General features: G+C 71.4%; 52 protein-coding genes (1 of these 52 only partly in view). 29 read left to right on the top strand and 23 right to left on the bottom strand.

What is annotated here, in order from left to right; genetic code table 11:
• The 6 genes from E1287_RS03790 to E1287_RS03810 all read left to right on the top strand — a co-directional run.
• Positions 1–175: the 3' portion of a TIGR03557 family F420-dependent LLM class oxidoreductase gene (locus E1287_RS03790; RefSeq protein ID WP_131963389.1), read on the top strand. It extends 794 nt beyond the left edge of the window; only the last 175 of its 969 coding nucleotides appear in the window; its start codon lies beyond the left edge, outside the window; it ends in the stop codon at positions 173–175.
• A 67-nt stretch (positions 176–242) separates the two neighbouring features.
• On the top strand, positions 243–377 hold the full coding sequence (locus E1287_RS46225) for a hypothetical protein (protein ID WP_279503112.1): 135 nt from the start codon (positions 243–245) through the stop codon (positions 375–377).
• Positions 378–483: 106 nt separating this feature from the next.
• On the top strand, positions 484–1,707 hold the full coding sequence (locus E1287_RS03795) for an alpha/beta hydrolase family protein (RefSeq protein WP_131963390.1): 1,224 nt from the start codon (positions 484–486) through the stop codon (positions 1,705–1,707).
• A 58-nt stretch (positions 1,708–1,765) separates the two neighbouring features.
• Positions 1,766–2,752 (top strand): DUF5954 family protein, encoded by a 987-nt coding sequence (locus E1287_RS03800; protein WP_131963391.1) that lies wholly within the window; start codon positions 1,766–1,768, stop codon positions 2,750–2,752.
• 30 nt (positions 2,753–2,782) lie between these two features.
• Complete coding sequence (locus E1287_RS03805) at positions 2,783–3,337, top strand: hypothetical protein (RefSeq protein ID WP_243718581.1); 555 nt, start codon at positions 2,783–2,785, stop codon at positions 3,335–3,337.
• Positions 3,338–3,401: 64 nt separating this feature from the next.
• Positions 3,402–4,211 carry a VOC family protein gene (locus E1287_RS03810; protein WP_131963392.1) on the top strand — a complete coding sequence of 270 codons (810 nt, stop codon included), beginning with the start codon at positions 3,402–3,404 and terminating at the stop codon, positions 4,209–4,211.
• Here E1287_RS03810 and E1287_RS03815 read toward each other — a convergent pair whose 3' ends face one another.
• Positions 4,212–4,703 (bottom strand): hypothetical protein, encoded by a 492-nt coding sequence (locus tag E1287_RS03815; protein ID WP_131963393.1) that lies wholly within the window; start codon positions 4,701–4,703, stop codon positions 4,212–4,214.
• A 79-nt stretch (positions 4,704–4,782) separates the two neighbouring features.
• On the bottom strand, positions 4,783–5,661 hold the full coding sequence (locus E1287_RS03820) for a DUF4231 domain-containing protein (RefSeq protein WP_165968866.1): 879 nt from the start codon (positions 5,659–5,661) through the stop codon (positions 4,783–4,785).
• A 356-nt stretch (positions 5,662–6,017) separates the two neighbouring features.
• On the opposite strand from E1287_RS03820, the gene E1287_RS03825 reads away from it, so the two are divergent.
• From E1287_RS03825 to fxsT, 4 genes are all read left to right on the top strand, one after another.
• Positions 6,018–6,197 carry a hypothetical protein gene (locus tag E1287_RS03825; RefSeq protein ID WP_131963395.1) on the top strand — a complete coding sequence of 60 codons (180 nt, stop codon included), beginning with the start codon at positions 6,018–6,020 and terminating at the stop codon, positions 6,195–6,197.
• Positions 6,198–6,215: 18 nt separating this feature from the next.
• Positions 6,216–8,513 (top strand): FxsB family cyclophane-forming radical SAM/SPASM peptide maturase, encoded by a 2,298-nt coding sequence (locus E1287_RS03830; RefSeq protein WP_131963396.1) that lies wholly within the window; start codon positions 6,216–6,218, stop codon positions 8,511–8,513.
• A gap of 74 nt (positions 8,514–8,587) precedes the next feature.
• Positions 8,588–9,784, top strand: a complete 1,197-nt coding sequence (locus E1287_RS03835; RefSeq protein ID WP_131963397.1) for a TIR-like protein FxsC — start codon at positions 8,588–8,590, stop codon at positions 9,782–9,784.
• A 17-nt stretch (positions 9,785–9,801) separates the two neighbouring features.
• Positions 9,802–13,788, top strand: coding sequence for an FxSxx-COOH system tetratricopeptide repeat protein (gene fxsT / locus E1287_RS03840; RefSeq protein ID WP_131963398.1), 3,987 nt, complete (start codon positions 9,802–9,804; stop codon positions 13,786–13,788).
• Between the two features lie 42 nt (positions 13,789–13,830).
• Here fxsT and E1287_RS03845 read toward each other — a convergent pair whose 3' ends face one another.
• A complete protein-coding gene (locus E1287_RS03845) occupies positions 13,831–14,721 on the bottom strand; it encodes an alpha/beta fold hydrolase (protein ID WP_131963399.1) in 891 nt (296 codons plus the stop codon).
• A 161-nt stretch (positions 14,722–14,882) separates the two neighbouring features.
• Here E1287_RS03845 and E1287_RS03850 point away from each other — a divergent pair, with 161 nt between their 5' ends.
• The 7 genes from E1287_RS03850 to E1287_RS03880 all read left to right on the top strand — a co-directional run bounded on the left by E1287_RS03850 (position 14,883) and on the right by E1287_RS03880 (position 22,233).
• Complete coding sequence (locus E1287_RS03850) at positions 14,883–15,623, top strand: PIG-L deacetylase family protein (RefSeq protein ID WP_131963400.1); 741 nt, start codon at positions 14,883–14,885, stop codon at positions 15,621–15,623.
• Positions 15,620–16,309: a 4-carboxy-4-hydroxy-2-oxoadipate aldolase/oxaloacetate decarboxylase gene (locus E1287_RS03855; RefSeq protein ID WP_131963401.1), complete on the top strand. Its 690-nt coding sequence runs from the start codon at positions 15,620–15,622 to the stop codon at positions 16,307–16,309. The genes E1287_RS03850 and E1287_RS03855 overlap by 4 nt, the downstream gene beginning before the upstream one ends.
• Positions 16,306–17,361, top strand: a complete 1,056-nt coding sequence (locus E1287_RS03860; protein WP_131963402.1) for a 4-oxalomesaconate tautomerase — start codon at positions 16,306–16,308, stop codon at positions 17,359–17,361. The genes E1287_RS03855 and E1287_RS03860 overlap by 4 nt, the downstream gene beginning before the upstream one ends.
• The gene (locus tag E1287_RS03865) at positions 17,358–18,308 is read left to right on the top strand and encodes a catechol 2,3-dioxygenase (protein WP_131963403.1); all 951 of its coding nucleotides are present in this window, start codon (positions 17,358–17,360) and stop codon (positions 18,306–18,308) included. Before E1287_RS03860 ends, E1287_RS03865 begins: the two co-directional genes overlap by 4 nt.
• Before the next feature lie 135 nt (positions 18,309–18,443).
• The gene (gene fusA, locus E1287_RS03870) at positions 18,444–20,468 is read left to right on the top strand and encodes an elongation factor G (RefSeq protein ID WP_131963404.1); all 2,025 of its coding nucleotides are present in this window, start codon (positions 18,444–18,446) and stop codon (positions 20,466–20,468) included.
• A 182-nt stretch (positions 20,469–20,650) separates the two neighbouring features.
• Entirely contained in the window at positions 20,651–21,991 is a 1,341-nt protein-coding gene (locus E1287_RS03875) for a biotin carboxylase N-terminal domain-containing protein (protein WP_131963405.1), read from the top strand.
• Between the two features lie 11 nt (positions 21,992–22,002).
• A complete protein-coding gene (locus E1287_RS03880; RefSeq protein ID WP_131963406.1) occupies positions 22,003–22,233 on the top strand; it encodes a hypothetical protein in 231 nt (76 codons plus the stop codon).
• Here the strand turns inward: E1287_RS03880 and E1287_RS03885 are convergent.
• Entirely contained in the window at positions 22,230–22,724 is a 495-nt protein-coding gene (locus E1287_RS03885) for a GNAT family N-acetyltransferase (protein WP_207933990.1), read from the bottom strand. The genes E1287_RS03880 and E1287_RS03885 overlap by 4 nt on opposite strands.
• A 57-nt stretch (positions 22,725–22,781) precedes the next feature.
• Positions 22,782–23,576 carry a hypothetical protein gene (locus E1287_RS03890; RefSeq protein ID WP_131963407.1) on the bottom strand — a complete coding sequence of 265 codons (795 nt, stop codon included), beginning with the start codon at positions 23,574–23,576 and terminating at the stop codon, positions 22,782–22,784.
• A 115-nt stretch (positions 23,577–23,691) separates the two neighbouring features.
• Here E1287_RS03890 and bioD point away from each other — a divergent pair, with 115 nt between their 5' ends.
• Positions 23,692–24,417 (top strand): dethiobiotin synthase, encoded by a 726-nt coding sequence (gene bioD, locus E1287_RS03895; protein ID WP_165968868.1) that lies wholly within the window; start codon positions 23,692–23,694, stop codon positions 24,415–24,417.
• A gap of 3 nt (positions 24,418–24,420) precedes the next feature.
• The gene (gene bioB / locus E1287_RS03900; protein ID WP_131963409.1) at positions 24,421–25,416 is read left to right on the top strand and encodes a biotin synthase BioB; all 996 of its coding nucleotides are present in this window, start codon (positions 24,421–24,423) and stop codon (positions 25,414–25,416) included.
• 36 nt (positions 25,417–25,452) lie between these two features.
• Here bioB and E1287_RS03905 read toward each other — a convergent pair whose 3' ends face one another.
• From E1287_RS03905 to E1287_RS03920, 4 genes are all read right to left on the bottom strand, one after another.
• Complete coding sequence (locus tag E1287_RS03905) at positions 25,453–25,710, bottom strand: hypothetical protein (protein ID WP_131963410.1); 258 nt, start codon at positions 25,708–25,710, stop codon at positions 25,453–25,455.
• A gap of 26 nt (positions 25,711–25,736) precedes the next feature.
• Positions 25,737–26,372 (bottom strand): Uma2 family endonuclease, encoded by a 636-nt coding sequence (locus E1287_RS03910; RefSeq protein WP_131963411.1) that lies wholly within the window; start codon positions 26,370–26,372, stop codon positions 25,737–25,739.
• Between the two features lie 156 nt (positions 26,373–26,528).
• Positions 26,529–27,332, bottom strand: a complete 804-nt coding sequence (locus E1287_RS03915; protein ID WP_230421355.1) for a GntR family transcriptional regulator — start codon at positions 27,330–27,332, stop codon at positions 26,529–26,531.
• A gap of 36 nt (positions 27,333–27,368) precedes the next feature.
• Complete coding sequence (locus E1287_RS03920) at positions 27,369–28,541, bottom strand: 8-amino-7-oxononanoate synthase (protein ID WP_131963412.1); 1,173 nt, start codon at positions 28,539–28,541, stop codon at positions 27,369–27,371.
• Positions 28,542–28,617: 76 nt separating this feature from the next.
• On the opposite strand from E1287_RS03920, the gene E1287_RS03925 reads away from it, so the two are divergent.
• Entirely contained in the window at positions 28,618–30,276 is a 1,659-nt protein-coding gene (locus tag E1287_RS03925) for a PAS domain-containing sensor histidine kinase (protein ID WP_131963413.1), read from the top strand.
• Positions 30,277–30,509: 233 nt separating this feature from the next.
• On the opposite strand, the gene E1287_RS03930 is transcribed toward E1287_RS03925, so the two are convergent.
• Both E1287_RS03930 and E1287_RS03935 read right to left on the bottom strand, forming a co-directional pair.
• On the bottom strand, positions 30,510–30,764 hold the full coding sequence (locus tag E1287_RS03930; RefSeq protein WP_131963414.1) for a WhiB family transcriptional regulator: 255 nt from the start codon (positions 30,762–30,764) through the stop codon (positions 30,510–30,512).
• Positions 30,765–31,056: 292 nt separating this feature from the next.
• Positions 31,057–31,989 (bottom strand): diacylglycerol kinase family protein, encoded by a 933-nt coding sequence (locus E1287_RS03935; protein ID WP_347813951.1) that lies wholly within the window; start codon positions 31,987–31,989, stop codon positions 31,057–31,059.
• 131 nt (positions 31,990–32,120) lie between these two features.
• On the opposite strand from E1287_RS03935, the gene E1287_RS03940 reads away from it, so the two are divergent.
• Positions 32,121–32,648 (top strand): hypothetical protein, encoded by a 528-nt coding sequence (locus E1287_RS03940; RefSeq protein ID WP_207933991.1) that lies wholly within the window; start codon positions 32,121–32,123, stop codon positions 32,646–32,648.
• A 26-nt stretch (positions 32,649–32,674) separates the two neighbouring features.
• Here the strand turns inward: E1287_RS03940 and E1287_RS03945 are convergent, their stop codons facing one another.
• The gene (locus E1287_RS03945) at positions 32,675–33,433 is read right to left on the bottom strand and encodes an RNA polymerase sigma factor SigF (RefSeq protein WP_026401215.1); all 759 of its coding nucleotides are present in this window, start codon (positions 33,431–33,433) and stop codon (positions 32,675–32,677) included.
• A gap of 50 nt (positions 33,434–33,483) precedes the next feature.
• Positions 33,484–33,912, bottom strand: a complete 429-nt coding sequence (locus E1287_RS03950) for an anti-sigma factor (protein WP_131963416.1) — start codon at positions 33,910–33,912, stop codon at positions 33,484–33,486.
• A 202-nt stretch (positions 33,913–34,114) separates the two neighbouring features.
• On the opposite strand from E1287_RS03950, the gene E1287_RS03955 reads away from it, so the two are divergent.
• Positions 34,115–34,627 (top strand): GNAT family N-acetyltransferase, encoded by a 513-nt coding sequence (locus E1287_RS03955; RefSeq protein WP_131963417.1) that lies wholly within the window; start codon positions 34,115–34,117, stop codon positions 34,625–34,627.
• On the opposite strand, the gene E1287_RS03960 is transcribed toward E1287_RS03955, so the two are convergent.
• The gene (locus E1287_RS03960) at positions 34,582–34,914 is read right to left on the bottom strand and encodes a hypothetical protein (protein WP_131963418.1); all 333 of its coding nucleotides are present in this window, start codon (positions 34,912–34,914) and stop codon (positions 34,582–34,584) included. The two genes, E1287_RS03955 and E1287_RS03960, sit on opposite strands and share 46 nt — an antisense overlap.
• A 178-nt stretch (positions 34,915–35,092) precedes the next feature.
• Positions 35,093–35,494 carry a superoxide dismutase, Ni gene (gene sodN / locus E1287_RS03965; RefSeq protein ID WP_207933992.1) on the bottom strand — a complete coding sequence of 134 codons (402 nt, stop codon included), beginning with the start codon at positions 35,492–35,494 and terminating at the stop codon, positions 35,093–35,095.
• A gap of 186 nt (positions 35,495–35,680) precedes the next feature.
• Between sodN and sodX the strand changes: the two genes are divergently transcribed.
• Positions 35,681–36,115, top strand: a complete 435-nt coding sequence (gene sodX / locus E1287_RS03970; protein ID WP_131963420.1) for a nickel-type superoxide dismutase maturation protease — start codon at positions 35,681–35,683, stop codon at positions 36,113–36,115.
• A gap of 12 nt (positions 36,116–36,127) precedes the next feature.
• Here the strand turns inward: sodX and E1287_RS03975 are convergent, their stop codons facing one another.
• On the bottom strand, positions 36,128–37,318 hold the full coding sequence (locus tag E1287_RS03975; protein ID WP_131963421.1) for an NADP-dependent malic enzyme: 1,191 nt from the start codon (positions 37,316–37,318) through the stop codon (positions 36,128–36,130).
• A gap of 402 nt (positions 37,319–37,720) precedes the next feature.
• On the opposite strand from E1287_RS03975, the gene E1287_RS03980 reads away from it, so the two are divergent.
• The 4 genes from E1287_RS03980 to E1287_RS03995 all read left to right on the top strand — a co-directional run bounded on the left by E1287_RS03980 (position 37,721) and on the right by E1287_RS03995 (position 41,383).
• Positions 37,721–38,584, top strand: coding sequence for an ABC transporter substrate-binding protein (locus tag E1287_RS03980; RefSeq protein ID WP_243718584.1), 864 nt, complete (start codon positions 37,721–37,723; stop codon positions 38,582–38,584).
• A 3-nt stretch (positions 38,585–38,587) separates the two neighbouring features.
• Positions 38,588–39,556: an amino acid ABC transporter permease gene (locus tag E1287_RS03985; RefSeq protein ID WP_131963423.1), complete on the top strand. Its 969-nt coding sequence runs from the start codon at positions 38,588–38,590 to the stop codon at positions 39,554–39,556.
• Positions 39,553–40,335 carry an amino acid ABC transporter ATP-binding protein gene (locus E1287_RS03990; RefSeq protein ID WP_131963424.1) on the top strand — a complete coding sequence of 261 codons (783 nt, stop codon included), beginning with the start codon at positions 39,553–39,555 and terminating at the stop codon, positions 40,333–40,335. The genes E1287_RS03985 and E1287_RS03990 overlap by 4 nt, the downstream gene beginning before the upstream one ends.
• 79 nt (positions 40,336–40,414) lie before the next feature.
• Positions 40,415–41,383: a zinc-binding dehydrogenase gene (locus E1287_RS03995; RefSeq protein ID WP_131963425.1), complete on the top strand. Its 969-nt coding sequence runs from the start codon at positions 40,415–40,417 to the stop codon at positions 41,381–41,383.
• Between the two features lie 18 nt (positions 41,384–41,401).
• Here the strand turns inward: E1287_RS03995 and E1287_RS04000 are convergent, their stop codons facing one another.
• The 7 genes from E1287_RS04000 to E1287_RS04030 all read right to left on the bottom strand — a co-directional run bounded on the left by E1287_RS04000 (position 41,402) and on the right by E1287_RS04030 (position 49,958).
• Positions 41,402–42,127, bottom strand: coding sequence for a PadR family transcriptional regulator (locus E1287_RS04000; protein WP_131963426.1), 726 nt, complete (start codon positions 42,125–42,127; stop codon positions 41,402–41,404).
• Between the two features lie 7 nt (positions 42,128–42,134).
• A complete protein-coding gene (locus tag E1287_RS04005; RefSeq protein WP_131963427.1) occupies positions 42,135–42,956 on the bottom strand; it encodes a DUF4097 family beta strand repeat-containing protein in 822 nt (273 codons plus the stop codon).
• A gap of 112 nt (positions 42,957–43,068) precedes the next feature.
• Positions 43,069–43,248, bottom strand: coding sequence for a DUF6104 family protein (locus tag E1287_RS04010; protein ID WP_131963428.1), 180 nt, complete (start codon positions 43,246–43,248; stop codon positions 43,069–43,071).
• A gap of 147 nt (positions 43,249–43,395) precedes the next feature.
• Positions 43,396–47,115, bottom strand: a complete 3,720-nt coding sequence (locus E1287_RS04015; protein ID WP_131963429.1) for a multifunctional oxoglutarate decarboxylase/oxoglutarate dehydrogenase thiamine pyrophosphate-binding subunit/dihydrolipoyllysine-residue succinyltransferase subunit — start codon at positions 47,113–47,115, stop codon at positions 43,396–43,398.
• A 107-nt stretch (positions 47,116–47,222) separates the two neighbouring features.
• Positions 47,223–47,894 (bottom strand): AIM24 family protein, encoded by a 672-nt coding sequence (locus E1287_RS04020; protein WP_131963430.1) that lies wholly within the window; start codon positions 47,892–47,894, stop codon positions 47,223–47,225.
• A 61-nt stretch (positions 47,895–47,955) separates the two neighbouring features.
• On the bottom strand, positions 47,956–48,864 hold the full coding sequence (locus E1287_RS04025) for a glutathione S-transferase family protein (protein ID WP_131963431.1): 909 nt from the start codon (positions 48,862–48,864) through the stop codon (positions 47,956–47,958).
• A gap of 26 nt (positions 48,865–48,890) precedes the next feature.
• A complete protein-coding gene (locus tag E1287_RS04030) occupies positions 48,891–49,958 on the bottom strand; it encodes a dihydrodipicolinate reductase (protein ID WP_131963432.1) in 1,068 nt (355 codons plus the stop codon).
• 241 nt (positions 49,959–50,199) lie between these two features.
• Between E1287_RS04030 and E1287_RS04035 the strand changes: the two genes are divergently transcribed.
• Positions 50,200–51,102 (top strand): SDR family oxidoreductase, encoded by a 903-nt coding sequence (locus E1287_RS04035; RefSeq protein WP_131963433.1) that lies wholly within the window; start codon positions 50,200–50,202, stop codon positions 51,100–51,102.
• Between the two features lie 4 nt (positions 51,103–51,106).
• On the top strand, positions 51,107–51,907 hold the full coding sequence (locus tag E1287_RS04040) for an enoyl-CoA hydratase-related protein (RefSeq protein ID WP_131963434.1): 801 nt from the start codon (positions 51,107–51,109) through the stop codon (positions 51,905–51,907).
• Positions 51,908–52,019: the final 112 nt, after the last annotated feature.

Raw genomic sequence — 52,019 nt, forward strand, 5'->3', positions numbered from 1 at the left:
CAAGTCGGTCCCCTGCGGCAACAACGTGGACGACTACGTCCAGGCCGTCCAGCAGTGGGCCGACGCAGGCTTCACCCACATCTCCTTCTGCCAATCGGGCCCAGACCACCAAAAAGACTTCCGCACCTGGGCCGAAGCAGACCTCCTCCCCACCCTCCGCCAACACTTCCCCTAGACACGCCAAGCGCCGTCAAGGCCTGCGAACCGCCCTCACCGCCGGGATTGGCCGAGGGGCTAACTGCGTGTCGCTGGCGCAGGTGGACGTCGACGACCCGGACGGCCCGCGGGCGATGCCGTGGATGACGGCCAGGCAGGCGCTGAACGCGAGCGGGGCGGGTGACGCCGCGTCACCGGCCGTGTCGCCTTTATTGCATTGATTGTCAATGCTTGCGGCTTCGATGGCGGGAACAGTAGTTTCTTCGGCGGGCGGGAGTGCCGCGCCCTGCGCTCGATCACAGGGTGTCGCGGTCGGCTGGGGAGCGCATGAAGAAACGTACGGACAGGAAGATCGCCATCGCGGGGACGGCGGCGGCGGTCGTGCTGTTGCCCGCCGTCATGGTCGGCCTCGCGCAGGCGGGCGTCGGCGTGCCGAAGGAGCGGTCGGAGGGCCGGGGGAACGCCGAGCCGGTCCCGTCCTTCGGGCCCCCGACCAAGCCCGGGTCCACCCCTTCGCCGAAGCTGCCCCGCGTCCCGCCGGGCACCAACCCGTTCAAGACGGGCGACGGGTCGCCCAGCCCCGACGACCCCGACACCAACGCGGCCGGTCGCGCCACGAGGCCGCGTCTGCCGGGCGGGGCCGGGTCCGGCGGGTACCTCAAGGCGCCCGACGGTGCCGCCATCAGCAGCGTCAAGAGGCTGAGCGCGCGGCAGTTCGACGTCACGATCGCGTCCCCGGCGCTGGGCGCCAAGGTGAAGACGCGCGTCATGGTCCCGAAGGGATGGACGGCGAGGAGCAGCAGGTCGTGGCCCGTCGTGTACGCCTACCACGGCGGCAACGACACCTACGGATCCTGGACGCACGACTCCGACATCGAGAAGACCGCGGGCTCGTACGACGTGATGGTCGTCATGCCCGAAGGCGGCTTCAAAGGCTCGTACACGAACTGGTGGAACGGCGGCAAGGGCGGCATCCCGGAATGGGAGACCTTCCACATCGACGAGGTCATTCCGTTGATGGAACGCAATTTCGGCGCCGGGTCGATGCGCGCCGCGATCGGGCTGTCGTCCGGCGGGCAGGGCGCCATCACCTATGCCGAACGACGTCCCGGGGTTTTCAGGTACGCCGCGTCCTACAGCGGGTCGCTCAACATCACCGCGCCCGGCATGCCCGCCATCCTGACGTCGATGAACCGGGAGGCGGGCACCGCGATCTGGGGCGACCCGATCACCGCGCGGGAGAACTGGCGGGCGCACGACGCGACTGTGATGGTGTCGAAGCTGAAAGGCACCGGCGTCTACGTCTCGTCCGGCAACGGGCAGCCCGGCCCCTACGACGACCCCAACACTGTGCCGTGGCATGCGGGACGCATCGGCGAGCAGCTCGCCGGGGTGATGACGACGAACTTCGTCCGGGCCGCCAGGGAAGCGGGCGTCCCCGTCACCGCGAGCCTCTACGGGCCAGGCATGCACAACTGGAAGTACTGGCAGCGCGAGCTGGACCGGAGCTGGCCCGCCATCGCCGCCGCCATCGGCGCCCGCAAGTCCTGACCTGCCGAATGGCCGAATCGCGAGCGCCGACCCCCCGCGCCCTGTGACGATGGACGGCATGACGGGTAGTGATGGTGCGGCTCTCGCCGGTGATCTGCCCCCTTTGCTGTCGGCCGCGTCGTCGCCGGCGTGGCTCGGCGAGGTGCGCGCGCAGCGGACCCACCCGCTCGTGCTCTGGTACGGGCCCACGTACGGAGTGATGGAACGGGTCCACGGCGGCTGGATGATGTCGGGGATGGAGCGGATGACGCCGCAGGACGCCCGCGACTCCCTCGCCTGGTGGTTCCGGAACATGGCCCGGACCGCCACCGCGTCCTCAGCCGCCGACCGCGACGAATACCGGGAAGGGGCCGCACGCCTCGAACGCGGTCGTCCGGACGAGCTGACCGTCGCCGGGCGCGTGTTCCGCGTCGTCCGCGCCGACCGGTTCTGCCGCTTCGGGGTGGACGGCCCCGAGCCGCCCCGCCCCACCGACCCCGACGACCTGCCCGAGCCACGCACGCGCCGCGACGCCCACCGGTTCGACCACGGGCTGCTCCCGCCCGCGCTAGCGCCCGGATCGCCGGAACTGCTCGGGGAACGGTGGGAGAACGTCCCCGAAGGGCCGATCGTCCCGCCCGAGGTGACCCGCGACGCCCGCCGCGCGCTCGCCACCCATCCGCGCGTCGCCCGGCTCGCCGCCCGGTTCGCCGCCGCCGAGAAGGAGAACGGGACGTGGCCGCCGCACGGCCCGTTCCTGCACAGCCCCGCCTGCGTCCGCGACCACCTGGCCGCCTACTTCGACACGATCGTGCCGATGATGCTGCCGTCGTCGCCGGACGTCCTCGCCGAGTACCGGGCCGCCGCCGGCCTGCTCCGCGACGGGACGCGCCGCGCCGAGGTCACCGTCCTCGGACGCCGGTTCCGCGTCATCCGCTTCGAGTACGTCGTCCGGGTCGGGCCGGACGGGCCCGAGCGCCCGCGCCCGTCCGACCACGACCCCGAAGAGCCCTTCACCTCCGACCCCGAGGAAGCGCACGGCCTGGGGATCACCGACGACGAGTGAGCGCACGGCCGCGGCGGTAGCGTGGCGGCGGTGAAGGGATTCGCGCGGCGGGAGTTCCAGCTCGTGCTGCTCCGCCGGATGGCCGACTACCAGCCCGGCCTCGTCGAGGACGCGATGCGCGCGCTGGACGCGTCCCGCACCGAGATGCGGGAGGTCAACGCCCGCTGGCAGCGCATCCTCCGGTCGCGGACGTTCCCGCGCGGGCAGCGCCGCTACGAGGCCGTCCTCGGCCCGCCCGGCGCCGTCGAGCAGCGGAGCATCGGCGACGTGACCTGCGAGATCGCCTGGTGGACGGGGCTTTCGCTGTGGCCGGGCCTGCGCTTCGAGATCATGATGGCCCCGGACGGCTCCGTCGCGCACGAATGGCTCGTCCGCGACGACGGCGTCCCCATGCCGCGCCTCGACGGCGTCGACGACCTCGTCCCGTGGTCCTGCGTCGTCGGCGACGTCGCCGCACGCTTCGGAACCGTCGCCCACCAGGACGGCGACGCCCCCAGCCGCTGGCACGCCACCCTCACCACGCCCGACGGTACGTTCGCGGCCCATTTCGTCTGGGGCCTGCTCCAAACGGTCGACAGCGTCTGAACATTGGGCACGTTTTGGCGGTTCGCGGCAAAGGAGATTGCGCGGCCGTTCCTACCGTGGAGGAATGCCCGAGGTCACCGAGCACGCCCCCGGGACCGCCGCCTGGACCCAGCTGACCAGCCCGGACGTGGGGGCGTCCAAGGAGTTCTACCGCGGCGTCTTCGGATGGGACTCCTACACGCTGACCCTGGGCGCGTGGGGCGACAACGAGATCTTCACGCTCGACGGCGCGCAGGGCCCGGAGGTCGCCGGGCTCAACTCGCTCACCGACGACACGGAGCCCGCGTCCTGGACGTGCTACTTCCGCGTCGAGAACCTCGATGCCGCGCTCGACGCCGTCGGCGGCGCGGGCGGCGCGGTGAGCGTCGAGCCCACCGACGTCGCCGACCTCGGGCGCATGGCGCTGTGCTCCGACCCGCAGGGCGCCGACTTCGCCCTCTGGCTGCCGTACAACCTGGCGGGCGCCGGCGTCATCGACGAACCGGGCGCGACGTGCTGGGTCGAGCTGGCCAGCACCGACGTCCAGGACGCGCGCCGCTTCTACGGCAGGGTGTTCGGCTGGACGGCCGTCGACCGCTCCTACTACGCGCCGTCCTACACCAACTGGAAGATCGGGGACTGGTCCGTGGCCGGGATGCTGCCCATCGAGAGCTGGTGGCCGGAGGGTTTCCCGCCGCACTGGATCCCGTACTTCTGGGTCGAGGACTGCGACGCCACCGCCGGCCGTGCCGCCGCGCTGGGTGCGACCGTCCACGTCCCGCCGACCGATATCCGGCCCGGCCGGTTCTCCGTCATGACCGACCCCGCCGGCGCCCGGCTGGCCGTCATCACCCCGGACGTCTCCGGACGGCCCGCCGCACCCGCCCGTCCTTGATCACGTGGCGGGGGCGCCGGTGCGCGTCGCCCCCGCGGGCCAGATGACCTGCACGTCCATCTTCTGCCTCCGGGCGTACTCGACGACCTCGGCGGTGCCGCCGCGTCCGCGCGCGGGCGCGCCGTCCCAGACGGCGATGAGGCGGTCGACGCGCGCCAGCATCGCCAGCCCGGCCTCCCGGTAGGGGCCGGGGCCGGGCCTTGGATGCCGCAGCGGCAGCACCACCGCGGCGCGGGCCTTCAGCTCCTCGAAGCCGCGCCGGGCCCGGGCGCCCAGCGCGGCGGCGTAGCCGGTGGCGGGGACGATGACCTCCAGGCGCCCGCCGAGCTCCAGGACGGCGCGGGCGAAGATCTGGTCGGCGCCGTCGGCGAGGCACGACACGCCCACGATGTCCCGCGTGCCGTGGTCCCGCAGCAGCTCGCGGATCGCCGCGTCCACACGGGCGGTGGTCGTCTCGTCGAGGTCGCGGTGTCCCGTGATGGCGATCCGCATCGGCTCCCCCGCCTTTCTGACGGGCGCCGGCCCGCCGCCCGTCGTAGCACGCCGCTGTCGTCCGCGCCGGTCGATTACGTCACACATGGGACGCCCACCAGAGGGTGTGTTCCCGCGAGATGGCCTCTTCGACCTCGTCCACGAAATGCGCCCAGGCGGGTTCCGAGTCCGGCCACTCGATCCGCGAGGCGATCTCGGCGAGTTCCTGCGCCGCGATGCCGTAGGCGGTGGCGAGCTGCTGGTGCTGCCGGGTCTGCACCCAGGCGAGGCCGCCCGCCGCGACGGCGCCCGCGATGCCCGGCAGGTCGAGCGAGAGCACGCCCACCGCCTCCAGGACGGCCGCGACCAGCCCGCACGCCTCCAGCGACGCCAGGAACACCGACCAGCGCGCGACGCTGCGGCCGTGCTGCATGGAGCGGCGGGAGTACCAGCGGTACTGGTCCTCGATCCGGCCGGCCCGGTAGGCGCGCCGGCGCACGTCCAGCGGGCGGCCGCGGAGCTCCCGCATCTCGTCGGTCACCTGGAGGCCGCCGCCGTCGGCGTCGACGACCAGGCCGCGCAGGTTGCCGCGGATCACCGCGAACCGGTGCAGCAGCAGCGACTCGGCGGCGCGGTCGTCCACGTCCTCCGCGCCGAACGGCTGCCCCGCCACGGCGAACCGCCACGCGAGAGTCTTGGCGGACTCGGCCGCCGCCCTCGACTCGTACCACTGCCGGTCGGGACGCTCGGTCAGCAGGTACACCTCGACGACCAGGCCCACGCAGAGCCCGGCGGCCGCCATCACCGCCGCCGCGTCGATCCGGCCCACCTCGACCGTGAGCGTGCCGAGGACGGCGGCCGTCAGCAGCGCGGCGAGCCGGAGCGCGGTCGCGGCGAGCAGCCGGTGCTGCCCTGCGGACGCGCTCGTGTCGGCTGCCCGGAAAAGGGCTGGATAGTGTGATTCGGCGAGTGCCTCCACACTTTGAGTGGAATGGGGGCTGTTGTCCGCGTCAAGGGTGTGTGCACAAATCCACACAGCTCACTCGAGGTTGTCCGGCTCCGGTCACCGGATCCCTGAACCGCGGGCGAGAAGTTCGCATCGGATCAGGAACTTTCGCCGATGTGCACCGGGCTCGAACTGATAACGGCACGGCCAAAATTCGAGACACGATGAGTGGGTTGTGGGACGCTGGCGGATGCGGCGAGTTTATGGTCTGCACAAAAGTTCGATGGTGCGGTATCCAAGGCCCGCCGTAACGTCGGCCCGCACGATAGTTGTTCTCGCGGACGGGCATAATGTCGCCACGCACTGTAGCCAAGGCCGGATGGACGATCATGAATATTGTTGAGGAAGCGGGCGCGCCGGAACTCGCCGACCTGCGGGAGATGACTCCCGAGGAGCTGGCTTTCGAGGCGGACGCCGCCCGCATCGTCGCACGGTTGACCAGAACCGATGAGAAGTCCGGCGACGGTTCGGAGGCAGTCCGGGTCGCGGCGTTCAACTCCTTCATCTGACATCTCATTACAGCAGTCATGCCTCCGTCAACACTGTTCCGCCAATTCGTGCTCAAGGTTCACGGCAGATGTGACCTGGCCTGCGACCACTGCTATGTATTCGAGCACGCCGACCAGGGTTGGCGGAGGCGTCCGGCCGAGATGACCGTGGCCACCATGGAGCGCGCGGCGGAGCGCATCGCCGACCACGCGCGCGGCCACGGTCTCGCGCGGGTGGGCCTCGTCCTGCACGGCGGCGAGCCGCTGCTGGCCGGCCCGCGCCACCTCGCCGCCCTCATCTCCGCACTGCGGGCCCCGCTCCTCGGCGTCTGCGACATCGACTTACGCGTCCACACCAATGGCGTCCTGCTCGACAAGCGGTTCTGCGACCTGTTCCGCGAGGAGAACGTCAAGGTCGGCATCTCGCTGGACGGCGACCGCGCCGCGAACGACCGGCACCGCCTGTACCGCGACGGGCGCAGCAGCTACGACAAGGTCGTCCGGGCCATCGAACTGCTCCGCGCCGACTATCCCGACCTTTACTCCGGCCTGCTGTGCACCATCGACATCGCCAACGACCCGATCGCCGTCTACGAGGCGCTCATCGCGCACGAACCGCCCGCGATCGACCTCCTCTGGCCCCACCACACCTGGGACAGCCCGCCGCCCCGGACGTCCCGGTCCGGATGGTCCCCGACCGCGTACGCCGACTGGCTCAAGATCATCGCTGACCGGTGGCTGGACGACGGCCGTCCCGTCCCGGTGCGGATCTTCGACTCGATCATCAGCGCGTCCCAGGGCGGGCCGAGCTTCACCGAGTCGCTCGGCCTGGAGCCCAGCGACCTGCTGGTCGTCGAGACCGACGGCAGTTATGAGCAGGCCGATTCCCTGAAGACGGCGTTCGACGGCGCCCCGGACACCGGCATGGACGTGTTCGGGCACTCCGTCGACGACGTCGCGAAGAACGCGGGCATCGAGGCGCGGCAGGGCGGGCTCGCGGCCCTGTGCGGCACCTGCCGGGAATGCCCGGTCGTCGCCACCTGCGGCGGGGGCCTGTTCGCCCACCGGTACCACGGCGACGGGTCCGGGTTCGCCAACCCCAGCGTCTACTGCGCCGACCTGTTCGCGCTGGTCAAGCACGTCCACGAGCGCATCGCCCGCCATCCGCACGTCCTGCCGCCCGACGTGGTGCGCGCCGTGGCGACCGGGCACGGCGACCGCGCCTCGATCGCGCGGCTCGGCGCCGCGCAGGCGATCGGCCGCCGCGCCGTGATCGCCGCGGTCGGGGGACGAGGGGCAGAGGACGGTGCGTCGCCGGGCTGGGACGCCGTGAAGCGCATCGGGGCCGCGAGCCCCGACGCCTACGACTGGGCGCTGTCGCATCCCTACGTGCGGGCCTGGGCGGTGGAACGCCTCCGCGCCCTGGACCGGCCCGGCGCCGCGGAACCGGACGGCGACGACGGGCTCCTCGCGACCGTCGCGTGCCTGGCCGCCATGCGGGCCTTGGAGAACATCACGCTGACCGTCCCGGTGCGGGACGGCGCCGTCTACTTCCCGGGCATCGGCCGCTACGCCGTGCCGGGCCGCCGGGAGACCACCGTCCGCGTCGACGCCGGAAGCCTTGAGGTGGACGGCGCCGGACCACTCGAACCCGTCCGCCTCCTGACCGCCGGGTGCTTCACCGTCGCGCTCGACGACCTCGACCCGTTCCGCGACTGCCACGACCACCCCGCCGCGCCGCGCCTCGACGCCGGTCAGTTCGCGCGGTGGCAGTCCTTCTTCCAGGAGGCGTGGACGCTGCTGGAGAAGGAGTACGCGGAGTACGCGCCCGCGATCGCGGAGGCGCTGACGACGATCGTCCCGCTCGACCCGCCCGCGTCCGGCGCCAGCGTCAGCTCCGCCGCGCGGGACGCCTACGGCTCGGTCGGGATCGCGCTGCCCGAGAGCCCCGCGATGCTGTGCCTGCTGATCCTGCACGAGTTCCAGCATGTGAAGCTCGGCGCCGTCCTCGACTTCGCCGACCTGTACGACAAGTCCGACGACCGGCTGTACCACGCGCCGTGGCGCCGCGACCCGCGCCCGCTGGAGGGGCTGCTGCAGGGCACGTACGCACACATCGCCGTCGCCGACTTCTGGCTCCGCCGGACGCGGTCGGACGACGCGGCCGCCGCGGCGGAGGCCGCCCGCCACTTCGCCGACTGGTACCCCAAGACGGTCACCGCGGCGCGCACGCTCCAGGACTCGGGCGCCCTCACCGGCCTCGGCGAGCAGTTCGTCGCGGCCATGCGCCGGACGCTGGAGTCGTGGGACCTCCCGCCCACCCCGGCGAATCGGTAAAACTCCACATTTGACGGGCTGTAATCTCCCCGGCCCTGCCGCTATACATTGATGGGACCCCGGAGGGGAGCGGCATGGCGGGGAGAATTCAGGCGGAGGAGAGACGCCCGTACTTCTTCCTGAGTTATGCCAGGTCGCGCTACCGCCCCGAAGACTCCGACCGCTGGGTGGCGAAGTTCTTCAACGACCTCTGCCATGACATAGGCCAGGCTACGGGCGCGCTTAATCCCGGCTTTATGGACAGGCAGATTCCGGTCGGCAGCGAGTGGCCCGATCAGCTCGCCGACGCGCTCGCGAACTGCCGCGTCTTCGTCGCGCTGTTCTCCCCGCCCTACTTCACCAGCGAGTACTGCGGCAAGGAATGGGCGGCGTTCCTGAACCGGTACCACGCGCAGACCGCCGGGCTCGACCGTCCGCCCGCGATCATTCCGGCCTGGTGGACGAAGATGGACATCAGCGAGATCCCCGAACCGCTCCACAGCATGCAGAACGTTCCACCGGAATTCCCGTCCGCGTACGCGCTGGAGGGCCTCTACGGGATCATGAAACTGGGCCGTTTCCGCGAGCAGTACAAGGAGACGGTGCTGCGGCTCGCCACGGTCGTGAAGGAGCGGGCGGCCGAATGCGCGCTGCCGTCCGGCGCCGTCCCGTCCCTGGCCTCGGTGCAGAGCCCGTTCGCGGACGCGGCGCCGGGGTCCAAGCGCCCCGCCGTGCGGCTCACCCTGGCCGCGCAGGCGATCGACGACCTGCCGCCCGAGCGGGACACCTACTACTACGGCCGGACGCCTCGCGAGTGGACGCCGTTCCGCGGCGAGGGGCACACGCTGCCGATCGGCTCGTTCGCCGAGCAGGTACTCAGCGAGCTCGGCCACCAGTCGATCGTGGAGACGGCCGACGAGCCGCCGCAGGAGCCGGCGGGCGCGCCCGGAGTGCTGGTCGTCGACCCGTGGGCGGTCAGGGACCGGGACCTCGGCAAACGGCTCCGGCAGATCGACCAGGACCCCGTCCATGTCCTGGCCCCGTTCAACTCCGACGACCGGCAGACGGCGGACGCCGCCGACGACCTCGGCGAGGACCTCGCCGAGGCGCTGCCGAACGGGTCCGCGCTGAAGGGCTCGGCCATGCGCGTCACGTCGCCCGCCGCGTTCCGCGACGCGCTGCCCAAGGCCGTCAACGAGGCGCTCACCCGGTTCCTGAAGACGACCAGCGTGCATCCGCCGCAGACTCCGCCGTCCATGTCCCGGCCCACCCTCAGGGACCCGGAGTCCTGAGGCGAGGAGAACACTTCATGACGAACCCAGCGAACCTGACGAACCCAGCGAACAGCACGATCACCCCCGGCGCGGCCGACAAGCCGGACGGCGGGACCATCGTCACCTTCTACTCCTACAAGGGCGGCACCGGACGGACGACCGCGCTCGCCAACGTCGCCTGGATCATGGCCGCCGCCGGGCTGAAGGTGCTCGTCATCGACTGGGACCTCGAATCCCCGGGGCTGCACAAGTTCTTCCATCCGTTCCTCGACCAGAACATCCTGACCTCGACGCCCGGGGTCATCGACATGCTGGACGAGTACTCCTGGGCGACGACGAACAAGCACGAGGACGACCAGCGCGACTGGCACCGCGACTACGCGAAGGTGCTGCGCCACGCGGTGACGCTGGAGTGGGAGTTCGAGGACGAGGGGACGCTCGACTTCATCTCCGCGGGGCGGCAGAACAGGAACTACTCGTCCCTCACCCGGGCCCTGGACTTCGACCACTTCTACGGCCGGCTCGGCGGCGGGCAGTTCTTCGACGCGCTCCGCGAGGACATGCGGCGGCACTACGACTACGTCCTGATCGACAGCCGCACCGGCTACAGCGACATCGCCGACATCTGCACGCTCCACTTCCCGGACGTCCTCGTCGACTGCTTCACGCTCAGCTACCAGAGCATCGACGGCGCCGCCGACATCGCCCACAACATCGACAAGCGCGACCATGTGCGGCCCATCCGCATCCTGCCGGTGCCGATGCGGATCGACTTCGGCGAGAACGCGAAGGTCGAGGCCGGGCGGGCGTACGCGCGGGGGCGCTTCGACCGCTTCCCGCGCGGCATGACCCGGCAGGAGGCCAACGGGTACTGGCTGTCGATCGAGATCCCGTACCGGCCGTACTACGCGTTCGAGGAGACGCTCGCGACGTTCGGCGACGCGCCCGGCTCGCCGAACTCGATGCTCGCGGCGTTCGAGCGGCTCACCAAGGTGATCACCGAGGGGCGGGTGGGCGAGTACCGGCCCGTCGAGGAGGACCTGCGCCTCGCCACCCTCGACCGGTTCACCCGGCGCGGCCCGACCGAGGTCTCCGACGTGCTGATCAGCTACGTCTCCGCCGACCGCCCGTGGGTCGACTGGATGGCGCTGGTCCTCGGCCGCGCCGGGTTCCGCGTCGACCGGCGCAGCGTGGACGCCGCGACGGGCGACGTCCCCGGCGACGAGCCGGGCGAGCACACGATCGTGCTGCTCTCGCCCGACGCGGTCAGCTCGCCGGACGCGCTGCGGGTGTGGGAGTCGCTGGCGAGCCGCACCGCGGCGCCGCAGCGCAGGCTGACGACCGTCCGGGTGCAGGACGCCGCGCTGCGGACGGCGTTCACCGACCAGCTGCCCCTCGACCTCACCGGGCTCGGGGAGCGCGACGGCGCCGAGGCCCTCGTCCGGGCGCTCGGCAGGCCGGGCTACACCTTCGACCATCCGGCCGAGCACTCGCGGGTGGGCCCGCGGTTCCCCGGCTCCGCCCGGACCGCGCCGGAGATCTGGAACGCCGACCGCCGCAACGCCGTGTTCACCGGACGCGGGCGGCTGCTCGAGGTGATCCGCGACCAGCTGCTCGGGACGACGCAGCGGATCGTCATGCCGCAGGCGCTGCACGGGCTCGGCGGCGTCGGCAAGACGCAGGTGGCGCTGGAGTACGCGCACCGGTTCAAGGCCGACTACGACCTCGTGTGGTGGATCAGCGCGCAGTCGGCCGACTCGATCCGGCTGGCGCTGGCGACGCTGGCCGAGCAGCCGCAGCTCAGGCTGCGCGTCGGGGAGAACATCGCGGACGCGGCCGGCGCCGCGCTGGAGGCGCTGCGGCGCGGCGAGCCCACCTCCCGCTGGCTGCTGATCTTCGACAACGCGGAGAACCCGGAGGAGCTGAAGCCGTACCTGCCCGGCGGGGACGGGCACGTCCTCATCACGTCCCGCGACCCGGCGTGGACGGAGCTCGCCAACCCGATCGCCGTGGACGTGTTCACCGAGGAGGAGGCCGCCGAGCACCTCGTCCGCCGCGTCCAGGACATCTCCGAGGAGAGCGCCCGCAAGATCGGCACGGCGCTCGGCTACCTGCCGCTCGCGATCGAGCAGGCCGCGGCGTGGCTCGCGTCGACGTTCATGCCGGCGGGCGAGTACCTGGAGGCGCTGGAGAACGAGACGGCGTCCACGCTGGAGCGCAGCGCGGAGAGCTTCCCGCAGTCGGTGGCGATGACGTGGAGCGTCACGTTCCGGCAGCTGCGGGAGGCGTCCCCGGCGGCGGCGCGGCTGCTGGAGCTGCTCGCGTTCTTCTCGTCCGAGCCGATCTCGCTCGACCTGGTCTACAGCGACGTCACCGCCGGCATCCTCGCCGCCTACGACGAGACCGTCCGCGACACGCTGGTGATCGGCAAGCACGTCCGGGAGATCAGCCGGTTCGCGCTGGCGAAGGTCGACCAGGGCAACAAGTCGATCCGGGTGCACCCGCTCGTCCAGGCCGTGATCCGGCACGGGCTCGACCCGGAGCTGACCGACACGACCTGCCACGACGTGCACAAGATCCTGCTGGGCGCGCGGCCGAGCCACGGCGACACCGACGATCCGGGCAACTGGCCGAACCTGGAGGAGATCCTGCCGCATGTGAAGCCGTCCAGGGCGGCGAGCTGCGACGACGAGGACGTCCGGCAGATGCTCACCGACCTCGTCCGGTACCAGTGGAAGCGCGGCGTGTTCGACAGCGCGATGGCGGCCGGGCAGGAGCTGGTCGCCGAGTGGAGCGGCAAGCTCGGCGAGGACCACTGGCAGTGGCTGTTCCTGCGGTCGCAGATCGCGAACGTGCTGCGCTCGCAGGGCAACTTCCAGGAGGCGTACGACCTCGACCAGGACGTCCTGGAGCGGCAGCGCAGCTCCCCGACGCTCGGCCCGACGCACCCGCACACGCTGATCACCGCGGGGAACCTGGCGGCCGACATGCGGGCGATGGGCGACTACCGCGGCGCGCTCGCGCTGGACCTGCAGACCTACGAGCAGGCGGGCACGCCGTGGGGGGAGGAGCACCCGCGCACGCTGATGATCGCGCACAACCTGGCGGTCGACTACCGGCTGACCGGCGACTGGGAGAGCGCCTACCGCTACGACACCGAGACGCTGCGGCTGCGCCGCGCCCAGCTCGGCGACGACCACCCCTACACGCTGTTCACCGAGGCGAACGTGGCCCGCGACCTGCGCGAGGCGGGCCGGTACGACGAGTCCGTCGTCCAGCTCCGCGACGTGTACCGGCGGTACGTGGACGTCCTCGGCGACCAGATCCTGGACACGCTGCGGACGGGCAAGAGCCTCGCGGTGTCGCTGCGCCGCGCCGGGCTGCGGGAGGAGGCGCTCGCGCTGGCGGAGGACACCTACGCCCGCTACCAGCGGCATTTCCCGGAGTCTCCGGACACGCTGCCCGCCGACCTGGAGGTCGCGGCGTGCATGGGCGAGCTCGGCGACCTCGTCGGGGCCCGCGACCGGACGCGCGCCGTGCTCGCCCGGCACCGGGCGCAGATGGGCGACGAGCACCCGTACACCGTGATGATCGAGAACAACCTCGGCTGCTACCTGCGCTACACCGGCGACCTCGACACGGCCGTCGCGCTCACCGCCAAGACGTCCTCGCTGCTCGTGCGGCTGCTCGGCCCCGGCCATCCGCTGGTGCTGCTCGCGGCCGTCAACCACGCGAACTGCCTCGGCGACGCGCGGCGCTTCGAGGACGCCGAGGCGCGCGAGCGGGACGCGCTCGCCGGCCTGGTCAGGGTGTACGGCGAGGACCATCCGGACACGTGCTTCTGCCGCGGCAACCTGTCGGTCACGCTGGAGGGCATGGGCCGGGTGTCGGAGGCGCGGGAGCTGCGGGAGCGGGCCGTCGCCGGGCTGCTGAGGCTCGGCGAGCAGCGCCCGCATCCGCTGATCGCGGCCGTCCGCGACGGCCTGCGCGTCGACCGCGACTTCGAGCTGCACCCGGTCTGACCGGGGCTGGTTCCGTTCCGGGTGCGCCCAGTCTGACCGAGGCTAGTTCCGTTCCGGGTGCGGCGCGGCCGGGCGGGCCAGCCACGACAGGACGTCCGGCAGCACGTTGAACGCCGCGAAGTGCGCCGATCCGGGCTGGACGACGACGGTCGAGGACGGGATCCGGTCGGCCAGCCAGCGGGAGTGCCCGGCGGGGGAGAAGGTGTCGTTCGCGCCGTGCCACAGCATGGTCGGGACGACGATGTCGCCGAGCTCGAACCCCCACGGCGCGCAGAACGCCAGCAGGTCGTCGATCCAGCCGTCGGCGGACGTCCGGAACGCCTCCTGGAACGTCTCCAGGAGCAGCCTGCGCATCCCGGACTCCAGGACGACGCGCCGGTCCGACTGGGTCAGCTCGGCGAAGAGGTTCGCGACGTGCCGCGCCGGGTCGGCCCGGATCCGGTCGGCGATGGAGCGCAGCCGGTCGGCGACGAGCGGCCCCTGCCCCCGCACGGCCATGTACTCCCTGGTGTTGGACGCCGCCATCCCCTCGAACCAGTCCAGGCCCTCCGCCTCGGCGGGCGCGAGGCCGACCAGGGCGGCGGCGCGGGTGGCGCGGCCGGGCAGCAGCGCCGCGCACGCGAGCGCGTGCGGGCCGCCGCCGGACCGGCCGAGGACGGCGAACCGCTCCAGGCCGAGGACGTCGGCGAGCAGCCGCACGTCGTCGGCGATGTCGGCGACAACGCGCCCGCGCCTCCGGTCGGAGCGGCCGTAGCCGGGACGGTCGAAGCTGATGAGCCGGATCCCGCGCTGGTACAGGACCATGGGGCGGGGGATGGGTCCGAGCCTGCTGCCGGGCGTGCCGTGCAGGAGGAAGACGGGAAAACCGGTCGGGACCCCCCATTCGTCCACGGCGAGTTCTCGTCCGTCCGCCGTGGAAACGACCCTCGTCAAGACAGTCCTCCGTTCTCCGGATCCCCGGAGTGCACCGGCGCGTAACCGTCCCCTGTCCCCGCTTCTAACTGATCAGCTCCACACGCGTCAACCCGGTGGGTCACACCCACTGTGTGCAGAATTGTTGACAATTTGGGCGACAAGGGTGAGGGTGTGGGGCCATGAGCGACGACACCCCGTCCAGCCCCCTGCTCGTGATCAGCGCGCACGCGGGCGACTTCGTGTGGCGCGCCGCGGGCGCGATCGCCCTGGCCGCCTCGCGCGGCGACCGCGCGAAGGTCGTGTGCCTCAGCTACGGCGAGCGCGGCGAGTCCGCGCGGGCCTGGCGCGAGGGCAAGGGCCTGGACGAGATCAAGGCGCTGCGGCGCGGCGAGGCCGAGGCTGCGGCGGCGGAGCTCGGCGCGGAGATCGAGTTCCTGGACGCCGGCGACTACCCGCTGCTGGAGACGCCGGAGCTGGTGGACCGGCTCGTCCGGGTGTACCGGGAGTTCGAGCCGGCGGTCGTCCTCACGCACACGCTGGCCGACCCGTACAACGGCGACCATCCGGCGGCCGCGCGGATGGCGCTGCAGGCGCGGGTGCTGGCGCAGGCGATCGGGTACGACGCGCCCGGCGACCCGCTCGGCGCGCCGCCGGTGTTCTTCTTCGAGCCGCACCAGCCGGAGCAGTGCGGCTTCAAACCGGACGTGCTGCTCGACATCACGCCGGTGTTCGAGCGCAAGCGCAAGGCGATGGAGCGCCTGCCCGCGCAGGTCCACATGTGGGAGTACTACACCGAGCTGGCGAAGCGGCGGGGCGTGCAGCTCAAGCGGAACGCGGGCCCGAACCTCGGGCTCCCGCACGACACGATGGCCGAGGCGTACGTCCGGCTGTACCCGCAGACGACGGCGGTGCTGGCGTGAGAACGATCGTCGTCACGAACCCGCCCCGCGCCGACGCCGCCCTGACCGACGCGCTCGCCGGGCACGGGGTCGCGACCGTCCACGAGGCCATGGGGCGGACGGGTTATCTCGGGCCGTCGATCCGTCCGGTGCACCTGGGCTCCCGGATCGGCGGCTCGGCGGTGACGGTGCTGTCCTGGCCGGGCGACAACCTGATGATCCATGTCGCGGTCGAGCAGTGCCGTCCCGGTGACGTGCTGGTCGTGGCGACGACGTCCCCGTCCACGGACGGGATGTTCGGCGAGCTGTTCGCCACCGCGCTCCAGCACCGGGGCGTGCGCGGGCTCGTCATCGACGCCGGAGTACGGGACGTGGCCGAACTGCACGCGATGGGCTTCCCGGTGTGGTCGGCTGCCGTCAGCGCGCAGGGGACGGTGAAGGCGACGCCCGGCTCGGTGAACGTCCCGGTGACGATCGGCGGGCAGGTGATCAGGCCGGGCGACACGATCCTCGCCGACGACGACGGGGTGCTGTGCGTGCCGCGCGAGGACGCGGCGAGCGCGGTCGCCGCCGCCCAGGCCCGTGCCGAGAAGGAGGAGGCCACGCGGGAGGCGTTCCGGCGCGGCGAGCTGGGCCTCGACCGCTACGGGCTCCGCGCCCGGCTCCCCGAGCTGGGCATCGAGTACGTCGAATACGAGGGTTCATGAACGGCGACGGCGTGCGCTGCATGATCATGCGTGGCGGGACGTCCAAGGGCGCCTACTTCCTGGCGGACGACCTGCCGCCGTCCGTCCCCGAACGCGACGACCTGCTGCTGCGCGTCATGGGCACGCCCGACCCCCGCCAGATCGACGGGATCGGCGGCGCGCACCCGCTCACCAGCAAGGTCGCCGTCGTGTCCCGCCCGGACGCCCCGGACGCCGACGTCGACTACCTGTTCCTCCAGCTCGGCGTGGAGGACCCGACCGTCACCGACCTGCAGAACTGCGGCAACATCCTCGCGGGCATCGGCCCGTTCGCCGTCGAACGCGGGCTGGTCGAGGCGGACGGCGAGCGCACGAGCGTCCGCATCCGCATGGTCAACTCGGACGGCGTCGCCACCGCGACCTTCCCGACGCCCGGCGGCACCGTCGACTACGACGGCGGCACCGCGATCTCCGGCGTCCCCGGCACCGCCGCCCCGATCCTCCTGGACTTCGCCGGGACGGAAGGATCGTCCTGCGGGGCGCTGCTGCCCACCGGCCGCCCCCGCGACGTGATCGACGGCATCGAGGTGACCTGCGTCGACAACGGCATGCCGGTGGTCGTGGCCGCCGCGTCGTCCTTCGGCGTCACCGGCTACGAGACCCCGGACGACCTGGCCCGCCTGCGCGACCGCGTCCAGTCGCTGCGGCGCCGGGCCGGTGAGCTGATGGGCCTCGGCGACGTCTCGGACGCCTCGGTGCCGAAGACGACCCTCGTCGCGCCGCCCCGCGACGGCGGCATGATCTGCACGCGCACGTTCATCCCGCTGCGCGTCCACGCCTCGATCGGCGTGCTCGGCGCCGTCACCGTCGCGACCGCGCTGCTCGTCGACGGCGCGGTCGGCCGCGACCTCGCCGAACTCCCGCCGCCGGGCGAGCCGATGAGCATCGAGCACCCCACGGGCCGCCTGGACGTGGCGGTCGAGCTCGACGGCACGTCCGTCCGGCGGGCGGGCGTCGTCCGCACGGCCCGGAAACTCTTCGACGGCATTGTCTTCCCGCGGAGCCGCACATGACCATCAAGCATGAGATCGCGCACGTCGCGCACGTCGAGCTGCTGACGCCCGAGCCGGAGAAGAGCCTGTGGTTCTTCACCCGCGTCATGGGCCTCACCGAGAACGGGTCCGAAGGCGACTCGGTGTACCTGCGGACCTGGGACGACTACGAGCACCACACGCTGAAGCTCACCGCGCACAGCACGTCCGGCATCGGGCGGACGGGGCTGCGCGCGTCCTCCCAGGAGGCGCTCGACCGGCGCGTCAGGGCCATCGAGGACGCGGGCCTCGGCGTCGGCTGGCGCGACGGCGACCCGGGCCTCGGCCCCACCTACGTGTTCCGCGACCCGGACGGCCACGAGCTGGAGATCTACTGGGAGTCGGAGTGGTACCGGGCGCCGCCCGAGCTGGCTCCGTCGCTGAAGAACCAGGCGCAGGCGTACCCGGCGCTCGGCGTGTGCGTCCGCCGCCTCGACCACGTCAACTTCCTCGCCGCCGACGTCGAGCCGTCGACCGACTTCCTGCGCGACGTCCTCGGCGGCCACCCCACCGAGCAGATCCGCCTGGACGACGGCGCCATCGCCGGACGCTGGGTCACCTTCACCAACAAGTCGTACGACCTCGTCTACACCCGCGACTGGACGCGCAGCCACGGCCGCCTGCACCACATCGCGTTCGCCACCGACACCCGCGAGGACATCCTCCGCGCCGCCGACATCTTCCTCGACAACGGCGTCTTCATCGAGACCGGCCCGCACAAGCACGCCATCCAGCAGACGTTCTTCCTCTACGTCTACGAGCCGGGCGGGAACCGCGTCGAGCTGTGCAACCCGTGCGCGCGCCTCATCCTGGCCCCCGACTGGAAGACCATCACCTGGACCGAGGCCGAGCGCGCCAAGGGCCAGGCGTGGGGCCTGAAGACGATCGAGTCCTTCCACACGCACGGAACCCCGCCCGTCGATTCCTGAGCGGGGCTCGCAGGACCTCCTCCACCGCGGAAAACCCTTGGCGCTCGCCGGTTCTCCGCGGCTACGGTGCGCTTGCCGCAAAGGGACGATCTTGTCCGGCGGCGGTCGTCGTCAGAGAGAAAAGGAGGACTCCCGATGACAACCACATTCCTTGCGCTTCCCAAGGTTCGCAACATCGGGATCATGGCGCACATCGACGCCGGGAAGACGACGACCGCCGAGCGCATCCTGTTCTACACCGGCGTGTCCCGCCGCATCGGCGAGGTGCACGACGGCGCCGCCGCGCTCGACTTCCTGAAACAGGAGCGCGACCGCGGCATCACGATCACGTCCGCCGCGACGACCTGCCACTGGACGGCCGACGGCGCCGAGCACACGATCAACCTGATCGACACGCCGGGGCACGTCGACTTCGGCATCGAGGTCGAGCGGTGCCTGCGCGTCCTCGACGGCGCCGTGGCGGTGTTCGACGGCGTCGCGGGCGTCGAGCCGCAGTCGGAGACGGTGTGGCGGCAGGCCGACCGGTACGGCGTGCCGCGGATCTGCTTCGTCAACAAGCTCGACCGCGCCGGGGCCGACTTCCACCGCTGCGTGGACATGATCCGCGAGCGGCTCGGGGCCGTCCCGCTGGTCATGCAGCTGCCGATCGGATCCGAGGACGGGTTCGAGGGCGTCGCCGACCTCGTGTCCGGGCGGGCGCACGTCTGGCCGGACGACACCCACGTCGTCGTGGACGTCCCGTCCGGCATGGCCGCGGACGTCCGGCGATGGCGGGCCGCGCTCGTCGAGACGGTCGCCGAGCACGACGAGGAGTTCATGGAGCTGTACCTGGGCGGCGCCGAGCCGTCGCAGGGGCAACTGCATGCGGCGATCCGGCGGCTCACGGTCGCGTCGGCGGTGACGCCGGTGCTCTGCGGCAGCGCGTTCAAGAACAAGGGCGTCCAGCCCCTCCTGGACGCGGTCGTCCGCTACCTGCCGTCCCCGCTCGACGTCGCGACCGCTCCGGACGACGGCGCCCCGCTCGCCGCGCTCGCTTTCAAGATCATGAGCGACCGGTTTCTGGGGCGGCTCACGTTCGTCCGGATCTACGGGGGACGGCTCGTGTCCGGCGCCTCGGTGCTGAACAGCGTCCAGGGGGCGAAGGAGCGCATCGGCAAGATCTACCGCGTCCACGCGGGAGACCGGGAGGAGATCGGGTCGGCGGGCGCGGGCGACATCGTCGCGGTCATGGGCCTCAAGCGGACCACGACCGGCGAGACGCTGTGCGACGAGGCGCATCCCGTGGTCCTGGAGTCGATGGACTTCCCGGACCCGGTGATCGAGGTCGCGGTCGAGCCGAGGTCGAAGGCCGACGTCGACAGGCTGGGCGCCGCCATCCGGCGCCTGGCGGAGGAGGACCCGTCCTTCCGGGTGCGCGAGGACGGCGGCCAGACCGTCATCGGCGGCATGGGCGAACTGCATCTGGAGGTCCTCGTCGACCGGATGAAGGAGGAGTTCCACGTCGAGGCCAACGTCGGACGGCCGCGCGTCGCCTACCGCGAGACCGTCCGGCGACGTGTGGACAAGGTCGGCCACCTGCACCGCAAGCAGTCGGGAGGAAAGGGCCAGTACGCGAAGGTGCAGATCACCGTCGAGCCGATCGCGGACGGGTACGAGTTCGTCAACCGGGTCACCGGCGGGCGGATCCCGAAGGAGTTCATCCCGTCCGTGGACGCGGGCTGCCAGGACGCGATGCAGGCCGGCGTCCTCGCGGGCCACGAGCTGACGGGCGTGCGGGTCGTCCTGCTGGACGGCGACTTCCACCCCTACGACTCGTCCGAGCTCGCGTTCCGGATCGCCGGTTCGATGGCGTTCAAGGAGGCCGTCCGCCGCGCGTCCCCGGTGCTGCTCGAACCGGTGATGGCCGTCGAGGTCACCACCCCCGAGGAGCATCTCGGCGCGGTCATCGGCGACCTGAACGCCCGGCGCGGCCGGGTGGAGGGCGGCGGTGAACGCGGCGGCGCACGGGTCGTCCAGGCCCTGGTGCCGCTGGCGGAGATGTTCGGCTATGTCGGCGATCTTCGCAGCATGACGTCGGGCCGCGGCGTGTTCACGATGCGGTTCGACTCCTACGCCGAGGTCCCGCCCTCGGTGGCCCAGAAGATCATCGCCGCCGGATGAGCCCAGGCCGGGGGCCGTACCCCACGTGCGGTCCCCGGTCGGCGCGCGGATCCGCCGCCCTGGGCACAAATCCGCGCGCCGTTATTTGTGCGGCGCACGGCCGGACGCGGCGGCGCCCCCGGCGCTAGTCTCGGCCGGGTCGGGGCGTCCGGTCCCGCCGATCCGCGAGGGGGAGACAGCAGGTGTTCGAGTCCGTGCTCGTGGCGAACCGCGGGGAGATCGCCGGCCGGATCGTCCACACCGCCCGCGCCATGGGCGTGAAGGCCATCGCCGTGCACTCGGACGCCGACGCCGACCTCCCGTTCGTCGCGGAGGCGGACGAGGCCGTCCTCATCGGCCCCGCCGACCCCGTGCGCAGCTACCTCAACGTCCCGGCGATCCTGGAGGCCGCGCACCGGACGAACGCGCAGGCCGTCCACCCAGGGCACGGGTTCCTCGCCGAGGACGCCGAGTTCGCCCGCGCCGTCGCCGGGCGCGGCCTCGTCTGGATCGGCCCGCCGCCGCTCGCCGCCGCCCGGATGAGCGACAAGATCAACGCCCGGAACCTGATGAAGGAGGCGGGCGTACCCGTCGCGCCCGGCGTGTGGGAGCCCGTCCCGGACGCCGACACCGCCGTCGAGGAGGCGGAGCGCATCGGCTACCCGGTGATGGTGAAGCCCGCCGCCGGCGGTGGCGGCATCGGCCTGGCCGCCGCCCGCGACGAGGCGGGCCTGCGCGCGGCGTACGCGACGGCCCGCGCCCACGCCGAACGCCTCTTCGGGCACGCCGACGTCCTCCTCGAACGGTACGTGGAGGGCGCCCGGCACGTCGACGTGCAGGTTCTCGGCCTCGCAGACGGGACCGTCCTCGCCCTCGGCGAGCGGGACTGCTCCGTCCAGCGCCGGCACCAGAAGGTCGCGGGCGAGACCCCGTCGCCCGGCGTCACCCCGGAGCTGCGCGAACGGATGCTCGCCGCCGCCGTCCGCGCGGGCGAGGCGGTCGGCTACCGCGGCGCCGGCGCCGTCGAATACCTGGTCGACCCCGCCGCGCAGGAGTTCTACTTCCTGGAGATGAGCACCCGCCTCCCGGCCGAGCACCCGATCACCGAACTGGTCACCGGAATCGACCTGGTCGCGCAGCAGTTCCGCATCGCCGCCGGGGAGCCCGTCTCGTTCACGGACGCGACCCCGCACGGCCACGCCGTCGAGTTCCGCGTCCTCGCCGAGGACCCGCGGGACTTCCGCCCCGCGACCGGCGAGATCACGGTGTGGGAGGAGCCGGTCGGCGACGGCATCCGCATCGACGCCGGATACGCCGAGGGCACCGCCGTCACCCCCCACTACGATCCGCTGCTCGCCACGCTGAGCGTCCACGGCGACGACCGCGACCACGCGCTGCGCCGCGCCAGGGCCGCCGTCGACGCGTTCCACATCGAGGGGCCGCGCACCAACCTCGCCTTCCTGCGCGAGCTGCTCGACCGTCCCGAGTTCGCGGACGGAACCTACGACACCGGGCTCGTCGGCCGCATGCGGGCCCCTCGCTGAAAGGACCGGCCGTGGAGACCTACTGCGACCGCTGCGGCGAACCCGCCGCCGACGGCGACCACGCCGCCTGCCGCGCCGCCCGCGAGATGGAACCGCCCCGCTACTGCCCGCGCTGCCGCCGCCGCATGATCGTCCAGGTCACGCCCCTGGGCTGGACGGCCCGCTGTTCCCAGCACGGCGCCCTGTCCCAGCACGGCGCCCTGTCCCAGCACGGCGCCCTGGACGGCGGTCCCGCGTCCTAGAGGGCGAGCGCGTAGGTCAGCAGGTCCACGCCGGGCGCGGGCGCCCAGTCGCGGTCCGGCGTGCGGACGAACCCCATCCGCTCGTACAGGCGATGCGCGGCGTCCATGTTCCGCTGCGTCGACAGCCGCAGCCCGCTGAGCTCCGCGGCGCGAGCCCGCGTCACGCACTCCAGCACCATTGCGCGCCCGGCCCCTCTGCCGCGCGCCTTCTCCCGGACGGCGAGCATCCGGAACTCCGCCTCGCCCGGCCCGGCCAGCTCCGCGTAGGGGCTGCCCGGCGGGCAGTACGCCACGGCCCCGCCGACCTCGCCGCCGATCTCGGCGACGAGCAGCTCGGACTTCTCGGCGCGTCCGGTGGCGTCCCGGAGCGTGCTCACATACGGGGACGCGGCCGACACCAGCCCGCCTGCGACGTACACCTCTACGGTCAGTTCGCCGATCAGCTCATACTCGTCCGCCCGCGCTTCGCGAACGATCACCGCCTCAGACACCGAACCAGGTTATCCGCCACCATCAGCGACAAATCCGGCAGCCCGCGGCCGGAGCGGTCAGGTGATGTCCTTGCAGGTGGTCTCGGTGGGGAGGAGGGGGCGCAGCCGGACGGAGTACGTCTTGCCCTCGCTGCGCCAGGTGACGTCCGGCTTGGTGGCGGGGACCTTCTCGGACGGCGCCAGCGTGCAGATGGCGCCCGCCGCCTGCTCGCCCTCGCCGAGCGGCCCGAGCGGCCACTTCTTGACGGTGCCGCCGCTCGTCTCGCCCGCCAGGACGGCCGTCTTCGACGGTTCGTACGGCCTGGGCGGGGCGGCCTGGTCGGACGGCGCCCAGCCGTTCGGGTCGAGGCGCTTGAGGAACGCCGCCTCCGGCCCGCCCTGGGACTCGGGCTGGACGATCCGGGTCGTCGCGTCGCCCATGGTGAACACGATGGTGATCGCGTCCATGATCTGCTGGTCGGAGCCGACCATGTGGGTGCGGCCGAGGCCCGCCTTGCGCGCCTCGTCCTGGAGCCGCTGGAGCGCCTCCGGTTTGAGGCGGTACTCCGTCAGCGGGGCCTGCGGCCCGTCGGCCGCGACGATCGCCCGCCCGGTCGAGTAGAGGGAGAAGTCGGGGACGCTGCCCGGGCCGCCGAAGCCCGCGATGCCGCCCGTCTTGCGCCAGCGCAGGACGAGCTTCTCACCGGCGGGGGAGTCGCCGGCGGGGGACGTGGCGGGGGACGCCGATGTGGAGGGCGCGGGGGACGACGGCGACGGCCCGGCCGTCTCCGATCCGCCGCAGGAGGTCAGCGCCGCGCATGCCGCGACGGCGGACACCGACACCCAGCGGGAACGTGTGTAGGGACCGGCCATGACGCTTGGACGCCCCGCCGCCCGGTCCGGTTCCGCCCGCCGACAAATTCCGGCGCCGAAGACTGTGGGGTTCGGCGGGCGTCCCCGCCCCTGGCCCGCGCTAGGGTGCCGCTTTGTGAGTGTTGTCGTGGTCACCGGGACGTGCACGGGAGTGGGGAAGACCGTCGTCACCGCGGCGCTGGCCGCGGTCGCCGCCGTGCGCGGCGCGTCCGTCGCCGTCGTCAAGCCGGGCCAGACCGGCGTCCGCGACGGGGAGCCCGGCGACCTGGACGAGGTGCGGCGGCTCGCCGGCCTTGACGACGTGCACGAGTTCGCCCGGTTCCCCGACCCGCTGTCGCCCGCCGCCGCGGCCCGGCGCGCGGGCGTCCCGCCCCTCCGGCTGGCGGACGTGGCCAAGCGCGTCCGGGACCTGTCCGCCGACCGCCGGCTGGTGCTGATCGAGGGGGCGGGCGGCCTCCTCGTCCGCTACGACGACGAGGGCGCCACGATCGCCGACCTGGCCCGCTGGCTCGGCGCCGCCGCGGTCGTGGTGACCCGTCCGGACCTCGGCACCCTCAACCACACCGCGCTGACGCTGGAGGCGATGGCGCACCGCGGCGTCCAGCTCGCCGGCGTCGTCATCGGCGCGTGGCCGGACGACCCGGACCTCGCGATGCGCAGCAACGTCCGCGACCTGGAAACGATCGCGGCTCGACCGCTGTCGGGTGTAATGCCCGCGGGGGCCGGTGCGCTGGACCCGGCGGAGTTCCTCCTGGCCGCGCACCGCGGCCTGGCCCCCTCGTTCGGCGGCTCGTTCGACGCCGCCGCGTTCCGCGACAGCCACGGCCTCGACAAGGAGTAACACGTGACCGACATCCTCGAAGTCGCCCGCCGCCAGGTCCTGGACGAGGGCGAGGGGCTCTCGGCCGAGCAGGTCCTGCGCTGCCTGACCCTCCCCGACGACCGGCTGGACGACCTGCTCGCGCTCGCCCACGAGGTGCGGGTGCGGTGGTGCGGCCCGGAGGTCGAGGTCGAGGGCATCGTGTCGCTGAAGACGGGCGGCTGCCCCGAGGACTGCCATTTCTGCTCCCAGTCCGGCAAGTTCGAGTCGCCGGTCCGCTCCGTGTGGCTGAACATCCCGGAACTGGTCGAGGCGGCGAAGGAGACCGCGAAGACCGGCGCGACGGAGTTCTGCATCGTCGCGGCCGTCCGCGGCCCGGACGAGCGCCTGATGTCGCAGGTCCGCGACGGCATCAAGGCGATCAACGACGCCGTGGAGATCAACATCGCGTGCTCACTCGGCATGCTCACCCAGGAGCAGGTGGACGAGCTGGCCGCGATGGGCGTCCACCGCTACAACCACAACCTGGAGACGGCCCGCTCCCATTTCCCGAACGTGGTCACCACGCACACGTGGGAGGAGCGCTGGGAGACCCTCCGCATGGTGAAGGACGCCGGAATGGAGGTGTGCTGCGGCGGCATCGTCGGCATGGGCGAAACGATCGAGCAACGCGCCGAATTCGCGGGCCAGCTCGCCGACCTCTCACCGGACGAGGTCCCCCTGAACTTCCTCGCGCCCCGCCCCGGCACCCCGTTCGCAGACTTCCCCCTGGTCGAGGGCACGGAAGCACTGAAATCAATCGCCGCGTTCCGCCTCGCCCTGCCCCGCACCATCCTCCGCTACGCCGGCGGCCGCGAACTCACCCTCGGCGACCTCGGCACCCGCGACGGCATGCTCGGCGGCATCAACGCCATCATCGTCGGCAACTACCTCACCACCCTGGGCCGCCCCGCAAAAAAGGACCTGGAACTCCTCACCGACCTCAAAATGCCCATCAAGGCCCTCTCCCAGACCCTGTGATTCCAGGACGGACGCGCGGCCTCGTCGGCCGCGCGTTCACACGATGCGAACCATCCGCTCCTGGATAATTCGGCGGATATGGTCGAGCACGACCTTGCCGTCGACACCCTCGGCCCATGAGATGCCGACCTCGGTGAGATCTCCCTCGTCCTGGTGATCGAGGACCTCGATGTCGGCCTCGTCCGGCAGGAAGAGGTGCTCCCGGATCTCTTCAGCGGTCATGTCCCGAGGATCCACCGGATAGGTCACACCGTGGATCACGATCTTGGTCCGCTGGTCGATGGTGGTCGCCATGGGCGGGATCGTGGCCGAAGGCTCGTTCACGTCTTCCACGGCCCCCAACGGCTGGTCTCGATCTCGATGTTGAACGGCTCCGGCAGGTGGATCGTCTCCCCGAACGCCCACGACTCCTGATGCAGGTAAGCGCCCGTGGACGGGTCGGGAATGCAGTAGAGGGTCGTCTTGGCCTCCTTCGGCGATCGGTCGACGAGAAGGTAGTAGGGGATCTCGACGTGGGCGTAGCGGGACCATTTGTTGGGTTGCGCCAGTCGGCGCCCGCTTCTCGGTGGCCGATCCTGCTCGGAGTTGCTGGGCGAGGTGACCTCGACCACCATCTCGATCTCATCAGGCGACAGCCCGAAGGTGTCGGCATCAGCGGCGGCGTCCAGTGCGTCCGCCGCGAGAACGATGAGGTCGGGGACCGCGGACTTGCCCGCCGTCTCTCGGTACAGGTTGACGACCTGCGTGGCCACCCAAGGGAAGTCGGGGTCTTTCATTGCGGCGTTCGACATCGCGGTGCTGATGTGTCCGAGAATCATTGCATGCGCCACGGTGGGTGCCGGTGACACGACGATCTGACTCCCGATGATCTCGACCCGTATGCCCTCGTACGGAAGATCGAGAAGGTCCTCCACCTCGCCGCGCACCCACATGCCCCACAGCGAGTCATCGGACACGCCGTCAAGTCTGGTAACCAGGGCCCTCGTCACGTTTTGCGACCTTTCCCTCACGATCTGCTCCCGGTCATCGTAGAGAAGGGTTGCACCCAGCGTAGCCGGATCCTTCGAACTTGTGGTCGAAAGATCTGGGCGCGGCCGGAGTGGAACCGAGGGTCAGCGGCGGAGGCGGGTGATGAATTTGTAGCGGTCGCCTCGGTAGAGGGATTGGGCCCATTCGACGGGCTGGCCCGTGGTGTCGAAGGCGTGGCGGGAGAGGAGGAGCATGGGGAGGCCGACGTCCACGCCGAGGAGCTGCGCGTCGTGCGGGGTGGCCAGGACGGTCTCGATCGTCTCCTCGGCCTCGGTGAGGTGGACGTCGTAGGCCGTGGCCAGCGTCTCGTACAGGGAGCGGTGGCGGGGGAGTTCGCGGCGCAGGCCGGGGAAGCGGCGGGCCGGGAGGTGCGAGGTGTCGATGGACATGGGCTCGCCGTCCGCGAGGCGGAGCCGGTGGACGCGCAGGACGCGCCCGCCCGGCCTGATGCACAGGAGGGTGGCGAGGCGTTCGTCGGCGCTGACGTAGCCCGCCTCCAGGATGCGGGTTTCGGGTCGCAGGCCGTGGTGCCGCATGTCCTCGGTGTAGCTGACGAGCTGGAGCTCCTGGGAGACCTTCGGCTTGGCGACGAACGTGCCCTTGCCCTGGATGCGCTGCAGGCGTCCTTCGACGACCAGTTCGGCGAGGGCCTGCCGGACGGTCGTGCGGGACGTCTCGTACTTCTCCGCGAGGGTCCGCTCGGGAGGCAGCGGGCTGCCGGGGGGCAGGGACTGGATCAGCTCGACGAGGAGTTCCTTGAGCTTGTAGTACTTGGGGATGCGCGGCGCCTGGTTCGGGTGGCGCTTACCGACGTCGCCCAGTGAGGCCCGGTCGTAGCCGTGCTCGAATCCGCCCCCGTGCCGGGGCCCGCCCCTGACCTCCGTCACGGCATCTCCTCACGTTCATCATCGGTTTCCCCGATGTTATGTGTGAAGACTACGACCGGTAGAACATGCGATCTTCGCCAGGGCCTCTTCCAGGCGGGTGAGCTCCGGCTCCGCCAGCGTGGCACGCGCGGTGAGGCGGAGGCAGGCCCGGCCCTTGGGGACGGACGGCGGCCGGAAGCACCCGACGCGGAGCCCGTGCTCCGCGCAGACCTCGGCGGCCCGGACGGCGGCGTGCGGTTCGCCGAGGAACACCGGGACGACGGCGGCGGCCGGGACGGCGGTCTCCAGGCCGGAACCGGCCGCGAGGTCGGAGATGCGGCGGGCGCGGGCGCGGGCGCGTCCGGGCAGGGCGGGGTCGGCCTGGAGGACGTCGAGCGCGGCGAGCGCGGCGCCGGCGGCGGGCGGGTTCAGGCCGGTGTCGAAGATGAACGAGCGGCCGGTGTCGATCAGGGTGTCGATCACCTCGGGGGCGCCGAGGACCGCGCCGCCCTGGGACGCCAGGGACTTCGACAGCGTGACGGTGAGGACCACGTCCGGTTCGCCCGCGAGGCCCGCGGCGTGCGCGGCGCCGCGGCCGTGGTCGCCGACGACGCCGAGCGCGTGCGCCTCGTCGATCACCAGCAGCGCGCCGTGCGTCCGGACGGCGGTGTGCAGGGCCCGCAGCGGCGCGAGGTCGCCGTCCACGGAGAACACGGCGTCGGTGACGACGATCGCGTGGTCCTCGTCGCGGTCGGCGAGGGCCTGCTCGACGGCGGCGGTGTCGCGGTGCGGGACGATCACGACGCGCGAGCGCGACAGGCGGCACGCGTCCACGAGCGAGGCATGGTTGACCTGGTCGGACACGACGAGCGTGCCGGGCCCGGCGAGGGCGGTGACGGCGCCGAGGTTGGCGAGGAAGCCGGAGGAGAAGGCGAGCCCGGCGGCGCTGCCGGTGAACGCGGCGAGCCGCCGGTCCAGCTCGGCGTGCAGCTCCGTCGTCCCGGTGACGAGGCGGGAGCCGGTGGAGCCGGTGCCCCACTCGCGGGCGGCGGCGACCGCGCCCTCGACCAGGCGGGGGTCGCCCGCCAGCCCGAGATAGTCGTTGGACGCCAGGTCGGCGAGCCCGCCGGTCCCGGAGGGGCGGGGACGGAGCGTCCGGCGCAGCCCGGCGTCGGCGCGCCGGGCCGCGGCGTCCCGGAGCCTGGCCAGGGGGTCACGTGCCGCGGTCATGCGCTGCATCCTGCCAGGTCGCGCGCCGGGCGGGGGACGGGCCCGGGCACCAAAGCCCATCGGCGATGATGGTGACGTGCCTACCTTGACCGATCTCGTCCGCGATCACAGCGATCTGACCGAGGACGATCTGGAGTGGCTGCACGCTCTGGTGTCCGACTGGCAGCTCCTCGCCGACCTGTCGTTCGCGGACCTGCTGCTCTGGGTGCCGCTCCGGTCGGCGGCCGCGCTGCCCGCCGACCGCGCCCGGCGGCCCCTGCCGGACACGGGCGCCGCCGTCCCGGGCTGGGTGGCGATCGCGCAGATGCGGCCGACGACCGGGCCGACCGCCTACCCGGAGGACCTGGTCGGCAAGGTCGTCCGGACGGGACGGCGCGGGCTGATCGACGTGGCGTGGCGGGAGCGGCGGATCGTCCGGGAGGGCGATCCGGAGTGGGGCAGCGGCATCCCCGTCAGGGAGGAGTCGATCCCGGTGCGGCGCGGCGCGAAGGTCCTCGGCGTGATCCAGCGGAGCACGAACCTCAGCTCCGCCCGCACGCCGAGCCGCCTGGAGCTGACCTACCTGCAGAGCGCCAGCGACCTCGCGACGATGATCTGCGAGGGAACGTTCCCGGCGCCGGGCGAGGAGCCGAACATGGTCCGCTCGCCGCGCGTCGGCGACGGGCTGATGCGGCTGGACCGCTCCGGCCGGGTCACCTACGCCAGCCCGAACGCGCAGTCGGCGTACCGGCGGCTCGGCTACCCGGCCGACCTGGTCGGCGAGGCGCTCGGGCAGATCACCGCCGACCTGTGCGACACGGGGGAGCCGATGGAGGAGGCGCTGAGCGTCGTCCTGTCCGGCCGGGCGCCCCGCGAGGTGGAGGTGGAGTCGCACGGGTCGATCATGCAGCTGCGGACGATCCCGCTGGTCGTCAGCGGGACGCGGATCGCCGCGATCGTCCTGTGCCGGGACGTCACCGAGCTGCGGTGGCGCGACCGGGAGCTGCTCACCAAGGACGCCACCATCCGGGAGATCCACCACCGGGTGAAGAACAACCTGCAGACGGTGGCGGCGCTGCTGCGGCTCCAGGCGCGGCGGTTGCAGATCCCGGAGGGCCGGGCGGCGCTGGACGAGGCCGTCCGCCGTGTCGGGTCCATCGCGATCGTGCACGAGACGCTGTCGCACACCCCCGACGAGCTGATCGACTTCGACGACATCGCCGACCGCGTGATCACGATGGCGGGGGAGGTGTCGACGCCGGAGACCAAGGTCACGCCGAAGCGGAGCGGCAGTTTCGGCGTCCTGCCCGCCGAGGTCGCCACGCCGCTGGCGATGGCGCTCACCGAGCTGCTCCAGAACGCCCTGGAGCACGGCCTGACCAACCGCTTCGGGACGCTCGAGGTCGTCGCGCACCGCTACGGCGACGGCGAGGCGCCCCGCGATCCGGGCGGCGTCTCCGTCTGGGGCGACTGGCCGGGGGCGGACGAGCACGCGCGCGTCGTCCCGGAGGAGGGTCCGGCCGGGGGACGCCGCCTCGTCACGGTGGTCGCCGACGACGGCGTGGGCCTCCCCGAGGACTTCGACGTGGAGAGCAGCAACAGCCTGGGGCTCCAGATCGTCCGGACGCTGATCGTCGGAGAACTCGGCGGCCACCTCGACTTCCGCCCCCGCGAGGGCGGCGGCACCGAGGTCGTCGTCGACATCCCCCTAGGCGACGCTCAATCCTCCCGCCGCCAGCCGTCCCAGGCCCCCTAGAGGCCCAGCCCCACTATCGCGAAGGCCCAGACCGGCTATCGCGCTGACATCAGCTGACACCCCGGCGACGCAACGACCTCAACGCTTGCGATCGCGTCCGAAGGCAGGTTCGAGCTTGCGAGAACCTGATCGCGCAGCGAGCCGCCAAGGCGAGACGAAGCGATGCAGCGATCGCGCCGCGTTTCTCGACGATGGAGGGCCCCAGGGCCCGAAGGAGGAGAGAAATGCAAAAACTAGAGCCCAGCGCGGGCGCGGGCGCGGGAGGCGCGGCGCTTGAGGGCGCGGCGCTCGTCTTCGCCCATGCCGCCCCAGACGCCCGAGTCCTGGCCGGATTCCAGCGCCCAGCGCAGGCAGGCGTCGGTGACGTCGCAGCGGCGGCACACCTGCTTGGCCTCTTCGATCTGCAGGATCGCGGGTCCGGTGTTGCCGATCGGGAAGAACAGCTCGGGGTCCACGTCACGGCAGGCTGCGCGGTGGCGCCAGTCCATGCGGTCCACTCCTTCGTCAGGTGGTGGAGAGACTCCACTCTTGTGAACGGTTTCACATGTCGAAAACACCCAGGTGGCGGTGGCCAGGTCCAGGGGTGAATGTTCGGCGGCGCTGCGAGACGGAGACCGGCGTCGTCGGGGTCCCTTGTCGGCTGGCGCACTTTGAGCGTGTCAGGGGGGCGCGGGCAGACGCAAGACCTTTGAGAAAGGATTCTCAAAGTATGGATGTCGCATGTGTCACATCCGTGGGTCAGGCGTGTTACTTGGCTCTCACCTGGCAGCCCGAACGGTCTCAAATGACGATGCGTATTGCCTTCGGGACCGACCGGAACGTCACGCTGCGGTGTTCGCCAAGGTAGTCGCCGTCCAGCTGAAAGGCCATCGGCCGCTCCGCGCGCAATGTGACCTCGGCCGCATCGTGCACGTTCACGACGTGCCGTCCCTGCACCGGACGGGCCCGGGCGGTGAGCATCTGCGCCACCGCCCCGAGCGTCGGACCGACGTCCAGGGAACGGATGCCGAACACGTCCAGGCCGCGGGAGAAGTTGGCCTTCGGACTCGGATTCACCGGGAGGCGTCCCATGAAAGTCCAAGGCGATGTATTGGAGATGAACGCAAGGAACAGTCCGGTTTTCGGTGGACGCCCCGGCTGTTCCAAAGTGAGGGCCGGACGCCGCCTGTCGGTGCCGGAGAAGAAATGCCGGACCGCCGTCTGGACGTACAGCGAGTTGTAGGCGGTGGCCCCGGCCGCGCGGCGCCGCTCGACCTCCCGGACGACCTCGGCGTCCAGCCCGACCCCCGCGCAGAACGTGAAATAGCGCTCCGGACCGCCCTCGTGGGAGGCCGTGCCGAGCCCGATCGTGCGGTGCCGTCCCGCGCGCAGCGCTTCGAGGACCGCCTTCGTCGCGCCGATCGGGTCGCCCGGCAGGCCGAGCGTGCGGGCGAAGACGTTGGTGCTGCCGGTCGGAAGGACCGCCAGCGCGGGCAGCCCGGGGGACGGGCCGTGGGCGAGCAGCCCGTTGACGGCCTCGTTCACCGTCCCGTCGCCGCCGAGCGTGATCACGACGTCGTAGCCGTCCACGGCCGCCTGCCGGGACAGCTCGGTGGCGTGGCCGCGATGCCCGGTCTCGGCGAGGACCAGGTCGAGATCGCCGGAGAACGCCCGCATCAGGATGTCGCGGGCGCGCCGGGAGGTGGAGGTCGCCTTGGGGTTGGCGATGAGCATGGCGCGCACGGCGTCAGGGTATCGATCGTTCCGGATGCGTTCGCCCGGTGTTGCCCCACCATTTCGCCAGGCATCCGAGAACCGGGCTGGGGGGCGTGATCCACGGGCGGGGCCGAGTAGGGTCTCTGGTTGTGTCCAAGCGTCCCATCACCGTGCAGGCCGCCGCCGCCCTCGAGGCCGTGGAGGGCGCCGCAGCCGTCGGGTTCGGCGTGTACACCGGCGTGGAGACGGCCACCGGCGCCGCCGTCGACCCGGCCAGCGCGATCGGGGTCACCGTCCTCGCGCTCGCCGGCGGACTCGGCATGCTCGCGTGCGCCCGCGGGCTGTGGCACGCCGACCAGTGGAGCCGCGCCCCCGCGGTGCTGACCCAGCTGTTCGCGCTGCCGGTCGCGTGGTCGCTGTGGCAGAGCGAGCGTCCGGAGCTGGCGATCCCGATGGCGGTGGTCGCCGTCCTCGCGCTGATCGCCGTGCTGAGCCCGCCGAGCACCGCCTGGCTGATCACCGATCATGACGAGGACGACGTCCTAGAGGACGATGGCGCCGCTGGCGACGATCAGTCCGTGGAGGACGAGGTCGAGCCCGCGCAGGGCCCGGGCGAGCCGCGGTCCCTGGGGCAGCGCCTCAAGGACCGCCTCAAGGAACAGCCCACCAAGGACTGACCGTCCTCCAACCCCACCCGGGCCGGTTACTCGTCGGCGGTGAGGCCCTCGCGGAGCTGGGCGAGGGTGCGGGCGAGCAGCCGGGACACGTGCATCTGGGAGATGCCGAGCTCGGCGGCGATCTGCGACTGGGTCATGTTGCCGAAGAACCGCAGCAGCAGGATCTTCTTCTCGCGGGCGGGGAGCTTCTCCAGCAGCGGCTTCAGGGACTCGCGGTACTCGACGCCCTCAAGCGACTCGTCCACCATGCCGAGGGAGTCGGCGACGGCGGGAGCGTCCTCGTCGCCGGAGTCGGGCGCGTCCAGGGAGACGGTGGAGTAGGCGTTGGCGGACTCCAGGCCCTCCAGTACCTCCTCCTCGCTCATCTGCAGGTGCGCTGCCAGCTCGCTGACGGTCGGGGCGCGGCCCTCCCGCTGGGCGAGGTCGCTGATCGCCTTGGTCAGCGACAGCTTCAGCTCCTGCAGGCGGCGCGGGACGCGCACCGCCCAGCCCTTGTCGCGGAAGTGCCGTTTGATCTCGCCGACGATGGTGGGCGTGGCGTAGGTGGAGAACTCCACGCCGCGTTCGAGGTCGAACCGGTCGATCGACTTGATCAGCCCGATCGTGGCGACCTGGATCAGGTCGTCCAGCCACTCGCCGCGGTTGCGGAAGCGGCGGGCGAGGTACTCCACCAGCGGCAGGTGCAGCTCCACGAGCTGGTCGCGGATGCGCTGGCGCTCGGGGTCGCCCTCGGGAAGCTCGGCGAGGCGCTCGAACAGGGCACGGGCGCGGGCGCGGTCCGGCACCGCGCTCTCGGACCGCTCGTTGCTCGCGCCGGCGATCGTCGTCTTCTCTGTCACGGGGCCCCCGCCGAACCGCGGCGCTTCTGCAGCGTCACGGTGACCCGGTCGTCGGCGCCGACCTGCGCGTCGACCTCGCCCGCCAGCGACGACAGGACGGTCCAGGCGAAGGTGTCGCGGCTCGGCACCTCGCCGTCCACGGTCAGCACGGACACGGAGATGCGCATGGCCTCGCCGGTCAGCTCGAACTCGCACACCAGGTCCGTCCCCGGCAGGGCCTGGGCGAGCAGCATCGCGCACGCCTCGTCGACGGCGATGCGCAGGTCTTCTATCTCGTCCAGCGTGAAGTCCAGCCTGGCCGCGAGCCCGGCGGTCGCCGTCCGCAGGACGGACAGGTAGGCGCTCGCGGCGGGCAACTTGACCGTCACCACGTCGCGGACGGACAACTTCGTACTGGTCGGCATTGCAGCGGTTTCCTCGGTCACGTCACTCCCTCGCAGGATGGTCCCGCTGCTTCCGAAACTACCGCCTGCGAGCCCCTGTGCGAGACTTCGCCGCGCGTGGCTTTCTCACCAATGTCCGCGGCGACGTGAAAGGACGCGATCCAAACCTCGTCCGAGGGAGGCGTGCGTCACGTCCGGAGACCCGCCGGGACGTCCACCGGCCGCGCTCGAATAGCCTGCACGGGTGATCCGATTCGCGACGTCCGGCGACGTCCCCGACATCCTGCGGCTGATCCGCGAGCTCGCCGAGTACGAGCGCGCCCTGCACGAGGTGAAGGCCACCGAGGAGCAGGTCCGCGAGAGCCTCTTCGGCCCGGACCCGAAGGTCTACGCCCACGTGGCCGAGCACGAGGGCCGCGTCGTCGGGTTCGCCATGTGGTTCCTGTCGTACTCGACGTGGAACGGCACGCACGGGATCTACCTGGAGGACCTGTTCGTCTCCCCGGACGTCCGCGGCCACGGGTACGGCAAGGCGCTCCTCACCGAGCTGGCCCGGATCGCGGACGAGCGCGGCTACGGCCGGGTCGAATGGTCCGTCCTCAACTGGAACAAGCCGGCCATCGACTTCTACGAGGCGATGGGCGCCCGCCCGCAGGACGAGTGGACGGTCTACCGCCTCACCGGCGACGCCCTCACCGGGGCCGCCGCGTCCTACCGCCCGCCCCCGGAGCACACCGGGCACGGCGCCTCCGCGTAGCTGCCCTCGGCCACGACGACGCCCGCTCCGAGGCAGTGTGTGCAGAGGCCCGACCCGCGCACCGCCGGATGCTCCCAGACGGGCGGGAGCGGGCCGTGGACGTGGGCGTCGTGCTCCTCGCCCACCCCGGGGAACCTCCACAGCTGGTGACGCGGTCCGTCGTCCGCGGGCTCACGCGCGCCGCCGACGACCTTGCGGCCGTGGCAGTACATGCACATCAACCGCAGCGGGCCCAGGCGCTGCTCGCCCGTCCCGCCGCACTCCGGGCATTCGATCTCGTCACTCACACGCACCGCCGCGTTCGCAGTCCGCCGCCGGCCCGCCATGCCGGGCTACTTCCTTGAGAGAAGGATGACCTGCCCGCGCGCGCCGGGCAACGCCTTACTCTGCGCGGACCGCACCGGGACGGCCGAGACATGACCGAAGCCCGGCCCCATCGGGACCGGGCCTCAACGTTCTCGCTGGTCAGCCCTGCTTGGTCTCCTTGAAGATCTTGTCGATCTCGTCGATCTTGGCCAGCAGTTCGTCGGCGACCTTGGCGTCCATGCTGCCCTTGGTCCCCGTGGCGCCGGCGAGCTTGGTGGCCTCGTTGAACAGCTGGTGCAGGTGCGGGTACTTCTCGAAGTGCGGAGGCTTGAAGTAGTCGGTCCACAGCACCCACAGGTGCTCCTTGACCAGCTGGGAACGCTGCTCCTTGATCAGGATCGCCCGGGCGCGGAACTCCGGGTCCTCGTTGGCCGCGTACTTCTCGGCGATCGCCTTGACCGACTCGGCCTCGATCCGGGCCTGCGCCGGGTCGTAGACGCCGCACGGCAGGTCGCAGTGCGCGGACACCGTGGTCTTCGGGCGCAGAAGCTTGAGCAACACCTGCGATTCCCTTCCCTCGTTGTGGATCATGCTCAGGTCACCGACATTACTCTTGTGCCCGTGGGCCCGTCCGGCCAGGGCGCTCGGTATTTCGGCCTAGGACCGGATCGCGGCGCGGCCCGGAACCCTTTCCAGGACTGTTCATCACCGGCGCCCGGCGAACTATGCGGGCGGACGAGGAGGACCATGCGGATCCGCGCGCTGTTCTTGGGCCTGGCCGGGGCGGCGGCGCTCGCGGCGGCCGGCGCCCGCGGGCGGCTGCGGGCCGTCGAGGTCACGGGCGACTCGATGCTGCCGGGGCTGCGGCCGGGGGACTGGCTGCTCGTGCGGGCCGGCGCCCGTCCCGAGGCCGGGGACGTCGTCGTGGCGCGCCACCCCGAGCGGCGGGACCTGCTGATCGTCAAGCGCGCCGGGCACCGCGCGGCGGGCGGATGGTGGCTGGAGAGCGACAACCAGCGCGCCCCGGGCCGCCGCGACAGCTGGGACTTCGGCCCCGTCCCCGACGCGCTCATCGTCGGCCGCGTCATCGCGCGCTACTGGCCGCGCCCGGCGCCCCTGCGGCCCGGCCCGGCGGCCCTGCGGCCCGCGTTCCGGAAGGGGAACACGGGCCGTCCGAGGTGAGCGCCGGGCGCGTCAGATGCGGGCCACGCCCTCGCGGCGGGCCTGGGCGGCGACGGCGGCGCTGACGGCCGGGGCCACGCGCTCGTCGAACGGGCCCGGGATGACGTAGTCGGCCGTGAGGTCGTCGCCGACGATGTCGGCCAGGGCGGTCGCCGCGGCGAGTTTCATGCCCTCGGTGATGGAGTGCGACCGCACGTCCAGGGCGCCGCGGAAGATGCCGGGGAACGCCAGGACGTTGTTGATCTGGTTCGGGAAGTCGCTGCGTCCCGTCGCGACGACCTTCGCGTGCCGGCGGGCGACCTCCGGGTGGACCTCGGGGGTCGGGTTGGAGAGGGCGAAGACGATCGCGTCCGGCGACATCGTGGCGACGCACGACTCGTGGACGGTGCCGCCCGACAGGCCGATGAACACGTCGGCGCCGCGCAGCGCCTCTTCCGTGGAGCCCTTGAGGTGCGACCGGTTGGTGATCGCGGCGATGCGCTCCTTGACGGGGTTGAGGCCGTCGCGACCCTCGTAGATGAGGCCCTTGCTGTCGGACAGGGCGATGTCGCCGATGCCGGCCTCGATGAGGATCTGCGAGACCGCGATGCCGGACGCGCCCGCGCCGGCCACCACCGCGCGCAGGTCCGCCAGGGGCCTGCCGACCAGGCGGGCCGCGTTGGTCAGGGCGGCGAGCACCACGATCGCGGTGCCGTGCTGGTCGTCGTGGAAGACAGGGATGTCGAGGGCGGCGCGGAGCCGGTCCTCGATCTCGAAGCAGCGGGGGGCGCTGATGTCCTCCAGGTTGATGCCGCCGAAGCTCGGCGCCATCCGGATCACCGTGTCGACGATCTCGTCGACATCCGTGCAGCTCAGGGCGATCGGGACCGAGTCGACGCCGGCGAACTCCTTGAACAGCAGGGACTTGCCCTCCATGACCGGCATGGACGCGGCCGGGCCGATGTCGCCGAGCCCGAGCACGGCGGTGCCGTCGGTGACCACGGCGACGACCTTGGACGTCCACGTGTAGTCGTAGGCGAGTTCGGGGTGGTCGGCGATCGCGGTGCAGACGCGGGCGACGCCCGGCGTGTAGGCGAGGGAAAGGTCGTCCTTGTTGCGGACCGGAATGGTCGACCGCATCTCCAGTTTCCCGCCGCGGTGCAACGGGAAGGCCGGATCGTCGTCCAGCGAGGAAGGTTCGGTGGGAATGGGCTGAGCAGCCACAGCGACCCCTGTCGGTGAAAGTTGGCTTTCTTGAACGCCGCCGCGTTGGTGGTGGTGTGGTGGCCGGTCACGCGGTGGTCATCGTGTGACGTACGGGGGTCACCCGTTGTCTGATTGTGCCATACCCCCTCTCAAATCCTGATTGAGCGGGGATGGTGGCGACGGTCACGCGGGCGTTGCCGAAATGTAGCCGTACGGTTGCGTTCCGTGGGGAACGCCGACGCTGACGTACCGTCCCGGGGCCCGCTCGTTGCGTGATTGTTTCGCACCCTTTATCCAGATCAGAGAGGTTGTACGCCAAGATGTGCACCTGACCTACGGATCTACGCGGATCCGACGCAACCATCTGAAGGGGGACCAGTGATCACCGGTTCTCTGCGCCGTCACGGGATCGTGACGGGCGTGCTTGTGCTGACGGGCGCGCTCGCCCTTTCGGCATGCGGCGAGAAGGAAGACGAGTCGGGTGGGGGCCCCAAGATCACCGCTTCGGGCGGCGCGGACGCCAAGCTGGCGGGGATGGTCCCCGACGCGATCAAGTCGGACGGCAAGATCCTCATCGGCACCGACGCGACGTACGCGCCGAACGAGTTCCTGGACACCGACGGCAAGACCGTCGTCGGCTGGGACCGCGAGCTGTTCGACGCGGTGGCGACCAAGCTCGGCCTGAAGACCGAATGGGTCTCCAGCAAGTTCGACGACATCGTGCCCGGCGTCCAGTCCGGCAAGTACGAAGCGGGCGTCTCCTCCTTCACCATCAACGACGAGCGCAAGAAGGCCGTCAGCATGGTGAGCTACTTCAACGCCGGCACCCAGTGGGCGACCAAGAAGGGCAACCCCGCCGGCGTCCAGCCCGACAACGCCTGCGGCAAGAAGATCGCCGTGCAGAAGGCCACCGTCCAGGTCGACGACGTCCAGAAGCGGTCGAAGGAGTGCACGGCCGCCGGGAAGCCCGCGATCACCATCGACCAGTACCAGGGCCAGGACCAGGCGACCGCGGCGATCGTGTCCGGCAAGGACGACGCCGGCCTCGCCGACTCGCCGATCATCGCCTACGCGGTGAAGAAGACCAACGGCCAGCTCGAGCTGCTCGGCGACATCTACGAGGCCGCCCCGTACGGCTTCGTCGTGCAGAAGGAGCAGACGCAGTTCGCCGAGGCCATCGCCGGCGCCACCAAGGCCCTCCAGGCGGACGGCACCTACAAGAAGATCCTGGAGAAGTGGAACGTGCAGGCGGGGGCGATCACCGACTCGGCCGTTAACCCGTAACCGATGGCGGATCTCACAAAACAGACGCCGGACCCGGCGCGGCCTGAAGCGATCAAGGCCGTGCCGGTCCGGCACCCCGGCCGCTGGGCGGCGGTGGCGGTCATCGCGGTGCTCGCCGCGATGTTCGTCCACATGCTCGTCACGAACGACAAGTTCCAGTGGTCGTTCCTCGTCGACAACGCGTTCCGCCCCAACATCATCCGAGGCGTCTGGACGACCATCGCGCTGACCGTCCTGGCCATGCTGATCGGTGTCCTGTCCGGGGTCGTCCTCGCCGTGATGCGGCTGTCGGACAACCCCGTCCTCAGCGGCGTCGCCTGGCTCTACACCTGGTTCTTCCGGGCCGTCCCCCGCCTCGTGCTGGCGATCCTGTTCGGCAACATGGGCATCCTGTACGCCGAGTACCGCGTCGGCGGGGTGCCGTTCGCGGGGCAGCTCGGCGACCTGATGGGCGTCGACATCGACGCCACCCTCTTCACCCTCGACGCGCGCACGCTGCTGACCGGCTTCATGGCGGGCCTGCTGGCGCTGGCGCTGTCGGAGGCCGCCTACATGGCGGAGATCGTGCGCGCCGGCATCCTGTCGGTCGAGCCGGGCCAGGAGGAGGCCGCGAGCGCCCTCGGCATGTCGCGGTTCCAGACCCTGCGCCGGATCATCCTGCCGCAGGCGATGCGCGTCATCGTCCCGCCGACCGGCAACGAGACCATCGCGATGCTCAAGGACACCTCGCTGGTGGCGTTCGTCCCGGTCACCAACGAGCTGTTCTTCCAGCTCCAGGCCGTGGGCTCGCGGACGTTCAACGTCTTCCCGATGCTGGTCGCGGCCTGCATCTGGTACCTGATCCTGACCAGCTTCCTGCTGGTGGGGCAGTACTTCATCGAGCGCCATTTCGCCCGCGGGGCGGGAGCCCCCAGGGAGAAGGGGGCCGCGCTGCGCGCCCTCGGCTTCGGCAGCGGGGGAGGAGGAGCATGAGCGTGCCGGACGCCGTCGCGGACGTGATGGTGAGGTCGGAGGCGGTGCACAAGTCGTTCGGCCGGCTGGAGGTGCTGAAGGGCATCGACCTGGAGGTCAAGTCCGGCGAGGTGATGTGCGTCGTCGGGCCGTCCGGGTCGGGCAAGTCGACGTTCCTGCGCTGCATCAACCACCTGGAGAAGATCGACTCCGGGCGGCTGTGGGTGAACGGCCACCTGGTCGGCTACCGGGAGTCGGGCGGCAAGCTCTACGAGCTCCGCGACCGCGAGGTCGCCGCGCAGCGCCGCGAGATCGGCATGGTGTTCCAGCGGTTCAACCTGTTCCCGCACATGACGGCGCTGGAGAACATCATGGAGGCGCCGCACCGGGTGAAGCGGCTGCCGAAGGCGGACGTCCGCGAACGGGCGCTCGCGCTGCTGGACCGGGTCGGGCTGGGCGACAAGGCGCAGAGCTACCCGTCGCAGCTGTCCGGCGGCCAGCAGCAGCGGGTCGCGATCGCGCGGGCGCTGGCCATGGAGCCCGCGCTGATGCTGTTCGACGAGCCCACCTCCGCGCTGGACCCGGAGCTGGTCGGCGACGTGCTGGAGGTCATGAAGCAGCTCGCGCTGGACGGCATGACCATGATCGTGGTGACGCACGAGATGGGGTTCGCCCGGGAGGTCGGCGACTCGCTGGTCTTCATGGACGAGGGCGTCGTCGTCGAGAAGGGCACGCCCCGCGAGGTGCTGGCCGACCCGAAGCACCAGCGCACGAGGGACTTCCTGTCCAAGGTCCTCTGACCCGGCGATCCCGGTCGTACGGCCCGTCCCCTGGGGGGCGGGCCGTTTCGCCGCGGGGCGGACGGTTAGTGTGCGATCCATGTTCGCTGTCACGGCTACGAAGATCGATGCAGACAATCCGCTGAACGGGCTGACCGCGGGGGAGCGGCCCGATCCCGACGTGCCGGACGGCTGGACGACCGTCACGGTGAAGGCGGCCGCGCTCAACCACCACGACCTCTGGTCGCTCAAGGGCGTCGGGCTGCCCGCCGACCGGCTCCCGATGATCCTCGGCTGCGACGCGGCCGGGCTGGACGAGGACGGCAACGAGGTCATCGTCCACTCGGTGATCGGCGACCCGGGCCGGGGAGGCGGCGACGAGACCCTCGACCCGAAGCGGTCGCTGCTGTCGGAGGCGCATCAGGGGACGCTGGCGGAGAAGGTCGCGGCGCCGCGCCGCAACCTCGTGCCGAAGCCGGCCGGGCTGTCGTTCGAGGAGGCGGCGTGCCTGCCGACGGCGTGGCTCACCGCATACCGGATGCTCTTCGACAAGGCGGGCCTGCAGCCGGGCGCGTCCGTGCTGGTGCAGGGGGCGGGCGGCGGCGTCGCGTCGGCGGCGATCGCGCTGGCGTCGGCGGCGGGGTACCGCGTCTACGCGACCAGCCGCACCGAGGAGAAACGCGAGCGGGCGCGGGAGCTCGGCGCGGACGAGGCGGTCGAGACGGGCGCGCGGCTGCCGGAGCGGGTCGACGCCGTCATCGAGACCGTCGGGCAGGCGACGTGGTCGCATTCGCTGAAGTCGCTGCGGCCCGGCGGCCGGATCGTGGTGTCCGGCGCGACCAGCGGGGCGGTGCCGCCGGCGGAGCTGAACCGGGTGTTCTTCCTGCAGCTGTCGGTGGTCGGGTCCACGATGGGCACGCGGGACCAGCTCGAGCGGCTGGCGCGGTTCCTGGTCAAGACGGGCACCAGGCCGGTGATCGACCGGACGCTGCCGCTGAGCCGGGCGCACGAGGGGTTCGCCGCCATGGCCGAGGGCGACCTCTTCGGAAAGATCGTCTTCACGCCCTGACCGGCGGCCCCCCGAGGGTCACCGGTCGTCCTTGCGGAAGATCTCCCGCTTCAGGCGGTCGCGGGTCTCGTCGAGGAGGGTCTGGGCGGCGGCGAGGTCGTCGTCGTCCAGCCGCGCCGTCTTGGCGGCCTTGCGGACGTCCTCGACGAACCCGCGGAGCAGGCGCTCCAGCTTGAGGCGGGCGACGTCGTCGCGGGTGCCGGTCGCCGTCTTCCAGGCGTCCTCCCAGTTCTTCCGCCACTCCTCCTTCCACGCCTGCTTCTGCTCGCGCCAGTACTCCTTCTGGCGCTTCCACTCGTCCTTCTGGCGCCCGGTGCTCTCCTTCCAGGCGTCCTTGGACGTGGTCTTGCCCTGGTCGCGCATCGTCCGGGCGGCCTGGGTGAGCTCCTCGCGCAGCGTCCGGACGGTCTGCCGGACGTCCTCCTGCACGCCGCGGGCGAACTCCTGCGCCGACGCGGAGATCTCCTCCTCCAGCTCGGCCAGCTCGTCCATGCGGCGCTCCAGCTCCTCGCGGCCCTTGTCGGTCAGCGAGTACACCTTCTTGCCCTTGATCACCTCATGGGTGACGAGGCCCTCCGACTCCAGCCGGGCGAGCCGCGGGTAGATCGTGCCGGGTGAGGGCGAGTAGACCCCGAGGAACCGGTCCTGGAGGAGCCGGATCACCTCGTAGCCGTGCCGCGGGCTCTCCTCGAGGAGCTTCAGCAGGTACAGCCGCAGGCGACCGTGGCCGAAAACGGGGCTCACAGGGTCCTCACTTCTCCATTCGCGGGGTGGTGATCTCGGGGTCGTCGTCGCGCCCGACGAGGGTGACGGCGCCGGACACGGTGTTGACCGTCAGCCGTCCCGAGCCGTTTCCGAGTTTGCCGGACCGGGTGCGGGCGAGAAGGCCGTCCTGCTCGGTGAGCTCGGGGAACGTCGTGTCCAGCGGCCCGGCGGCCGAGTTCAGCGTGACGTGCGCGTCGGCGGAGTACGGGATGCGCAGCGCCACCTCGCCGGACACGGTGCTGACGTCCACCCGGGCGTCGCCGCCCAGGCTCACGTCGGCGGCGACGCGCCCGCTGACGGCCCGCGCCGTCAGCCGGCCGACGGAGCCGCCGGCGAGGGACAGGTCGCCGGAGACTGAGGTGAACGAGACCGCCCCGTCCAGGCCCTGCGCCTCGATCGCGCCGGAGACGGTGTTGGCGTCGACCGCGCCCGCGACCCCGTCGAGGGTCACGTCGCCGGAGGCGCTCTTGATGGACGTGCGGGACGTCGTGCCGGTGACGACGGCGTCGGCCGACACGAGGTTGAGGGAGACCGGGCAGTCGCGCGGGACGGTCACCGTGACGGCGGCGCGGCACCGCTGGGTGCGCAGCCAGCTCAGCACGCCTTCCCACAGGTTCTCGTGGGTGACCGTGAGCATGCCCGCCTCGTGGGTGACCACCAGCGGCGGGCCCTCGACGTCGCCGATCATGATGGACGGGCGCTCGTCGGAGGCGAGCACCGAGACGGTCCCGGCGATCAGCGTGGCCCGCAGCGCGACCACGCCGTCGAAGTCGAGGGTGGTCGGTTCGTCGATCGTCCAGCGCGACATCGCGTTCGCCCCTTCGTCCGAGCGGCCTCCATCCAGTTAACACGATATGTCGCGTTTCTGGAAAGTCAAGATGTATCGCGTTCGGGTCCGGCCGGTCTCCCGGGCCCGGCCGCTACCCGTCCTCTTCCTCGTCCAGCCGGGCCAGCCAGGTGGCGAGCCGTTCGACGGACGTCTCGAACTCGGGGTTCAGGTCGACGAACTCGCGCAGCCGCTCGGCCAGCCACGCCAGGCTGACCTCCTCCGTGCCGCGCCGGTCCGTCAGCTCCTCGATGCCCCGATCGGTGAAGTACATTGCCTGATTTCTCTTTCGTACTGATTCAGCCTGATCCGGCCGGGACGCCGAGAGCTCCGGCGCGACGCACCGGAGCCCCCAGAGTCCACCGTCCTCCAGCCCCCACCCGCCGCCATTCAACGGATGAGCTTCGCTCGACGGACTCGTTTACTTGGGCTCGAACAGGCGGGCGAGCAGGGCCTCCTGCTCGGCCTGGTGCAGCTTCGCCGAGCCCACGGCCGGGGACGAGGACGCCGGACGCGACACCCGCGACAGCTTCAGCCCGTCCACGTGGTGCGGCAGCTTCAGCGCCATGAACGGCCAGGCGCCCATGTTCGCCGGCTCGTCCTGCACCCACACGACCTCGATACCGGCCGGGTACTTCGCCAGCTCCGCCTTGATCTCGTCCACCGGCGGCGGGTAGAGCCGCTCGACCCGGACGACGGCCGTGTCGGACGCGCCCGCGGCGTCGCGGGACTTGACCACGTCGTAGTAGATCTTGCCGGTGGTGAGCAGCACGCGCCGCACGCCCGCCGGGTCGATCGCCGGGTCGGTCTCGGGGATGACCGGCTGGAACGCGCCGCCGGTGATCTGCTCGACCGGGGACGTGGCCGCCTTCAGCCGCAGCAGCGACTTCGGCGTGAACACCACCAGCGGCTTGTTCCGCCCCGACAGCACCTGCCAGCGCAGCAGGTGGAAGTAGTTCGCCGGGGTGGTCGGGTAGATCACGGTCATGTTGTCCTGCGCGCACAGCTGCAGGTAGCGCTCGATCCGCGCGGACGAGTGGTCGGGCCCCTGCCCCTCGTAGCCGTGCGGCAGCAGCAGCACGACCCCGGAATGCTGGCCCCACTTCTGCTCGCCGGACGAGATGTACTCGTCCACGATCGACTGGGCGCCGTTGGCGAAGTCGCCGAACTGGGCCTCCCAGCAGACCAGCGCGTCCGGACGCGTCATGGAGTAGCCGTACTCGAAGCCCATCGCCGCGTACTCGCTCAGCAGCGAGTCGTGGACGTAGAACTTCGACACGCCCTGCCCGAACTGCTTGAGCGGCGTGTACTCCTCACCGGTCTTGCGGTCGACCAGGACGGCGTGCCGCTGGCCGAACGTGCCGCGCCGGGTGTCCTGCCCGACGAGCCGCACCGGGTGGCCGTCGATCAGCAGCGAGCCGAACGCCAGCAGCTCGCCGGTCGCCCAGTCGATCGCGTCGTCCTCGATCATCTGCGCGCGGCGCTGCAGGATCGGCTGCAGCCGCGGATGCGGGGTGAAGCCCTCCGGCAGGCTGACCTGCGACTCGATGATCCGCTTGACGGTCTCGGCCGGGATCGCCGAGCCCGCGCTGCCGTGGTCGATCGGGATGCGCTCCTCGACGTCCGGCTTGACCACCGAGCCCGGCTCCTGCGGCCGCTTCACCGCCTCGCGGGTCTCGGTGAAGGCCCGCTCCAGCTGCTCCTGGTAGTCGCGCAGGGCCTGCTCGGCCTCCTCGACGGTGATGTCGCCGCGGCCGATCAGCGCCTCGGTGTACAGCTTGCGCACCGAGCGCTTGGCGTCGATCAGGTCGTACATCAGCGGCTGGGTGAACGAGGGGTTCTCGCCCTCGTTGTGGCCGCGCCGCCGGTAGCAGACCATGTCGATGACGACGTCCTTCTTGAACGTCTGCCGGTACTCGAACGCCAGCCGCGCCACCCGCGCGCACGCCTCCGGGTCGTCGCCGTTGACGTGGAAGATCGGCGCCTGGATCATCCGGGCCACGTCGGTGGAGTAGACGCTGGAGCGCGAGTACTCCGGCGCGGTGGTGAACCCCACCTGGTTGTTGATGATCACGTGGACGGTGCCGCCGGTGCGGTAGCCGCGCAGCTGCGACAGGTTCAGCGTCTCGGCGACCACGCCCTGCCCGGCGAACGCGGCGTCGCCGTGCACCAGGATCGGCAGGACGCTGAACCCGGCCTCGCCGACGTCCAGCAGGTCCTGCTTGGCGCGGACGACGCCCTCCAGCACCGGGTCGACCGTCTCCAGGTGCGAGGGGTTCGCGACCAGCTCGCAGTGGATCTTGGAGCCGTCGTCGGCGACGAAGTCGCCCGCCGCGCCGAGATGGTACTTCACGTCGCCGGAGCCCTGCGCGCTGCGCGGGTCGAGGTTGCCCTCGAACTCGCCGAAGATCTGCCCGTAGGACTTGCCGACGATGTTGGCCAGGACGTTCAGCCGGCCGCGGTGCGCCATGCCGATGACGACCTCGTCCAGGCTGGCCTTGGCCGCCGCCGAGATCACCGAGTCCAGCAGCGGGATGACCGACTCGCCGCCCTCCAGCGAGAACCGCTTCTGCCCGACGAACTTGGTCTGCAGGAACGTCTCGAACGCCTCCGCGCTGTTCAGCCGGCGCAGCACGTGCAGCTGCTCCTCGCGGGACGGCTTGTCGTGCGGGACCTCCACGCGTTCCTGGATCCAGGCGCGCTCCTCGGGGTCCTGCATGTGCATGTACTCGATGCCGACCGTCCGGCAGTACGCCATCCGCAGCACGCCGAGGATGTCGCGCAGCTGCATCGTCGGCTTGCCGCCGAACCCGCCGGTCGCGAACTCGCGCTCCAGGTCCCACAGGGTGAGGCCGTGCTTGAGGATGTCGAGGTCGGGGTGGCGGCGCTGCTTGTACTCGAGGGGGTCGGTGTCGGCCATCAGGTGGCCGCGGACCCGGTAGGCGTGGATCAGCTCGTGGACGCGGGCGACCTTCGCGACGTCGTCCTCGTGGGTGGCGGAGATGTCCTTGACCCAGCGGACCGGCTCGTACGGGATCCGCAGCGCCTCGAAGATCTCGTCGTAGAAGCCGTCGGAGCCGAGCAGCAGCTCGTGGATGCGGCGCAGGAAGTCGCCCGACTGCGCGCCCTGGATGATCCGGTGGTCGTAGGTGGAGGTCAGCGTCATGACCTTGCTGATCCCCATGCGGGCGAGGGTGTCGCTGGACGCGCCCGCGAACTCCGCCGGGAACTCCATCGCGCCGACGCCGATGATCGTCCCCTGGCCGGGCATCAGCCGCGGCACGGAGTGGACCGTCCCGATCGTGCCCGGGTTGGTCAGGCTGATCGTCGTGCCCTGGAAGTCCTCAAGGGTGAGCTTGCCGCCGCGGGCCTTGCGGACGATCTCCTCATAGGCGGCCCAGAACTGGCGGAAGTCGAGCGTCTCGGCGGCCTTGATGCTCGGCACCACCAGCTGCCGCGACCCGTCGCTCTTCTGCAGGTCGATCGCCAGCCCGAAGTTCACGTGCTCGGGCCTGACCAGCACCGGCTTGCCGTCCACCTCGGTGAACGCCGCGTTCATCTCCGGCATCGCCGCGAGCGCCTTGACGATCGCGTAGCCGATCAGATGCGTGAACGAGACCTTGCCGCCGCGCCCGCGCTTCAGATGGTTGTTGATCACGATGCGGTTGTCGATCAGCAGCTTCGCCGGGACGGCCCGCACGCTCGTCGCCGTCGGCACGCCCAGGCTGGCCTCCATGTTGGACGCCGTCCGGGCCGCGACCCCGCGCAGCCGCACCTCCTCGGCGCCCTCGGGCACCGGCGGCGGAGCGGGCCTCGCCTTCTCGGGCGCGGCCGGCTTCGCCTTCTCGGGCTCCGGCTTCGCCTTCGGGGGCGTCACGGGCCGCTGCGGTGTCGGCGGAGCGGCCGCTGTGCCGTTCGCGGGCTTCGGGGCCGCGCCGTCGGTGGGCGCCTGGGGGGACGCGGGGGTCGCGGACGTCGGCCGGCTGTCCGGCTGGTAGTCCGCGAAGAAGTTCCACCAGGCCTCGTCCACCGAGTTCGGATCTTCGAGGTACTTCTGGTACAGCTCGTCGACCAGCCACTCGTTGGCACCGAAGTCTGTCATCTTTGGGTCGGCACTAGTTTGCGACGACTCTGTCGACACGGCGGAGATCGCCCTCTTCCGCAGCTCGCAGGTAAGTTCTGAGACGAATCAAGGCTACTGCAGTGTCAGCCCAGGGGGCGTGCCCCTGGGCCGACCTGGCCGCCGGGTCAGTGCGTGTGGGGCGCGACGGTCGGGCCCTCGCTGGCCTGGATGAGCACGAAGCCCTGGCCCTGGTACGCGAGCTGCATGGCCTCGCCGCTGCCGCGTCCGATGAGGGCGCCCGCCTTGAAGGTGCGGTTGACGCCGACCTGCAGGCTGGTGCTCCACGCCACGGCCGACTGGCCGTCGGCGAAGGTGGGGGCGCGGCCGCAGTCGAGCATGACGGGCGTGCCGTGGGTGGTGAGGGCGACCCAGCCGGTGCCGGTGAGGGTGGTGTTGAACAGCCCGCCCGCCGCGATCCCCGCGCCCTGGACGCGCTGGATGTCCGACTGCAGATGCGAGTCGTAGGCGAGGATGTTCTTGCCGTTGACGGTCATCCCCTCGTTCTCCAGGTAGAACAGGTGGATGTCGTCGGCGTCGTTGGCGCAGAACAGCAGGCCCTGGCCCTTGACGCGCATCAGCGGCACGCCCTCGCCGGTCAGCGCCTTCTTCATGAACTTGCCGATGCCGCCGGAGCCCTCGTAGTCGAACTCCATCTGGCCCTGGAAGGCGACCATGGACCCCTGCCGGGCCAGGACGTCCCCGTTCAGGTGGATCCGGAGCATCTTGGAGTTCTGGAGCGCGAAGTGGCCGGGAAGCTGCTGGCCCTGGTCGAGGTTTCCGAAGAATTGGCTGCGCATGGTCGGGTCGTGCCTCTCGTGCGGATTACTGGAGAACCGCCAGCATAACGAGGGGATGAGGTCAACGTTCCCGGTTATGCGGGGCGGTCCAGTCGAGGAGGGGCCCCTTGGGGACGACCCCGGACGGGTTGATGTTGCGCTGCGTCACGTAGTAATGGCGCTTGATGTGGTCGAAGTCCGTGGTGTCCCCGAAGGCGGGAACCGAGTACAGATCGCGGGCGTAGGCCCACAGGTTCGGGTAGTCGACCAGCCGCCGCAGGTTGCACTTGAAGTGCGAGTAGTAGACGGAGTCGAAACGGGCCAGCGTGGTGTAGAGGCGGACGTCGGCCTCCGTGATCCGGTCGCCGAACAGGTAGCGCCGGCCTGCGAGGCGTGCTTCGAGCTCGTCGAGCGTCTTGAAGAGGGCGTCGACGGCTTCGTCGTAGGCGGCCTGGGCGGTGGCGAACCCGGCCTTGTAGACGCCGTTGTTGACGGTCGTGTAGACGACGCCGTTCAGCTCGTCGATCTCGGGACGGAGCGCCTCCGGGTACAGATCGGGGGCGCCGGGACGGTGGTACGCCGTGAACTCGGTCTCCATCATCGTGGTGATGTGCGGGAAGTCGTTGGTGACCAGGCGCTTCGTCTCGGTGTCCCAGATGCAGGGGACGGTGTAGCGGCCCTTGAACGACGGGTCGCTGTGCAGGTACAGCTCGGAGAGGAACTCCGCGCCGGTGACGGGGTCGCGGCCGGGGATCCGCCAGCCGCGCTCGTCCCGGATGGGGTCCACGACGGCGAGGCCGATCACGTCCTCCAGGCCCAGCAGCCGCCGGACGATCATGCCGCGCTGCGCCCACGGGCACGCGTACGACACGAACAGCCGGTAGCGGCCGGGTTCGGCCTTGAGACCGCTGCTTCCGTCCGCGGTGATCCGTTCCGTGAACCGGTTCGCCTGCCGGACGAACCGTCCGCTCTCGACCTCCTGTGCGGTCATCGCTCCGCTCCCTTCCGTGTGCTCTCTCAGATGCGCATGCGGCCGCAGATCATCGGCAGGTCCAGGTGGGTGCGGATGCCGGGCGGGGCCGCGCAGACCGCCGGGACGGAGTTGAGCACGTGCGCGGCCGCGGCGGAGATCGGGTCGGACACCCAGTTCTCGTCGGCCGTGAGCGTGAGCGGCGGGCGGCCGTTCACGCGCAGCGAGTAGCCGGGGCGACCCCACTCGTCGGGCATCCGGGCGGCGTCCGCCTTGTGCACGATCTCGACCGTGATCACGGGCCGTCCGGCGGCGATGCCGCTGAACGTCCAGCGGGCCGCGGCGACCGTGCCGCGCGGCACCGGCCCGGCGGCGGTGGCGAGGTCGGTGCGGGCGAGGCGGTGCTCGACGTCCACGTCGATCTCGTCCAGGTCGACGCCGAGGCCGGCGGCGACCAGGTGCAGGCTCTCGGCGAACAGCGCCCGCATCACGGTGCGGTGCGGCCGCAGGGCGCGCAGGTAGGCGTCCTCGTCCTTCCCGAAGCCGACCGTGTGGTGCACCATCTGCCAGGACGGGTGCCGGGCGAAGTCGGAGCACTCGCGGGCGTAGACGTGCGTGATCTGCCGGGACAGCCGCGACAGGACCAGCGGCATCACGTCCGCCATGAACCCGTTGCTGATCCCGCTGCCGTGCACGGACGCGCCGCCCCGCTTGCACGCCTGCTCCAGCTCGTTCGCGAACTGCGGGCCGTGCGCCTGCGGGTAGACGTAGCCGTTGGTGCAGATCACGTTCTTGCCGGACGACAGCAGCGAGCAGATCAGGTCGAGCTCGGCGTACCGGTCGAGCGCGGGAGTCGGGGCGTAGACGACGCAGTCGGCGTCCAGGTCGAGGATGTCCTGCACGTCGCCGGTGGCGGCGACGCCGGCGGGGTCGCGGCCGGCGAGCGTCCCGGCGTCGACGCCCGCCTTGGCCGGGGCGTGCGCCCAGGCGCCGGCCAGCTCCATGTCGGGCCGGTCGAGGACGCCCCTGATCACGCAGCGTCCCAGCGTGCCCGTCGCCCACTGCACGACGCGGTACGGGCGGGGGTTCGGCGAGAACGCGCCGGCGGGGCTCATCGGTACGGGGACCTCCGTTGCTCCTCGCGAGGAGACTACGCCCAGCAACGGGCGAAAAGCGGCATTCCGTGCAACTTTCCTACCAAGTCCCATCGTACGCAGGAGTGAAGTGACGTCCAGATGCCGGACGAAATCGGGGGGTGTGGCCGAGCGGGATTCGGTTCAGTGGTACCACTGGGTAACCCCCGGATGGTTACCTGGGGAGAGTCGGTGCCCGTTCGGTGCATGTGAGGAGACTGAGATGTCGGAACTGCGCTACGACGACCGGGTGGCGGTCGTGACCGGGGCGGGCCACGGCCTCGGCCGGCGGCACGCGCTGGAGCTCGCCGCGCGCGGCGCCAAGGTCGTCGTCAACGACCTCGGCGGCGACCGGGCCGGCACCGGCGCCTCCGCCGGTCCCGCCCAGGAGGTCGCGGACGAGATCACGAAGAACGGCGGCGAGGCCGTCGCGAACCCCGGCAACGTCGCCACCCCCGAGGGCGCGGAGTCGATCGTGCGCAGCGCGCTGGACGCGTTCGGCAAGATCGACATTCTGATCAACAACGCGGGCATCCTGCGCGACCGGTCGTTCAAGAACATGACCCCGGACGAGTGGGACGCGGTCATCGCCGTCCACCTGCGCGGCTCGTTCCTCGTCTCAAGCGCCGCCTGGCCGCACCTGCGCGACAACGGGTACGGCCGGATCGTCAACACCTCGTCCCCGGCGGGCCTGTTCGGCAACTTCGGCCAGGCCAACTACGCCACCGCCAAGATGGGCCTGGTCGGGTTCACCAAGACCCTCGCCCACGAGGGGGCCAAGTACGACATCAAGGCCAACGCGATCGCGCCGGTCGCGTGGACGCGGATGACCGAGGACCTGCTGCCCGCCGACTTCGCCGGCAAGCTGGGCGTCGAGCAGGTCACGCCGCTCGTCGCCTACCTCGTCCACGAGTCCAACCAGGACTCCGGCGAGGTCTACACCGTCGGCGGCGGCCGCATCGCGAAGGTCTTCGTCACCGAGGGCCCCGGCTACGGGCAGCGCGAGACGCTGTCGGTGGAGGACGTCCGCGACAACTGGGCGGCCATCAGCGCGGACGCGCCGATGGCCGTGCACAAGAATGCGATGGAGCAGATGGGCCCGCTGATCCAGCAGCTCGGCTCCTGAGCCGTTGAGCGGGATCACGCTGGACCGGCGGGACGGGGTGCTCACGATCGCCCTGTCCCGTCCGGAGCGGCTGAACGCGGTCGACGCCGCCCTGGCGGAGGAGCTGCTCGACGTCCTCAACGGGCTGATGCGCGACCCGGAGACTCAGGTCGTCGTCCTCACCGGCGAGGGCCGCGGCTTCTGCTCGGGCATGGACATCCAGGGCGGGGGCGACCCTTCGGTTGAGACCGCCGAGGGCCGCGTCCAGCGACTCCACCGCGGCATCGCCTCCGCCGGCGAAGTGACAGCACGCCTGCGGGAGATCCCACAGCCGGTTGTCGCTTCGCTGCACGGCCCGGTCGCGGGCCTCGGCGTGGCGTGGGCGCTGGCCTGCGACCTGCGGGTCGCCGACCCGACCACCCGCTTCGTGCTGCCGTTCGTCGACCTCGGCCTGTCCGCGGGCGACTGCGGCCTGTCCTGGCTGCTGCCCCGCCTCGTCGGCCCGGCCAAGGCGGCGGAGATCTCCTACCGCGCCCGTCGCCTGGACGCGACCAGCGCCGACGCCCTCGGCCTCATCACGGAGATCGCCCCCGAGGGCCGGGACCTGGACGCCGCGCAGGCGCTGGCCGACGAGCTTCTCACCAAGTCCCCCTACGGCCTGCGCCGCACGAAGGAGTTGCTCAACGCGTCCCTGGACGCACCCGGTCTGCGCCGCCAGCTGATGGCGGAGACCGCCGTCCAGACCCTCGCCTTCTTCACCGAGGACCTGGCCGAAGGCATGACCGCCACCCTCCAGAAACGCCCCCCACAATTCAAGAACCGCTGAGCTCCCCGACCGTGACCGGGGTTCCAGGGGGTCGCCCCCCTGGGTTAGTCCGCGAGGGCTAGGGAGAGGGCCTCGACGTAGCGGAGGGCGGCTAGGCGGGCCAGGGCCGGGT

The sequence above is a fragment of the Actinomadura sp. KC06 genome (genome assembly GCF_004348735.1).
GTDB lineage: Bacteria > Actinomycetota > Actinomycetes > Streptosporangiales > Streptosporangiaceae > Spirillospora.

What these genes read in the sequence shown, in the direction of transcription:
- fusA (WP_131963404.1), top strand. Translation starts at nt 18,444, where the DNA reads ATGACAACCACATTCCTTGCGCTTCCCAAGGTTCGCAACATCGGGATC.
- E1287_RS03825 (WP_131963395.1), top strand. Translation starts at nt 6,018, where the DNA reads ATGAATATTGTTGAGGAAGCGGGCGCGCCGGAACTCGCCGACCTGCGG.
- E1287_RS03990 (WP_131963424.1), top strand. Translation starts at nt 39,553, where the DNA reads ATGAGCGTGCCGGACGCCGTCGCGGACGTGATGGTGAGGTCGGAGGCG.
- E1287_RS04010 (WP_131963428.1), bottom strand. Translation starts at nt 43,248, where the DNA reads ATGTACTTCACCGATCGGGGCATCGAGGAGCTGACGGACCGGCGCGGC.
- E1287_RS04025 (WP_131963431.1), bottom strand. Translation starts at nt 48,864, where the DNA reads ATGACCGCACAGGAGGTCGAGAGCGGACGGTTCGTCCGGCAGGCGAAC.
- E1287_RS03890 (WP_131963407.1), bottom strand. Translation starts at nt 23,576, where the DNA reads ATGGCCGGTCCCTACACACGTTCCCGCTGGGTGTCGGTGTCCGCCGTC.
- E1287_RS03810 (WP_131963392.1), top strand. Translation starts at nt 3,402, where the DNA reads ATGCCCGAGGTCACCGAGCACGCCCCCGGGACCGCCGCCTGGACCCAG.
- E1287_RS03995 (WP_131963425.1), top strand. Translation starts at nt 40,415, where the DNA reads ATGTTCGCTGTCACGGCTACGAAGATCGATGCAGACAATCCGCTGAAC.
- E1287_RS03860 (WP_131963402.1), top strand. Translation starts at nt 16,306, where the DNA reads ATGAACGGCGACGGCGTGCGCTGCATGATCATGCGTGGCGGGACGTCC.
- E1287_RS03815 (WP_131963393.1), bottom strand. Translation starts at nt 4,703, where the DNA reads ATGCGGATCGCCATCACGGGACACCGCGACCTCGACGAGACGACCACC.
- E1287_RS03985 (WP_131963423.1), top strand. Translation starts at nt 38,588, where the DNA reads ATGGCGGATCTCACAAAACAGACGCCGGACCCGGCGCGGCCTGAAGCG.
- E1287_RS03850 (WP_131963400.1), top strand. Translation starts at nt 14,883, where the DNA reads ATGAGCGACGACACCCCGTCCAGCCCCCTGCTCGTGATCAGCGCGCAC.
- E1287_RS03935 (WP_347813951.1), bottom strand. Translation starts at nt 31,989, where the DNA reads ATGCTCATCGCCAACCCCAAGGCGACCTCCACCTCCCGGCGCGCCCGC.
- E1287_RS04030 (WP_131963432.1), bottom strand. Translation starts at nt 49,958, where the DNA reads ATGAGCCCCGCCGGCGCGTTCTCGCCGAACCCCCGCCCGTACCGCGTC.
- E1287_RS03930 (WP_131963414.1), bottom strand. Translation starts at nt 30,764, where the DNA reads ATGGACTGGCGCCACCGCGCAGCCTGCCGTGACGTGGACCCCGAGCTG.
- E1287_RS04005 (WP_131963427.1), bottom strand. Translation starts at nt 42,956, where the DNA reads ATGTCGCGCTGGACGATCGACGAACCGACCACCCTCGACTTCGACGGC.
- E1287_RS03835 (WP_131963397.1), top strand. Translation starts at nt 8,588, where the DNA reads ATGGCGGGGAGAATTCAGGCGGAGGAGAGACGCCCGTACTTCTTCCTG.
- E1287_RS03905 (WP_131963410.1), bottom strand. Translation starts at nt 25,710, where the DNA reads ATGGCGACCACCATCGACCAGCGGACCAAGATCGTGATCCACGGTGTG.
- E1287_RS03800 (WP_131963391.1), top strand. Translation starts at nt 1,766, where the DNA reads ATGACGGGTAGTGATGGTGCGGCTCTCGCCGGTGATCTGCCCCCTTTG.
- E1287_RS03865 (WP_131963403.1), top strand. Translation starts at nt 17,358, where the DNA reads ATGACCATCAAGCATGAGATCGCGCACGTCGCGCACGTCGAGCTGCTG.
- E1287_RS04035 (WP_131963433.1), top strand. Translation starts at nt 50,200, where the DNA reads ATGTCGGAACTGCGCTACGACGACCGGGTGGCGGTCGTGACCGGGGCG.
- E1287_RS03830 (WP_131963396.1), top strand. Translation starts at nt 6,216, where the DNA reads ATGCCTCCGTCAACACTGTTCCGCCAATTCGTGCTCAAGGTTCACGGC.
- E1287_RS03795 (WP_131963390.1), top strand. Translation starts at nt 484, where the DNA reads ATGAAGAAACGTACGGACAGGAAGATCGCCATCGCGGGGACGGCGGCG.
- E1287_RS03920 (WP_131963412.1), bottom strand. Translation starts at nt 28,541, where the DNA reads ATGACCGCGGCACGTGACCCCCTGGCCAGGCTCCGGGACGCCGCGGCC.
- fxsT (WP_131963398.1), top strand. Translation starts at nt 9,802, where the DNA reads ATGACGAACCCAGCGAACCTGACGAACCCAGCGAACAGCACGATCACC.
- E1287_RS04020 (WP_131963430.1), bottom strand. Translation starts at nt 47,894, where the DNA reads ATGCGCAGCCAATTCTTCGGAAACCTCGACCAGGGCCAGCAGCTTCCC.
- sodX (WP_131963420.1), top strand. Translation starts at nt 35,681, where the DNA reads ATGCGGATCCGCGCGCTGTTCTTGGGCCTGGCCGGGGCGGCGGCGCTC.